This window comes from Sphingobium sp. SG1 (genome assembly GCF_057063145.1).
This window is the reverse complement of sequence record NZ_JBVVOJ010000003.1, coordinates 506,706-559,165: the sequence shown is the minus strand read 5'-3', so window position 1 is coordinate 559,165 and position 52,460 is coordinate 506,706. Positions and strand designations below refer to the sequence as shown.

The 52,460-nt window shown below is 65.8% G+C and carries 55 protein-coding genes and 1 pseudogene (1 of these 56 only partly in view); 32 read left to right on the top strand and 24 right to left on the bottom strand.

From position 1 onward, the window contains the following. The first annotated feature begins 187 nt into the window (after positions 1-187). Positions 188-730 (top strand): recombinase family protein, encoded by a 543-nt coding sequence (locus AC0KVN_RS10655; RefSeq protein ID WP_161735211.1) that lies wholly within the window; start codon positions 188-190, stop codon positions 728-730. Between the two features lie 65 nt (positions 731-795). Here the strand turns inward: AC0KVN_RS10655 and AC0KVN_RS10650 are convergent, their stop codons facing one another. From AC0KVN_RS10650 to AC0KVN_RS10630, 5 genes are all read right to left on the bottom strand, one after another. Then, positions 796-942, bottom strand: coding sequence for a hypothetical protein (locus AC0KVN_RS10650; RefSeq protein ID WP_483656105.1), 147 nt, complete (start codon positions 940-942; stop codon positions 796-798). Between the two features lie 227 nt (positions 943-1,169). Continuing rightward, entirely contained in the window at positions 1,170-2,300 is a 1,131-nt protein-coding gene (locus AC0KVN_RS10645) for an alkaline phosphatase (protein WP_435568729.1), read from the bottom strand. 14 nt (positions 2,301-2,314) lie between these two features. Further along, positions 2,315-5,206, bottom strand: coding sequence for a TonB-dependent receptor (locus tag AC0KVN_RS10640; RefSeq protein WP_483656104.1), 2,892 nt, complete (start codon positions 5,204-5,206; stop codon positions 2,315-2,317). Between the two features lie 84 nt (positions 5,207-5,290). Continuing rightward, entirely contained in the window at positions 5,291-6,238 is a 948-nt protein-coding gene (locus AC0KVN_RS10635) for a FecR family protein (protein WP_234892986.1), read from the bottom strand. After that, complete coding sequence (locus AC0KVN_RS10630; protein WP_136186587.1) at positions 6,220-6,726, bottom strand: RNA polymerase sigma factor; 507 nt, start codon at positions 6,724-6,726, stop codon at positions 6,220-6,222. Before AC0KVN_RS10630 ends, AC0KVN_RS10635 begins: the two co-directional genes overlap by 19 nt. Before the next feature lie 196 nt (positions 6,727-6,922). Here AC0KVN_RS10630 and AC0KVN_RS10625 point away from each other — a divergent pair, with 196 nt between their 5' ends. Beyond that, positions 6,923-7,696, top strand: a complete 774-nt coding sequence (locus AC0KVN_RS10625; RefSeq protein ID WP_483656103.1) for a hypothetical protein — start codon at positions 6,923-6,925, stop codon at positions 7,694-7,696. 464 nt (positions 7,697-8,160) lie between these two features. Here AC0KVN_RS10625 and AC0KVN_RS10620 read toward each other — a convergent pair. Next, positions 8,161-9,157, bottom strand: a pseudogene (locus AC0KVN_RS10620) (LacI family DNA-binding transcriptional regulator). An 85-nt stretch (positions 9,158-9,242) separates the two neighbouring features. Between AC0KVN_RS10620 and AC0KVN_RS10615 the strand changes: the two are divergent. From AC0KVN_RS10615 to AC0KVN_RS10590, 6 genes are all read left to right on the top strand, one after another. Beyond that, positions 9,243-9,443, top strand: coding sequence for a DUF4169 family protein (locus tag AC0KVN_RS10615; RefSeq protein ID WP_037517542.1), 201 nt, complete (start codon positions 9,243-9,245; stop codon positions 9,441-9,443). Positions 9,444-9,604: 161 nt separating this feature from the next. Next, on the top strand, positions 9,605-10,609 hold the full coding sequence (locus tag AC0KVN_RS10610; RefSeq protein WP_483656102.1) for a hypothetical protein: 1,005 nt from the start codon (positions 9,605-9,607) through the stop codon (positions 10,607-10,609). A gap of 291 nt (positions 10,610-10,900) precedes the next feature. Then, positions 10,901-12,121, top strand: a complete 1,221-nt coding sequence (locus tag AC0KVN_RS10605; protein ID WP_017500430.1) for an argininosuccinate synthase — start codon at positions 10,901-10,903, stop codon at positions 12,119-12,121. Positions 12,122-12,368: 247 nt separating this feature from the next. After that, a complete protein-coding gene (locus tag AC0KVN_RS10600; RefSeq protein WP_435568734.1) occupies positions 12,369-13,049 on the top strand; it encodes an EF-hand domain-containing protein in 681 nt (226 codons plus the stop codon). A gap of 139 nt (positions 13,050-13,188) precedes the next feature. Continuing rightward, the gene (locus tag AC0KVN_RS10595) at positions 13,189-13,908 is read left to right on the top strand and encodes a response regulator (RefSeq protein WP_010338343.1); all 720 of its coding nucleotides are present in this window, start codon (positions 13,189-13,191) and stop codon (positions 13,906-13,908) included. Continuing rightward, positions 13,905-15,278 (top strand): sensor histidine kinase, encoded by a 1,374-nt coding sequence (locus tag AC0KVN_RS10590; protein WP_483656101.1) that lies wholly within the window; start codon positions 13,905-13,907, stop codon positions 15,276-15,278. Before AC0KVN_RS10595 ends, AC0KVN_RS10590 begins: the two co-directional genes overlap by 4 nt. A 103-nt stretch (positions 15,279-15,381) precedes the next feature. On the opposite strand, the gene proP is transcribed toward AC0KVN_RS10590, so the two are convergent. The 15 genes from proP to AC0KVN_RS10515 all read right to left on the bottom strand — a co-directional run bounded on the left by proP (position 15,382) and on the right by AC0KVN_RS10515 (position 27,902). Further along, positions 15,382-16,926: a glycine betaine/L-proline transporter ProP gene (gene proP, locus AC0KVN_RS10585; protein WP_435568737.1), complete on the bottom strand. Its 1,545-nt coding sequence runs from the start codon at positions 16,924-16,926 to the stop codon at positions 15,382-15,384. Between the two features lie 378 nt (positions 16,927-17,304). After that, positions 17,305-18,360 (bottom strand): flagellar motor protein MotB, encoded by a 1,056-nt coding sequence (locus tag AC0KVN_RS10580; RefSeq protein ID WP_435568738.1) that lies wholly within the window; start codon positions 18,358-18,360, stop codon positions 17,305-17,307. Positions 18,361-18,363: 3 nt separating this feature from the next. Further along, complete coding sequence (motA, locus tag AC0KVN_RS10575) at positions 18,364-19,227, bottom strand: flagellar motor stator protein MotA (protein WP_010338868.1); 864 nt, start codon at positions 19,225-19,227, stop codon at positions 18,364-18,366. Between the two features lie 123 nt (positions 19,228-19,350). After that, positions 19,351-20,196, bottom strand: a complete 846-nt coding sequence (locus AC0KVN_RS10570) for a flagellin (protein WP_004208215.1) — start codon at positions 20,194-20,196, stop codon at positions 19,351-19,353. A 17-nt stretch (positions 20,197-20,213) separates the two neighbouring features. After that, the gene (gene flgK, locus AC0KVN_RS10565) at positions 20,214-21,554 is read right to left on the bottom strand and encodes a flagellar hook-associated protein FlgK (protein ID WP_004208214.1); all 1,341 of its coding nucleotides are present in this window, start codon (positions 21,552-21,554) and stop codon (positions 20,214-20,216) included. Next, on the bottom strand, positions 21,551-21,877 hold the full coding sequence (locus AC0KVN_RS10560; protein WP_069335725.1) for a rod-binding protein: 327 nt from the start codon (positions 21,875-21,877) through the stop codon (positions 21,551-21,553). Before AC0KVN_RS10560 ends, flgK begins: the two co-directional genes overlap by 4 nt. Then, entirely contained in the window at positions 21,877-22,992 is a 1,116-nt protein-coding gene (locus AC0KVN_RS10555) for a flagellar basal body P-ring protein FlgI (protein ID WP_004208212.1), read from the bottom strand. Before AC0KVN_RS10555 ends, AC0KVN_RS10560 begins: the two co-directional genes overlap by 1 nt. Then, a complete protein-coding gene (locus AC0KVN_RS10550; protein ID WP_004208211.1) occupies positions 22,992-23,672 on the bottom strand; it encodes a flagellar basal body L-ring protein FlgH in 681 nt (226 codons plus the stop codon). The genes AC0KVN_RS10555 and AC0KVN_RS10550 overlap by 1 nt, the downstream gene beginning before the upstream one ends. Positions 23,673-23,680: 8 nt before the next feature. After that, a complete protein-coding gene (gene flgG / locus AC0KVN_RS10545; protein ID WP_010338863.1) occupies positions 23,681-24,469 on the bottom strand; it encodes a flagellar basal-body rod protein FlgG in 789 nt (262 codons plus the stop codon). Between the two features lie 68 nt (positions 24,470-24,537). Next, complete coding sequence (locus tag AC0KVN_RS10540) at positions 24,538-25,281, bottom strand: flagellar basal body rod protein FlgF (RefSeq protein WP_004208209.1); 744 nt, start codon at positions 25,279-25,281, stop codon at positions 24,538-24,540. A 24-nt stretch (positions 25,282-25,305) separates the two neighbouring features. Beyond that, entirely contained in the window at positions 25,306-26,151 is an 846-nt protein-coding gene (locus AC0KVN_RS10535; RefSeq protein WP_435568739.1) for a flagellar hook-basal body complex protein, read from the bottom strand. A gap of 34 nt (positions 26,152-26,185) precedes the next feature. Next, complete coding sequence (locus AC0KVN_RS10530) at positions 26,186-26,845, bottom strand: flagellar hook assembly protein FlgD (RefSeq protein WP_004208207.1); 660 nt, start codon at positions 26,843-26,845, stop codon at positions 26,186-26,188. Then, positions 26,842-27,252 (bottom strand): flagellar basal body rod protein FlgC, encoded by a 411-nt coding sequence (gene flgC / locus AC0KVN_RS10525; protein WP_004208206.1) that lies wholly within the window; start codon positions 27,250-27,252, stop codon positions 26,842-26,844. The genes AC0KVN_RS10530 and flgC overlap by 4 nt, the downstream gene beginning before the upstream one ends. 2 nt (positions 27,253-27,254) lie before the next feature. Further along, positions 27,255-27,623: a flagellar basal body rod protein FlgB gene (gene flgB, locus AC0KVN_RS10520; protein WP_004208205.1), complete on the bottom strand. Its 369-nt coding sequence runs from the start codon at positions 27,621-27,623 to the stop codon at positions 27,255-27,257. 6 nt (positions 27,624-27,629) lie between these two features. Then, positions 27,630-27,902: a hypothetical protein gene (locus tag AC0KVN_RS10515; protein ID WP_435568740.1), complete on the bottom strand. Its 273-nt coding sequence runs from the start codon at positions 27,900-27,902 to the stop codon at positions 27,630-27,632. Between AC0KVN_RS10515 and AC0KVN_RS10510 the strand changes: the two genes are divergently transcribed. From AC0KVN_RS10510 to AC0KVN_RS10475, 8 genes are all read left to right on the top strand, one after another. Continuing rightward, a complete protein-coding gene (locus AC0KVN_RS10510) occupies positions 27,882-28,550 on the top strand; it encodes a motility protein A (protein WP_435568741.1) in 669 nt (222 codons plus the stop codon). The two genes, AC0KVN_RS10515 and AC0KVN_RS10510, sit on opposite strands and share 21 nt — an antisense overlap. Then, the gene (locus AC0KVN_RS10505) at positions 28,547-29,059 is read left to right on the top strand and encodes an OmpA/MotB family protein (protein WP_159366960.1); all 513 of its coding nucleotides are present in this window, start codon (positions 28,547-28,549) and stop codon (positions 29,057-29,059) included. Before AC0KVN_RS10510 ends, AC0KVN_RS10505 begins: the two co-directional genes overlap by 4 nt. 63 nt (positions 29,060-29,122) lie before the next feature. Then, positions 29,123-29,671 (top strand): flagella basal body P-ring formation protein FlgA, encoded by a 549-nt coding sequence (locus AC0KVN_RS10500; RefSeq protein ID WP_010338857.1) that lies wholly within the window; start codon positions 29,123-29,125, stop codon positions 29,669-29,671. Positions 29,672-29,716: 45 nt separating this feature from the next. Continuing rightward, positions 29,717-29,992 carry a flagellar biosynthesis anti-sigma factor FlgM gene (flgM, locus tag AC0KVN_RS10495; protein ID WP_004208201.1) on the top strand — a complete coding sequence of 92 codons (276 nt, stop codon included), beginning with the start codon at positions 29,717-29,719 and terminating at the stop codon, positions 29,990-29,992. A gap of 15 nt (positions 29,993-30,007) precedes the next feature. Then, on the top strand, positions 30,008-30,319 hold the full coding sequence (locus AC0KVN_RS10490) for a hypothetical protein (RefSeq protein ID WP_004208200.1): 312 nt from the start codon (positions 30,008-30,010) through the stop codon (positions 30,317-30,319). Between the two features lie 146 nt (positions 30,320-30,465). Next, entirely contained in the window at positions 30,466-31,299 is an 834-nt protein-coding gene (locus tag AC0KVN_RS10485) for a lytic transglycosylase domain-containing protein (protein WP_423301243.1), read from the top strand. 9 nt (positions 31,300-31,308) lie between these two features. After that, positions 31,309-33,426 (top strand): flagellar biosynthesis protein FlhA, encoded by a 2,118-nt coding sequence (flhA, locus tag AC0KVN_RS10480; RefSeq protein WP_483656100.1) that lies wholly within the window; start codon positions 31,309-31,311, stop codon positions 33,424-33,426. A 12-nt stretch (positions 33,427-33,438) separates the two neighbouring features. Further along, positions 33,439-34,176 carry a FliA/WhiG family RNA polymerase sigma factor gene (locus tag AC0KVN_RS10475; RefSeq protein ID WP_010338853.1) on the top strand — a complete coding sequence of 246 codons (738 nt, stop codon included), beginning with the start codon at positions 33,439-33,441 and terminating at the stop codon, positions 34,174-34,176. 16 nt (positions 34,177-34,192) lie between these two features. Here the strand turns inward: AC0KVN_RS10475 and mdoH are convergent, their stop codons facing one another. The 3 genes from mdoH to AC0KVN_RS10460 form a co-directional block, all read right to left on the bottom strand. Beyond that, on the bottom strand, positions 34,193-36,079 hold the full coding sequence (gene mdoH / locus AC0KVN_RS10470; RefSeq protein WP_435568743.1) for a glucans biosynthesis glucosyltransferase MdoH: 1,887 nt from the start codon (positions 36,077-36,079) through the stop codon (positions 34,193-34,195). Between the two features lie 60 nt (positions 36,080-36,139). Then, on the bottom strand, positions 36,140-37,627 hold the full coding sequence (locus AC0KVN_RS10465) for an OpgD/OpgG family glucan biosynthesis protein (protein WP_435568744.1): 1,488 nt from the start codon (positions 37,625-37,627) through the stop codon (positions 36,140-36,142). A gap of 213 nt (positions 37,628-37,840) precedes the next feature. Then, positions 37,841-38,764, bottom strand: coding sequence for a flagellin N-terminal helical domain-containing protein (locus AC0KVN_RS10460; protein ID WP_435568746.1), 924 nt, complete (start codon positions 38,762-38,764; stop codon positions 37,841-37,843). A 314-nt stretch (positions 38,765-39,078) separates the two neighbouring features. Here AC0KVN_RS10460 and AC0KVN_RS10455 point away from each other — a divergent pair, with 314 nt between their 5' ends. From AC0KVN_RS10455 to flhB, 16 genes are all read left to right on the top strand, one after another. Then, the gene (locus tag AC0KVN_RS10455; RefSeq protein ID WP_029547900.1) at positions 39,079-40,356 is read left to right on the top strand and encodes a sigma 54-interacting transcriptional regulator; all 1,278 of its coding nucleotides are present in this window, start codon (positions 39,079-39,081) and stop codon (positions 40,354-40,356) included. Positions 40,357-40,369: 13 nt separating this feature from the next. Then, positions 40,370-40,729: a flagellar hook-basal body complex protein FliE gene (gene fliE / locus AC0KVN_RS10450; protein ID WP_010338848.1), complete on the top strand. Its 360-nt coding sequence runs from the start codon at positions 40,370-40,372 to the stop codon at positions 40,727-40,729. Positions 40,730-40,732: 3 nt separating this feature from the next. Further along, positions 40,733-42,481, top strand: coding sequence for a flagellar basal-body MS-ring/collar protein FliF (fliF, locus tag AC0KVN_RS10445; RefSeq protein WP_435568748.1), 1,749 nt, complete (start codon positions 40,733-40,735; stop codon positions 42,479-42,481). Further along, the gene (gene fliG / locus AC0KVN_RS10440) at positions 42,474-43,490 is read left to right on the top strand and encodes a flagellar motor switch protein FliG (protein WP_004208190.1); all 1,017 of its coding nucleotides are present in this window, start codon (positions 42,474-42,476) and stop codon (positions 43,488-43,490) included. Before fliF ends, fliG begins: the two co-directional genes overlap by 8 nt. Continuing rightward, complete coding sequence (locus tag AC0KVN_RS10435; protein ID WP_069335732.1) at positions 43,483-44,124, top strand: FliH/SctL family protein; 642 nt, start codon at positions 43,483-43,485, stop codon at positions 44,122-44,124. The genes fliG and AC0KVN_RS10435 overlap by 8 nt, the downstream gene beginning before the upstream one ends. Further along, on the top strand, positions 44,121-45,449 hold the full coding sequence (locus tag AC0KVN_RS10430; protein WP_010338846.1) for a FliI/YscN family ATPase: 1,329 nt from the start codon (positions 44,121-44,123) through the stop codon (positions 45,447-45,449). Before AC0KVN_RS10435 ends, AC0KVN_RS10430 begins: the two co-directional genes overlap by 4 nt. Beyond that, the gene (locus AC0KVN_RS10425; RefSeq protein ID WP_010338845.1) at positions 45,446-45,871 is read left to right on the top strand and encodes a hypothetical protein; all 426 of its coding nucleotides are present in this window, start codon (positions 45,446-45,448) and stop codon (positions 45,869-45,871) included. Before AC0KVN_RS10430 ends, AC0KVN_RS10425 begins: the two co-directional genes overlap by 4 nt. A gap of 1 nt (position 45,872) precedes the next feature. Beyond that, positions 45,873-48,014, top strand: a complete 2,142-nt coding sequence (locus tag AC0KVN_RS10420) for a flagellar hook-length control protein FliK (protein ID WP_435568752.1) — start codon at positions 45,873-45,875, stop codon at positions 48,012-48,014. A gap of 34 nt (positions 48,015-48,048) precedes the next feature. Continuing rightward, positions 48,049-48,723, top strand: coding sequence for a flagellar basal body-associated FliL family protein (locus tag AC0KVN_RS10415; RefSeq protein WP_313229038.1), 675 nt, complete (start codon positions 48,049-48,051; stop codon positions 48,721-48,723). A 48-nt stretch (positions 48,724-48,771) separates the two neighbouring features. Beyond that, positions 48,772-49,656, top strand: coding sequence for a flagellar motor switch protein FliM (locus AC0KVN_RS10410; RefSeq protein ID WP_435568754.1), 885 nt, complete (start codon positions 48,772-48,774; stop codon positions 49,654-49,656). Then, positions 49,653-49,991, top strand: coding sequence for a flagellar motor switch protein FliN (fliN, locus tag AC0KVN_RS10405; RefSeq protein ID WP_004208183.1), 339 nt, complete (start codon positions 49,653-49,655; stop codon positions 49,989-49,991). Before AC0KVN_RS10410 ends, fliN begins: the two co-directional genes overlap by 4 nt. A gap of 83 nt (positions 49,992-50,074) precedes the next feature. Then, the gene (locus AC0KVN_RS10400) at positions 50,075-50,338 is read left to right on the top strand and encodes a FliO/MopB family protein (RefSeq protein ID WP_004208182.1); all 264 of its coding nucleotides are present in this window, start codon (positions 50,075-50,077) and stop codon (positions 50,336-50,338) included. Positions 50,339-50,378: 40 nt separating this feature from the next. Continuing rightward, positions 50,379-51,116: a flagellar type III secretion system pore protein FliP gene (gene fliP / locus AC0KVN_RS10395; RefSeq protein ID WP_169863187.1), complete on the top strand. Its 738-nt coding sequence runs from the start codon at positions 50,379-50,381 to the stop codon at positions 51,114-51,116. A gap of 10 nt (positions 51,117-51,126) precedes the next feature. Continuing rightward, positions 51,127-51,399: a flagellar biosynthesis protein FliQ gene (gene fliQ / locus AC0KVN_RS10390; protein WP_004208180.1), complete on the top strand. Its 273-nt coding sequence runs from the start codon at positions 51,127-51,129 to the stop codon at positions 51,397-51,399. Beyond that, positions 51,396-52,178 carry a flagellar biosynthetic protein FliR gene (gene fliR, locus AC0KVN_RS10385; RefSeq protein WP_004208179.1) on the top strand — a complete coding sequence of 261 codons (783 nt, stop codon included), beginning with the start codon at positions 51,396-51,398 and terminating at the stop codon, positions 52,176-52,178. Before fliQ ends, fliR begins: the two co-directional genes overlap by 4 nt. Before the next feature lie 3 nt (positions 52,179-52,181). Then, on the top strand, positions 52,182-52,460 hold the 5' end (the start) of the coding sequence (flhB, locus tag AC0KVN_RS10380; RefSeq protein ID WP_435568755.1) for a flagellar type III secretion system protein FlhB. 858 nt of this gene lie beyond the right edge of the window; 279 of the gene's 1,137 nt are visible here — the first part of the coding sequence; its start codon is at positions 52,182-52,184; its stop codon lies off the right edge, out of view.

The following is a 52,460-nucleotide window of genomic DNA, read 5'->3' as shown; positions in this document are numbered from 1 at the left end:
AGGATAACGAGACCCGGTTCGATCCGTGGATATCCTTCACCCTCTACGCGACACATTATGTGTCCCGCCAGGGTAAAATCTGACGGGATATCTCAACCCCTGATGATCCCCGCATCAATAGACCCGGATTTCATTTTGAGACCCCGTCCAGAACGAAGGTCTAGGATCAAACGAGACAGGAGGCCCCATGATCATCGGATATGCCCGCGTCAGTTCGACATCCCAGAGTCTCGATATCCAGCACGAGGCGCTGGCCACCGCCGGGGCGGAGAAGGTCTTCTCGGAGAAGGTGTCAGGGCGGTCGACCACCGATCGTGAGCAACTGGCGCTGGCCATGTCCTTCGCCCGCGAAGGTGACACCCTGATCGTGACGAGGCTCGATCGTCTGGCCCGCAGCGTCGCCGACCTCCACCGGATCATTGAAGTGCTGACGCAGAAAGGCGTGGGCTTCAAATGTCTGAACCAGCCCGGCGTCGACACTGACACCAGCACCGGACGCCTGATGCTCGCCATGCTCGCCGCAGTGGCCAGCTTCGAGGCAGACATCCGGCATGAGCGCCAGATGGAAGGTGTCCGGAAGGCACAGGCCGCAGGAAAATATCGCGGTCGCCCTGCCAGCATCGACCCGACGAAGATCAGGGAACTCAAGGCCAAGGGCATGGGTGCCGCCGCGATCGCAAAACACATGGGGATCGGCCGCGCTTCGGTCTATCGGGCACTGGCCGCCTGACCAGATAGACGTGCAATCGGGACCCCACCTTCGGGTTCACGGTCATCACCAGCATCGAGCCGGGATCATCTCGCCGGATCATCGACCCGACATCGTCCCGGCCACATCGTCACCCGCCGACTATAGTCGCCCATGCTCTGGGCGACCGTCAGCGACATCATGGAGACCAGCATCATGAAATCACGCCCGAAGCCGGAGGCAGCATCGGCCACCCATGCTTCTGCCCATGATGAGGGAGAGAGCGTCACCGGGATCATCGCGGATATCGTGGGCGACGCCGGTGACGATGAAGTGGGGATGATGGGTATCGACGCTGGTTCACCGCAGCCCTCCAGAACCACCCGACAGACCCCCGCTACCCGCTCCAGTCCGTCATCCCCGACATATCAGCGGCACCACAGCTTGATCCGCAGGATCGGGGCGGGTGCCGCTGCGGCCTTCAATCCTCCTTCGTCCAGCCCATCGCCTTCAGCATCACGTCGAACAGGCGGGTGTTGGCGAAGAAGCCGTGGACCTGATCGGCGCCCGGCCCGGCGGCGGCGGCGATCACTTCCTCGCCGGTGTGATTGTCCTCGACGCCGATGATCGCATTGCTGGCGACCGTTGCCCCCGGCTTGGCGGCGGCGGCCGCATATTGCTGCGCCATCGGCGCGCTCCGCTTGCCGCTGGTCATGCGCAGGCCGAAACTATGGTCGGCGGTGAACAGGATCAGCGTGTCCTTGCCCGCGATCGCGCTCACCCGGCGGATCATCTCGTCCATCTCGATCACATGCTTCAGGCCATTTTCCGGCTTGTCGGTGTGCATGTCCCATTCGACCATCAGGAAATAGCCCTTGGGATTGCGGGCAAGCTGGCCGATCGTCGCTTCGACTGCCGGGATCGGCGCATAATCCGCATCGCGCAGCACCGCCGCCCGGCCGCTATCCTTCACCAGTGCCGGATCGTCCCCGAACCGATAGCCCGCCCTGGCAAAGGCCGCCTGCGGCGTGGTGCCATCCTTGGCGAAGGACGCGACCGCATCGGCCTGCCCCTTGCCGATCAATATGTCGACACCATTGCCGAAGCGGGGCGTCAGCATCTGGCGGAAGATCTGGTCCTTGTCCTTGCGCGTGGCGACATGGGCGAAGCAGGCGGCCGGCGTCGCGTCCCAGATCGGCATGTTGGTGACGACGCCGGTGGAAAGGCCGCGCTGCTCGGCATATTCCAGGAAGCTCTTGACCGGGGTTATCGCCCCATCGGCCGCCGGCAGCGCGGAGATCATGCCGCTGTTGGTCTTGTGCCCGGTCATGATCGCGCTCATGCCCGCCGCCGAATCCGTTATCCAATTGTCGAGCGCCGAGGTGTCGGACAGGCCGACATGGGGCATGGACTGGATGAACAGCGACTGCGGCCGGTCATGCGCCATGATGCCCGCAGCGTTCAGCGTCGGCACGCCGCCGGCGTCACCGAGGAACAGGATGATGTTGCGGGCCCGCTGCGGCGCGGCCCCGTCATCATTGCGGGCCTGCGCCGGAGCGGCGGCGAGCATTGCGCCCGCCGCCAGCATGATCCCGATCGATCGCATCGTCATTGCCGTCCTTCCGTTCAGAAACGGGCCCGCACGCCGGCCATCAGCGTGGTGCCATAATCGGTGTAGCCCGCGAAGCGATCGTCCCGGACATATTGCCACTGGACGCCGCCGGCCACGTTGATGCCCTGCACCACGAATGTGACATTGGGCGTGACCTTGTAGGAAATGTCGAAGTCCAGGCTGCCGAACGCCGCGTCGTTATTGGCGGCCAGCCCCGCGCCGCCGACATCGCGCAGCACCTTGCCGCGCCAGCTATAGCTGGCCCGCGCGCCGACCGGCCCCTTTTCGTAGAAGGCGGTCAGGTTGAAGCTGTCGCCGGCCACGTCGGTCAGGTCGTCGCGGAAGGTGGTGCCGTCGGACAGGGCATAGGTGCCCTTGCTCTTGGTATGGGTGTAATTGGCCTGGAAACCCAGGCCATCGAACGGCGCCGGCAGCATCTTGAACAGTTGCTGATAGGCGATCTCGATCCCCGCGACATAGGCATTGCCGCCATTTTGCGGCGCGGTCAGGCGATAGATCTGGCCGTCCAGGTCGAAATTGCGGGTCTGCTGGAAGACGAAGGTCGTGATGTCCTTGTAGAAGGCACCACCGATCAGCGCGCTACCCGGCGCGAAATACCATTCGACCGTGCCGTCATATTGCCAGGCTTCGAACGGTCGCAGTTCGGGATTGCCGCCCACCGCCGTCAGCACGGTCGGGTTGGAATTGATCGTCAGGCGCGGCGCCAGGTCGGCCAGCGACGGCCGGGTGATGACCTTGGACGCGGCCAGATGCATCTGCAGGTTCGACGTGAACTCCGCGACCAGGTTGAGCGAGGGAAGAAAATTCCCGTAATTGCGCTCGTAGCTGACCGGCAGCGCCGCGCTGCCATTGTCGGCATAGCCCGACGATGTCTGGCGGGTATGGGCGTAGCGCAGGCCCGCGTCGCCCCGGATGGTCACGCCGCCCAGCGGCAGGCTGAACTCCGCCATGCCATAGCCGCCGATGATCCGTTCATCGATGGCATAGCTGTTGCGCCGGTCGCCACGCGTCAGCGGCGCGTCGAGCAAAGCCTCCTTGCCGGTCGCCGCGTCCCAGAAACGGTCGGGATCGGGCATGACCCAGTTCGTCGGCAGATTGCCGCCCACGCCGCTCAGGAAATCATCGACCGGGAAGGCCTCGAAATAGCTGTCGTCGAAGCGCTGGCCGGCGATGCCGCTGGTGAAGTTGATGTCGCGACGATTATAGGTGCGGTCGCGCTTTTCATATTTGGCACCGAAGCGCAGCGCCTGCACCACGCCGCTCAGTTCGCGCGTCACGTCGAAGGTCGCGGCCCGCTGGCGATCGAGCGAGTCATTGACGCGATATTCGATCCGGCGGCCGGGCAATGTGGTCGATTCCGTCAGGTCGGCGGTCAGGAACTCCAGGTTCGGCAACCGCTCGCCCACCTTGCCATAGTCGAACGCGACCTGGCCCACGCTGCCGAGCAGGCGGGTGCGATAGATGGGCGTGGGCGTATTGGAATAGGCCCGGCCCAGGCTCGCGTCGGCAGCCAGCGTCCAGCCATTGGCGGACCATTTGGCATTCGCGCCGATCAGCCAATTCTCATATTCCAGCCGCGACGTCTCGCGCCCGATCTGGGTCGATGTATTGACGGTCGCGGCGGTCAGCACGCCATTTTCGATCACCGCCGTGCCCGGCACGATCGCGCCCGGCGTGGTCGCGGAAAAATCGGTCGAATAGGTCAGTTCGTCATAATCGATGTTGAGCCGGCTCCACAGGCCATCGACGTTCAACTCGAACCGGTCGTCGGGCTTCCACTGGATCGCGCCATTGAGGCCGATGCGGTTGCGATTTTCGCGCTCCAGCGTCGGGCGCGTGCTGGTCGGCACCAATATGGTGTCGCTGTCCAGCGTGCCGTCGCCATCCGCATCGATCCGCCCGTCGGCCCAGCCGACGCCGGTGACACGGTCCTGCCGCGTGGTGCGCTCGTCATAGACCGCCGCGATCAGCGCGCCGAACGTGCCCTCGTCATTGACCCAGCTGGCCATGCCCGACAGGCGCGGGTCGACCGTGTCGGCCAGGCGCGGCGAACTGGCGGTGGCCGACAAAGCCAGCACCGGCTTCTTGAGGTCGATCGGGCGGAAGGTCTGCAGGTTGACGATGCCGCCGATCCCGCCCTCGGCCAGGTCCGCGCGCGGGCTCTTGATGACTTCCACTGTCGACATGAGTTCGGACGGCAGCGTGTCGAAGCGGAACTGGCGCCCGCTCTGGCCGCTGTCGCGCACATTCTCGTTCACCGCGGCCGACCGGCCATTGAGCGTAACGACCTGGAAATTGGCGCCCAGGCCGCGGATGCGGACAAACACGCCTTCGCCGCGATCGCGCACGATCGATACGCCGGGCACGCGCTGCAGCGCTTCGGCGATGTTCTGGGCGGGGAATTTGCCGATATCCTCGGCCTTCACCACGTCGACGACATTGGTCGCCTTGCGCTTTTCGGCCAGCGCGCCGGACAGGCTGGCGGCATAGCCGGTGACGATGATGTCGGGCGCGACTTCGACGCCGCCGCTGGCCACCGTCTCCTGCGGACCGGCCACCGCCGCCACGATCAGCAGCGCGCCATTGCCCTGCCGCCGCACCGCCAGCGGCTTGCCCTGGATCAGCCGTTCGACCGCTGCCATCGCGTCCATCCGGCCGCTCAGCGACGGGCCGGTCATTCCGGCCACCAGTTGCGGCGCGAACAAGATGTCGGTGCCGGTCTGGCGGGCCAGCGCCTCCAGCGCGGTCCCCAGCGGCTGCGCGGCGATCTGGACGGTCGCCTGGCGCTGCTGCGCCTGGGCCGGAACCGCACAGAAGGCGGCAAGAGCGGCGCCCAGCACCAGAGAGCGGCGCAAAGTGCGCGAAGAAGAAACGGTCACGATCATCCCCCGTGGACAGCGGCAGAAGGCGCCGCGCCTCCCCGACGCGCCAGCGGGATTTTACCCCACCCCGGCGTCGGCCATTTTTTTTCAGCCGCCCAGCAGCACCCGGTCGTCCACCTGGCGGACGGGCACGGACAGCAATTGCGACAGCGCCTGGCCCAGCGCGACATTGTCGCCCATCCGGTACATGCCGCTGACCCGCAGCGCGGCAGTGGCGGGATCGGCGATCACCAGCCGGGTCAGGCTGTAGCGATTGGCCTCCGCCGCCACCGCATCCAGCCGGTCGTCATGAAAGGCCGCCCGCCCGCTCAGCCAGGCCTGGGTGGTTTCGACATCGGGCCGATCGAGCTGCACGACATCGGCGGCATCGGTGCGGATGCGCTGCCCGGCGGACAGGCTGCGTTGCCCACCGGCGACCGCGACATCGGCCTGTCCCGCCAGCGCCGTCATCGCCAGCCGGTCATCGCTGTCGCGCCGCACATCGAACCGGCCGCTGCCGGCGACGAAACGCCCCCGGCCGGCATCGATCGCAAAGGGCACGGCGGACGGCTTCACCGTCAGCGCCACGCGCCCCCGTTCCAGCCACAGCCGCCGCCGGCTGGCGCTCGCCAGCACCCGGACATCGGTATCGGTATCCAGGAACAGGGCCGACCCTTCCGGCAGGGTCAGCCGCCGCTGCTCGCCAATCCCGGTGCGATAGCGGGTGCCCGCCATCGCCGTCTGCATGATCGCCATGCCACCGCCGCCCACCACCAAAGTGCCGGCGCAGGCCGCCATCATCCGCCGGCGCGACAGGCTGCGCACAGGCGCCGGCGCAGGACGCACCGCCGCGTCGGTGCCGGGCACCAGCGCCCAGATATCGGTCGCCCGCTCGAAATCGGCCGCATGCGCGGGGTCGGCGGCGATCCAGGCGCGAAAGGCCTGCTCGTCGTCCACCGTCCGTTCGTCCGCATTCAGCCTTGCAATCCACTCGGCGGCGGTCCGGGCCATGGGGCGCTCACCGGGCATGTCGGGGCTCACCAATCCTTCGTCCATTCGCCAAGGAAGCTCATTGCCCTGGCCATATGCTTCTCGACCGCGCTCTGACTGATGTCCAGCCGTTCGGCAATCTCGCGATATTTGAGATTGTCGATCCGCTGCAGCAGGAACACCTCGCGGGTGCGTGGCGGCAACTTGTCGATCCCCTCCGACACGCGCCGCAGCCGCGCCTGCGCCATCAGCGCCTCGTCCTGCAACGGCGCGCCGTCGCGCAGCAGCGCCAGCACATCCTCGCCACCCGCTGGCCCGCGCACCTTTTCCCGCCGATAACTGTCCCGCGCCCGGTTGACCGCCGCGCGGACCAGAAAGGCTTCCTCATTGTCGGGCCGTTCGGGCCGGGCCGCCATGCGGACATAGGCATCGTGCAACAGATCCTCGCTGTCGGAACGCCGCGTCATCCGCTCGACCTGCGCCAGCAGCCCGGCCCAGCCGGTCCATAGCCGCCGCGGCGCCCGCAGCGCCTGTTCAGAAGGATGCTCGCTCATGCGACCGGCCGCTTAGCGGGCGCTGCGGTCAGTTTGATGACCAAGCCATTTCAATTGGATGACGCTGCGACCTTGTGACTTGCCGCGTGAATACGGGGATTGTCCGAAGCGTCGCCAGCGGCAATATGCCGTCTTGCTGGACATGGCGCCCCCGCGCGCCGCATGTCCGATCTGACGAAAGGGGCAAGGCCGGGCGATGGACAGGATGGAGTATGCGGCGGCAATTGACCGGATCATCGAAAGCTGTCGCGCACTCTGCCTGGATGTGCGCTGGCATGATGTCTACGCGCTGGCGACCTCGGTGGAACTGGAAGAGGTCAATCCCGCGCTGTTGCGGATGAAGGTCACGGCCGCCTGCGCCCTTAACGACAAGACGCTGCTTGCTGCACTCGCACCGGAAATCATCGACCTGCCGGACGGCCATGCGCTTTTCTATCCGCTGGTCGGACAGATACAGCGCAGCGGCCATGGCGATATTGGGGCCGACATGCTGCTGGCGCGCGCCAATGCGGCGGCCGATCCGCGCTATGCGGTTTTCCTGCGCCGCGCGATCAGCCTCAATCGTGGTGACGAGGCGCGCACGGCCACGCTGGAGGCCGCGCTCAATGCCGCGACAAATGGCGGCTGGGACATGAAGGGCGAACCTTCGTCCCATCATTTTCCCGCGCCGCTGCCGGCCCTGATGGGACCGCCGGTGCAGATCGTTCCCGCGCCGGGCGTGGATCGCCGGCATATCGACCGGCTGACCGGGGACACCGCGAAATTCCTCGCCAGGATGCAGAAGCCCGCGCCCGGCTATATCGTCGAAGAATCTTTCCGCCATTTCCGATGCCGACTTGCCGTCGCGCGACCGGGTATAATCGTCCCGCTTCCACGCTTCCACGCTTCCACGCTTCCACGCTTCCACGCTTCCACGCTTCCACGCTTCCACGCTTCCCAGCGCACCTGGCCAAACTCGCGGGTCCAGTAGGTCCGCTCCATCTGCCGCGCCTTGCCGGGCGTCAGGCCGGATGGATCGACCTGCGAATAGGGGTGGACAATATGGTGTTCGGTCGCTTGCCCGAACTGTAGGTGAAGTCGCCATCGGTCCACAGCGCCAGGACTTTCGACGGATAATCGTCGGGGCATTGCCCTGATATTGCCACAGGATATTGTCGCGGATCGTCCGCCGGGCGCCGCAGTCCACAGCGTTCTGGGGCACCACCTTGGTCAGGTGATAGGGCATCCGGTCCGCCGACGTCAGGTCGCGCCGGTTCTTGCAGCGCGCATCGGTGGCGATCATGCCCATGATGATGCTCCAGGCAGGTCGACGGGGCAGGGCGCGCATGAACGATAGGGGCGCGAATGAGCATGACGGCCCGCGCCGCTTTCGGTTCCCTGCGCCGGGACGGGCTGACGGATTTTGCGCTGGCAATGCCGGGCCTTGCCTTCGTCTTACGGCGTCGCTGCGCCCGTGCTGCCGCGCGCGACCAGTGAGAAGGTGAAGCGCGGCGGTTCGCCCGGACCATTGATCAGCGCGTCGATCGCGGCGCGGCCCATATGGTCCAGCGGCTGGCGCACGGTGGTCAGCGGCGGCCAGCTGGTGCGGCTCGCGGGCGTATCGTCGAACCCGGCCACCGACAGATCCTCGGGCACGCGCAGGCCCAGGTCATGCGCCAGCGTCAGCACGCCCAGCGCCATCGGGTCGTTGGTCGCAAAGATCGCGGTCGGCCGGTCGTCCCGCTGCAACAGCGCCTCTGCGCAGGCGATGCCGGACGCGAAATCGAAACTGCCCTGCATGAACAGGCTGTCGTCGATCGGCAGGCCGGCCGCCGCCATCCCCTCGCGAAAACCCTCGACGCGCTGCAGCGCCGCCTTGTGGGTCGGGGGCGGGGTGATCACCGCGATCCGCTTATGGCCCAAGGACGCCAGATGATCGGCCACCATCCGCCCGGCGGCATGTTCGGGGGTCGGCATGTTGATGCCACCCCCTGGATGCGTCCGCCGTGCCGGCGATCCGGGCACAGGGCAGGTTCATTTCCGCCAGCCGGTCGAGCAGCAGCGCGTCGTCGGACAGCGGCGGCACCAGGAACACGCCGTCCGGGCGCAGCGCCGCGACCAGCCGGTCCAGCACTTCGATCCGCTCCTCGCCGCCGTCGGAAATCGGCTCCACCACCAGATGATAGCCAAGGTCGCGGCAGCGCGCCGCTGCGCCCGACTGGATGCCGCCGGTATAGGCGGGGGCGGGGTTGCTGTAGAGATAGGCGATCATGAAGGAGCGGCCACCGGCCAGCCGCCGCGCCGACTGGTTGGGGCGATAGCCCAGTTGCTCGATCGCCGCGTTCACCCGCTCGCGCAGTTCGTCGCTGACGTTCGGCGCCTTGTTGACAACGCGGGACACCGTCTTGATCGAGACTTTGGCGAGGGCGGCGACGTCATGGATGCTGGGCATGATTTTCCTATAGGGCCGGGCCGAAGGCGACTGGTGCTGCCCCGGATCTCTGTGGCACTATTCCCCATAGGACCAAGGATGGAAGATGAGCAACGTCATTAATTTTCGTCTGGCGCGCAAGGCCAGGGATCGGGCCGACAAGGCGCAGGCGGCAGACAGCAACCGCGCCAAGTTCGGCCGGACCAAGGCACAGAAACTTGCCGATCAGCAAGAAGAACGTCGAAAGGCGGCTCTGCTGGATGGCGCGCGTCTTGAGCGCAAGGAAGAGTTCGACGGCGATGTCTGATGCCGTGAAGTCATGATATAAATCTGTTGTTCATGTTCGAAATGAACATCCGTTCATATTGAAGCGGGATTTTTCAATTCATCGATATTGAAAAACAGATCGTCCCGCATTTGACGATATGTTTGAGGCCAATGGAGATGGTCGGCGGTTGATCTATCGCTATGACCAAGAATATTCGATCCATCCGTCCCGCCTCGGCCGCGATCGCCGCTGTCCTGGCATTGTCCGCAACGCCCCTGTTCGCGCAGGAGGTGATGACGCCCTCGCCGGCCGCGCCCATGGCGGTGCCGACCGCGCCGGTCGACATCGCCCCCGCGGCGCCGGCGGCTGAGCCCGCACCCGCAGCGCCTGCCACACCGGCTGCTACCCCGGCGGCGCCGGTCTTCGCGCCCAGCCAGCCGGTCGTGCAACAGACCCCGCCGACCCCGGAGCCGCAGCCTGAAGCGCCCGCCGCGCAGGAAAGCCGCGCTGCCCCGGCCGCGCCGGCGCTGCGCCGCGCGGAAGTCCGCCAGTCTGAACCTGCTTCTGAACCTACCCCGGCACCTGCTCCGACCCCGGTCGCGGCCGAACGCACCGAAGCGCCGGCACCCGTAGCCCCGGCCGCAACGCCGGCTCCGGAACCCGCCGCCGTCACCCCGGTTGCCGAACCGGCCCCGACTGCCGCGCCGGCCGAACAGCCCTCGGCCCTGATCGATCCGGCGCTGCTGCTGGCGCTGGGTGGTGGTTCGCTGCTGCTGGTCGGCCTTGGCGCCACCGCCGTCGTCCGTCGCCGCCGCCAGCGTGTCGAAGCCGAGCGTGAAGCGATTACGCCGATCGAAACCGGCCCGGCCCCGGCACCGATGCCTCTCGCACCGGCTGCTGCGTCTTTAGCTCCGATTGCTGCACGCACCCCGCTGGCCGCCGCCACGGCTCCCGCCAGCGATGTCGAAGCGATGGTCGCCGCTGCCCCCAGCCGCGACAATCCCTTCCTGACCCAGCGCAACCGCCGTCGCCGCGCCCATTTCCTCCTCGCCCAGCGGCAGGCGCTCCGCACGGCCGATCCGGTCGCCCGCGCCGCACCGGTGGCAACCCCGGCCAGCGCCTCGGCGACCGATCGCAGCCAGACCGTCTATCGCTTCGGCAGCGACCGCGCCCGTCCGGGCCTGTTCAAGCCGCGCACCAGCTGATCGACGCCCTGAGCTGACAATGAAGGGGACGGTGGCCCGCCATCGTCCCCTTTGTCTTGCCTGTCCTACAATCCGCTTTGCCTGATAGAAGCAGGGGCAGGGGAGAGCATCGCGCTTTCCGATAGGATCAGCGTCCAGCAAGATTATGTCAAAATCTGCGGGAAATATGGGAAGTTAAGGCCCGCAGCTTCCAACAGGCGCCCCCGCGCTGTTGCGCTTGCCCGTCCCGCCTGTTACCGGCGCGCGGTTTATATCCCACGCCAATATTGGCCTGCAGAAGAGTCGCCCACCATGTCCGACAAGATCAATCGTATCGTCCTCGCCTTTTCGGGCGGCCTCGACACCAGCGTGATCCTGAAATGGCTGCAGCAGACCTATCAGTGCGAAGTCGTCACCTTCACCGCCGATCTCGGCCAGGGTGAGGAACTGGAACCCGCCCGTGCCAAGGCCCGCCTGATGGGCGTCAAGGAAGAGCATATCTTCATCGACGACCTGCGCGAGGAATTCGTGAAGGATTATGTCTTCCCGATGATGCGCGGCAATGCGCTCTATGAAGGCCTCTATTTGCTCGGCACCTCGATCGCCCGTCCGCTGATCGCCAAGCGCCAGATCGAGATCGCCAAGATGCTGGGCGCCGACGCCGTCAGCCATGGCGCCACCGGCAAGGGCAATGACCAGGTCCGCTTCGAACTGGGCTATTACGCCCTGCAGCCCGACATCAAGGTGATCGCCCCCTGGCGCGAATGGGATCTGACCAGCCGCACCAAGCTGATCGAGTTCGCCGAACAGCACCAGATCCCGATCCCGCGCGACAAGCGTGGCGAAAGCCCCTTCTCGACCGACGCGAACATGCTGCACACCTCGTCCGAGGGCAAGGTGCTGGAGGATCCGTGGGAGGAAACCCCCGACTTCGTCTATTCGCGCACGGTCAACCCGGAAGACGCGCCCGACGCGCCCGAATATATCACGGTCGATTTCGAACGTGGCGACGGCGTCGCGATCAACGGCATCGCCATGTCGCCCGCGACCCTGCTCGAAACCCTCAACGAATATGGCCGCAAGCATGGCATCGGCCGTCTCGACCTGGTCGAGAACCGCTTCGTGGGCATGAAGTCGCGCGGCATGTATGAAACGCCGGGCGGCACCATCTATCACCTCGCCCATCGCGGCATCGAGCAGATCACGCTCGACCGTGGCGCTGCGCACCTCAAGGATGAGCTGGCCCCCAAATATGCCGAGCTGATCTATAACGGCTTCTGGTTCTCGCCCGAGCGCGAGATGCTCCAGGCCGCGATCGACCACAGCCAGGAAAAGGTGACCGGCACGGTCCGCCTGAAGCTCTACAAGGGCGGCGTCTATGTCGTCGGCCGCAAGTCGCCCTACACGCTCTACAGCGAGAAGGTCGTCACCTTCGAGGACGACGCCGGCGCCTATGACCAGCGCGACGCCGCGGGCTTCATCAAGCTGAACGCGCTGCGCCTGCGCCTGCTGGGCCGCCGCGACGGGCTTTGATTAGCGCGGCACCGGCCCGCGCCCCCACCCGACCTCCCATCCAGGATATACTGTGGGAGGCCGGGTGGGGGTGCGGGCCGGTGCGGTTCTCCAACCGGGCCGGTGCGGTTCTCCAACAAAGACTCCCGATACAAATTGCGACAAACTATTGGGTGACATGACAAAGTTGCGGGACAAGTCTTGCCGATAAGCGACGTCAAGGATGGTCGACACGCCATCCACGACTGAACTTGGAAGGAAAGACCCAATGCTCCGCAAATTCTTCACCACCGTCGCGGTCGGTTCGCTGTTCGTCGGCGGGCTGGCGGCCACCCATGTCGCCTTCGCGCAGGATGGTGGTCCGGGTCCGCGCGGCATGCGTGGCAGCCCGATGATGATGGCAGACGCCAACAAGGATGGCACCATCACCAAGGCGGAACTGACCGCCTCGCTCGAAGCCCGCTTTGCCCAGCTCGACGCCAACAAGGATGGCAAGCTGACCAAGGAGGATCGTGACATCCGCCGCCAGCAGCGTCTGGACGAACGCTTCGCCGCGCTCGACACCGACAAGAATGGCCAGATCAGCAAGGCCGAATATCAGGCCGGTCATCAGCCGCGCGCCGATCGCGGCCCTGAAGCCGGCAAGCCCGGCGGCCCCGACGGCAAGCGCTGGGGCGGGCGTGGCCATGGCGGTCCCGGTCGCGGCATGATGCACCGCGGCCCCGGCTTCGGTGACGCCGACAAGGACGGCACCATGACCAAGGCCGAGTTCATGGCCGGCCCGCTCGCCATGTTCGACAAGGCGGACACAAACAAGGATGGCAAGGTCACGGCCGAGGAAATGAAGGCCGCCCGCCAGGCGATGCGTGGTCCCGGTCGCGGACATGATCGTGGTCCGGGTCGTGGCCCCGGTGCCGACCAGGCACCGCCGCCGCCGCCGGCCAGATGATCGGCTGACAGCGCCGACGATCCGGAGCGGGGCTTTTCCCCCTAGCGCCCCGCTCCAGTCGATCGTCCCAAGGGGGAAGGGCGAAGGTTCCCCTGCCTTCGCCCTTCCAACCCGTCCCCCGGCATGACAGACAGGCAAAATGAGCGAACGACCCCATCTCCTGCTCGTCGATGACGAGCGATCGATCCGCGAGCCGCTGGCCCAATATCTCTCCCGCAACGGCTTTCGCGTGACCGCCGTCGAGAATGCGGCGGAGGCGCGGCTGCGTCTGGCCGCCAATGCCATCGACCTTGTCATCCTCGACATCATGATGCCCGGCGAGGACGGCCTGTCGCTGTGCCGCCATATCCGCGAGACCAGCGAGATTCCGGTGATCCTGCTCACTGCCCGGTCGGAAGAGACCGACCGCATCGTCGGGCTGGAAATGGGCGCGGACGATTATGTGCTCAAACCCTTTTCGCCGCGCGAACTGGTCGCCCGTATCAAGGTGATCTTCCGCCGCGTCGCGACCGGCGGTCAGCGCGTCACCGCGCCCGACGGCGCCACCTATGCCTTTGCCGGCTGGCTCTTGAAGACGCAGGAACGCACCCTGGTCGATGCCGAAGGCGTGTCGCTGCCGCTTTCGACTGCCGAATATAATCTGATGCTCGCCTTCGCCACCCGGCCCAATCAGGTGCTCAGCCGCGACCAGTTGCTCGACATCACTCAGGGGCGTGAGGCGAACGCCTTCGACCGGGCGATCGACAACCAGATCAGCCGCCTGCGCAAGAAGATCGAGCCGGATGCGAAGAACCCGACGCTGATCAAGACGGTCTGGGGCGGCGGCTACACCCTGTCGGCGGAGGTCCGCAAACTGTGAAGCAACTGCGCCTCTGGCCGCAAAGCCTGGTCGGACAGATCATCATCCTGGTCGCGATCGCGCTGTTCGTGGCGCAGGCGATCAATTTCGGCCTGCTGCTGCGCGAACGCAATCGGGTCGAACTGACCAGCCAGACCGCGCCACTGGTCTATCGCGTCATCAATGCGCTCGATACCAGGCCGGATCGCGTGCCCGACCGCGATCATTCGCGCGCCAATCAGGATCGCGACCGGCGCAATATCGACTTCCTCGCCAGCCGCCCGACGCTGAGCGGCAAGCCGCGTCCCGATGTCGCGGCCCGCGCCGGCGCAATGTTCGACGATATCGGCCTCACCGTCCGCACGATCGAGGCGGCGGAGGACAGTCGCATCATGCCGCTGCGCCGCTGGGAACAGATACGCAGCCGCGCCACAGGGGAGGCGCCGCGCGACCATCGCGTCGGCCGGCTCACCCTCGCGGTCGAATATGAACCGGGCAAATGGTTGACGACCGAGGCCCGCATCGGCAGCCGCCCGCCGCGCTTTGGCGGCTGGCTGGTGGCCCAGACGCTGATCCTCTACGTCATCGTCCTCATTCCGCTGCTCTGGATGGGCCGCCGCTTCGCGCGCCCGCTTAAGCAACTGACCGGCTCCGCCCGCCAGTTCGCGAAGACCGGCTCGGCCGATCCGGTCGAGGAAAGCGGGCCGGGGGACGTGCGCCAGCTCACCACCGCCTTCAACGCCATGCGCGCGCGGATCATCGCCATGCTGGACGAGAAGGACCGGATGCTCGGCGCCATCGGCCATGATCTGCGCACCCCGCTCGCCTCGCTGCGGGTCCGCACCGAATCCGTCGAAGACGACGGCGAGCGCGCCCGCATGTCGGAGACGATCGAGGAAATGAACCGGATGCTCGATGACATCCTCTCGCTCGCCCGCGCCGGCCGCAGCAGCGAGGCGGCGCAGAAGGTCGACCTGACCTCGCTTGCAGACGCAGTGGTCGAGGATTTCATCGAACTGGGTTCACCGGTCGACATGATCGACAGCGATCGCGCCGTCGCCTTCGTCCGCGCCCAGCAGATCCGCCGCGCGCTGCGCAACCTCATCGAAAACGCGATCGTCTATGGCGACCGCGCCCATGTCAGCGTCCAGCATCAGGACGGCATGATCCGCATCATCGTTGCCGATGAAGGGCCGGGCATTGCCGAGGACAAGATGGGCGAGATGATGGAGCCCTTCACCCGGCTCGAAGGATCGCGCAACCGCGAGACCGGCGGCGCCGGCCTTGGCCTGGCCCTCGTCCGCGCGATCATGGCCGAACATGGCGGCGCGCTCCAACTCGCCAACCGCCCCGGCGGCGGCCTCGAAGCCAGCCTCGTCCTCCCCGCCTGACTGGGTCATTCCTCCCCAAGCGCGCTTGGGGAGGGGGACCGCTCGCGTAGCGAGTGGTGGAGGGGCACAGGCCCGATGGCGCAGCGTCGGAAAGGCGCTGGCCCTAACTCGCCAGCGGCCGGATCAGCGCTGGCGTCTCGACTGCGACCGGCGCGACCGGCGCGACCGGCGCCACCGGCGCCACCGGCGGCAGGTCGGGCAGCGCCTTGTCCACCGTCACCGGCTCGCCGCTTTCGACCAAGGCGATCGCTTCGGCCTCATTCGCCACCGCCGGCGGCGATCCGCGCAGCGGCATGCCGGCCGTCTCGCGCACCGTCAGCATGGTCAGCAGGCCGATCAGCGCCGCACCCATCAGATAATAGGCCGGCACCAGCGGATCGCCGGTCTTCTGCACCAGCCAGGCGGTGATCAGCGGCGTCGTGCCGCCGAACAGCGAGACCGAGATGTTGAACGCGATCGACAGCGCGCTGTAGCGCACCGGCGTATAGAAGAGCGCGGGCAGGGTGGAGGGCATCGAACTGGTGAAGCAGACCAGCGCAATCCCCAGCAGCATCAGCCCCAGGAAGATCAGCGCGTCATTGCCCGTGCCGATCAGCAGCATGCAGGGCACCGACAACAGCATCAGCGCGATACAGGCGCCGATGATCATCGGCCGCCGGCCCAGCCGGTCGCTGAACAGCCCGCCCACGACATTGAGCGGCATCATCACCAGCATCACGATGATGATCAGCAGCAGCCCCTTGGTCTCGGCATAGCCCATGGTGACGCTGAGATAATTGGGCATGTAGGTCAGCAGCATATAGTCGGTGACGTTGAACACCAGCACCAGCCCGACGCATTTCAGCAACTGCCGCCAATGCACGCGGAACAGGGTACCAAGCCCCGGCCGTTCGCTTTCGCGGGCATCGATCTGTTCGCTATAGGCCTGGAATGCCGGCGTCTCCTCCAGCTTCAGCCGCATATAGAGGCCGAGCAGGCCCAGCGGCCCGGCGACCAGGAAGGGAATGCGCCAGCCCCAGTCGAGCATCTGCGCGTCGCTCAGCGACATCTGCAGGGCAGTGACAGTGCCGGCGCCGGCGATATAGCCGCCCAGCGTTCCGAACTCCAGCCAGCTGCCCATCAGGCCGCGCTTCCGGTCGGTCGAATATTCCGCGATGAAGGTCGCGGCGCCGCCATATTCGCCGCCGGTCGAAAAGCCCTGCACCAGCCGCGCGGCCAGCAGCATCAGCGGCGCACCGATGCCGATCTGCGCATAGGAGGGGATGAGGCCGATGGAAAAGGTGCCGACCGCCATCAGGATCATGGTCATCGCCAATATCTTGTGCCGGCCATAGCGATCGCCCAGTGGCCCGAACACCAGTCCGCCCAGCGGCCGGACCAGGAAGGCGACGGTGAAAGTGGCGAAGGTCGCGATCAGCTGCAGCGCCGGATCGCTCGACGGAAAAAAGACATGGCCGAGCGTAACCGCGATATAGCCGTAAACGCCGAAATCGAACCATTCCATCGCATTGCCAAGCGCCGCGGCGCCAACGGCGCGGTTCAGCAGGGACCGGTCGACGACGGTGACATCATCGACTTCCAGGTCGCGGCGGCGCTTGAACCAGCCGAAATGGGTGTGGCGCGCGGCATGCGCGGCAGATGTGGACACATTAATCTCCCGGCCCGTCCAGGCGGGCACGCGGGGCGCGCCTCACAGCCGTCGGACAGGCAATGTCGGCCAATAATCAGGGCCTTGGAACGTTGCGACGCCGCATGGGGCATCAAGCGAGGAGCGGCCCATATAGGCAATCGCCCGCAAAAAGGTGCAACAAAGGGGCAGGCCGTGCCGCCACGGGGGTGAGCCGACCCCGGCCTGTCCTATTGGCGCATCATGGCTTATGCTGCGTCGCGATGGGATTTCGGCCGGACATGACGAAGCAGGGGTTGGAAACAAGATTTCCAACCCCTGCATCAAAATTGCCGAATATGCGGGAAATATGGGAAGTTAAGGCGGCGATTTCCTATTTTGCCGCCCCGAGCGTCCGCCTCAATGCTTGCCCGGCTTGGACGATGTTCCGGCCGCCGTCGGGTTGATCAGCGCCGCGCCGCTGGGCAGGCCGGTGCCGCCCATGTCCAGCTTCTGCGCCTGTTCCCGCGCGACCCGCTGCGGATCGTCCCGCTCCTTGATCGCCGCCTGGGTTTCGAGATCCTGCGCGTCATCCTCGTCGGCCGAGGCATTGCCGCCACGGGTCCAGCCCAGAATGACCGACATGCGCCGGTTGCGCGGATCATAGGCGTCACTCTTCACGAACGGTTCGCGATCGGCGACCCCCTCGATCCGGGCGAAGCGGGCATTGGGAATGCCGGTTTCGGCGAGCGCCTTGCGGGTCGATTCCGCACGGGCCGACGACAGCATCCAGTTGTTCATGCTCCGGCCCGAAGCATAGGGCAGGCCATCGGTATGGCCGCGCACGATCAGCGGGTTGGGCATGGTCGCCAGTGCGTCCGCGACCTCGGCGATCAGCGCCTTGGCTTCGGGCAGCAACTGGTCGGTGCCCGACCGGAACATCGCGAAATCCGCCTCGTCGATCAGGTCGATGCGCAGCCCTTCGCGGGTTTCGGTGAAGCGGACATTCTTGCGCAGCCGGGCCAGGCCCTTCTTGGACATGCGGTCCTCAAGCTGCTTCTTGATATTCTCGAACTTCTGCCGGTCGGCCGCGCGCAATGCCTTGCCGCCCTGGTCCTTGGTGCCGGTGGCATCGCGCGGGATGGTGATGGCCAGGTTGCCCTGACCGCCCGTCGTCGGATAATTTTCCTTCGCCATCAGGCTGTCGCCGCCGAACATGCCGGTGGACCCCGCCGAATTCATCTTCAGCTCGACCAGCGTCGGCGTGAAATAGTCGGCCAGCGCCTTGCGCTGCTTTTCGGTGGTCGCACCCAGCAGCCACATCAGCAGGAAGAAGGCCATCATCGCCGTCACGAAGTCGGCATAGGCCACCTTCCAGGCGCCGCCATGATGGCCGCCATGGCCATCGACGATGATCTTCTTGACGATGATCGGCCGGGGTTCGGGCTCGTTCGCGCCGCGCTTCTTCTCCGCCATGGCTTATTTGTTCCGCATGCCGTCGAACACTTCGGCAAAGCCGGGCTGGTTCGCATGGATCAGGCTGGAACGGGCGGCCTCGATCACCAGCGGCTGCGGATGGCCGTGCAGCGAGGCGATGATGATCTGCTTGACGACATGATAAATGGCGCCGTCCTGCTCGATCACCGCGCGGCAGCGATTGGCGAAGGGATTGACCATGCCATAGGCCAGCAACACGCCCAGGAAGGTGCCGACCAGCGCCGAGCCGATCATCGCACCCAGCACCGAAGGCGGCTGGTCGATCGAGCCCATGGTCTTCACCACGCCCAGCACCGCGGCGACGATACCGAGGGCGGGGAGAGCGTCGGCCAGGCCCTGGAGATTGTCGGCGGGCTTGAGCGCTTCATGATGATGAGTCTTGAGGCTGTTATCCATCACTTCCTCGACCGCATGCGGATCGAGTGTGCCGGACGACACCACGACCAGGCGCAGCGTGTCGCTGATCAGGTGGATCAGCGTCTTGTCCTTCATCAGCTTGGGATATTCGCCGAAGATGGGCGATGTGCCCGGATCCTCGATATGCGGCTCCAGCGCCACCGGGCCTTCGACGCGCAGCGTCTTCATCAGCTTGCTGACCAGGAAGATGCAGTCCAAGAAGTCCTGCTTCTTGTACTGCGGTCCCTTGAACACCTTGCCCAGGCCGCCACCCAGGGCCTTCAGGTCGGAACCCGAATTGCCGATGATCAGCGCGCCGACGGCGGCGCCGCCGATGATGATCATTTCGTGGGGCAGGGCGTGCAGCACCGGTCCGATGTCGCCCCCGGTGAAGATGAACCCACCGAAGACCATGCCCAAAAGCACGACAAGGCCGATGATTGCAAACATGTTGATCCCCGAAAATGCGCCTGGAGGCGGTGGCTCCGTCGGCGCCCCGTGGCGCCAGTCCCTTTCTGGTTAATACGGACTGGTTACCGTCCCCTTTAGGACGGCGACGCTTTTTCGCCGCCTTTAACTGATCAGGTCGAACAGGGTCTGCTGGTTGATCCGTGCAAAGGCGGACTGGGCCGCCTCCAACTGCAGCAGCTGCGCCTTCACGTTCGAAATGACCGTGGTCAGATCGGCCGATTCCAGCGTGTCGCGCCGTTCCGACAGGTTGATGTCGACATCGGTCAGCCGCGTGCCGATCACGTCCAGCCGGTCGGCGCGCACGCCCTGCTTGGCGCGCTCCACCACGACCCGGTTCTGGCCGATCTGGATCGCATCCAGCGAACTGGCGAGGTCGGTGTCATTGCCGCCCTCGACCGCGTCGATCGCCTTGCCCAAGATATCGTCCAGCGACATCGATGTGCCGTTGACGTCGATATTCTCGGAAATTTCTTGCTTGGTGCCGACCACTGCCAGGTTGAGGCCGCGGCTCACCGGTACCAGCACGCTCTGGCCGTCGTCGAACACCGACACGCCCTGATAATCCTTCTGGTTCAGCAATTCGCCGACCGTGGTGCGGATCGTCTTCAATTCCTCGGCGATGGCGGCGGCGCTGGTGTCGTTCAGCGCGCCATTGCGCGCCGACGTCACCAGTTCCTGCGCCCGCGTCATCAGATTGTTGATTTCTTCCAGATTGGCTTCGGCATTGCCGGCGCGGGTCGTGCCATAGCTGACATTGGTCTGCCAGGCCGACTGCTGCGCCTGGGCGCGGCCGATGTCGGACACCTGGACCCAGGCGAGCGCGTCGTCCGACGGCTTGTTCAGGGTGATGCCGGTCGAAATCGAGGTCTGCCCGTCGACGATGCTCTGCGACAATTGCTGTTGCCGACGGATCTCGGCGAGCATGATCTTGTTGGTGATGCCTACCATGTCTCAGCGTCCTTCCGTCACATGATCTGCAGGATCGAATCGACCGTGTCCTTGGCGACCTGCAGGATCTTGGCGCAGCCCGAATAGGCCTGCTGGATCCGCAGCAGGTCTGCCGCCTCCATGTCGAGATCGACCCCGCTCACCGCTTCGCGCGCGGCGACCGCCTGGTCGCTGCGGCTCTGGGCCGTGGTCTTTTCCGCCGTGCTGGCGGTCAGCAGATTGGCGTTGCTGGTGATCAGGGTCGTCCAGCCCTGTTCGACGCTGCCGCTGCCGCGCAGGGTCGATGATACCGTCAGCAGATTGCCGTTCAGCGTGCCGTCGGCCGACTTGGTCGCGAGAGCGTCCGGCTCCACGTCCAGCGCGACCAGCGTCGCGGCGCTGCCACCATAGGACAGCAGCGGCACGCCACTGGCGCCGGTATCGGTATAGCCCTGCGCATGCCACTCATTGACGTCGGTGGCGAACTGCTCGGCCAGCGTGTCGAGGCTGGCACGGCGTTCGGCGGTGGTGTCGGCCGATGCGAACAGCCCGCCCAGCGTGCCGTTGGACGGAGCGGCGAGTGCCGTGCCGTCGGACAGGGCCAGCGACAGGCGCCCATCGGTGGCGGACGCGGTCACCGCGACCGACGCGGCGGTGTCGCCCGATACCAAAGTGGTGCCGTTATAGCTGACCTCGGCACTGTCATGCGCGCCGAAGCTGATCGTCACATTCAGGTTGGAAGACAGCGTCTGCAGCGCGGAATCGCGACTGTCGAGCAACTGGGCATAGGCCGACGTGCCCGGCTGCGCGCGCAGCAGGCTGTTGTTGATCGCGGCCAGCGACGACAATTGCTGGTTGATCGTCTGGGCCGACGCCTGCGCCTCGGTATTGATGCCGGTCGATATGGTTTCCAGGTCGGCGGCGGTCTGCCGGAAGGATTCGGCGACGCGGCCGATGCTGTCCAGCGTGGTGACGCGCAACGACGTGTCGCTGGGGCTCGCCGCCAGCTTGTCCAGATTCTGGTACATCGTCGTCATCAGCTGGCCGACGCCGGTGGCGGTGTCATTGAGCGCGGTTTCGATGTCGGTCTGCCAGCGTACGCGCGCGTTCGCGCTGCCCAGCGCCATGGCGGTGATGCGCACCGACGCATCCAGATAGGGGTCGGTGCCGCGATTGATGCTGGCGACCTGGGTGCCGCCGAAATTCGCCTTGGCGACATAGGTCGCCATGGTCGCGGTCGATGATCCCGATTCCACCGTCGTCACCGACCGGCGGGCATAGCCGTCGGTGCTGGCATTGGCGATATTCTCGGAAATGGCGGCCATCGCCGTGCGATAGGCCTTGGTGCCCGACGCACCGATGATGAACAGGTCGCTCATGCGCCCTCAGCCGTGGTTGCCGTGCCGGTCGCCGCCGGGCTGTCGTCCTTCACGCGAGCACCGAACTGGTGCATCAGCAGTTCGGCGATGCCCATCGCGCCCTTGGTCGACATGGCGTCGGCGGTGCGCGCATCGGCCATGTCCTGGAATTGCTGGGTCGCGCTCGAATCGGTGATGCCCTCGGCCAGGCTGGCCGATCGCATCGCGCCGATCATCTGGCGCAGGAACACGGCTTCGAACTGCTGCGCCGCCTTCTGCAGCGCAGCCTTGGTCTCGAAGGGGTTGGACGTGCCGCTCGCCGCGGTTGCGTTCGATACCTGCATCACAACACCACCAGTTCCGCTTTCATCGCGCCCGCCTGTTTCAGCGCCTCAAGGATCGCGACCATGTCCGCCGGGGATGCCCCGATGGCGTTGACCGCCTTGACTATATCGGCCAGCGACGCCCCACCTTTAAAATTGACCATCGGTTTTTTCTGTTCGTCGATGCTGATGTTCGACGATTGCTCGACGGCGGTTTGGCCCTGGCTGAAGGGCGCGGGCTGAACCACGCGCGGGCTTTCATTGACGCTGACGGTCAATTTGCCATGGGCGACGGCGGCCGGATGGATCTTCACCGCGCCGTTGATGACGACGGTGCCGGTGCGCGCGTTGACGATCACGCGGGCAGGGGCATCGGCGGGCGTGATCTCGATATTCTCGATCATGCCCATCATCAGGATGCGTTCCTCGGCACCCGGCGTTGCGTCGATCGCGACCGACACGGCATCCATGGCACGGGCGCGGCGATCACCGAAGGTCTTGTTGATGCCGTCGGCCACGCGCAACGCGGTGGTCAGGTCGGCTTCGGACAGGTTGAAGGTCAGGGTCGGCGCGGTGTCGAAGCCGGTGGCAACCGCACGCTCGACCGTCGCCCCTTCGGGGATGCGGCCGGCCGACGGGATATTCACCGACACCTGGCTGCCATCGGCGCCGGACACGCCCAGGCCGCCAACAGCCAGATTGCCCTGCGCCATCGCATAGATTTCGTTATCGGCGCCGCGCAGCGGCGTCATGATCAGCGTGCCGCCACGCAGCGACTTGGCCTTGCCCATCGCCGACACGGTGACGTCCAGCCGCTGGCCGGGCTTGGAAAAGGCGGGCAGGTCGGCCGTCACCAGCACGGCCGCGGCATTCTTGAGCGCCGGGTTGACGCCGGCGGGCAGGGTCAGGCCAAAGCGCGAGACCACGCCCTTCATGCCCTGCACCGTATATTCGATGCTGTCGTCGCCGGTGCCAGCCAGGCCCACGACGATGCCATAGCCGGTCAGCTGGTTGGGACGGACGCCCTGGAAGGTGCCCAGATCCTTGACGCGTTCGGCATGGGCCGGCGCGGCGATCAGCGCCAGCAGCGGCAGGAGGAAGCGGAACAGGCGTGTCATGGCGGTCCGGGTCTCCATCAGAAGGGGCTGATCATCGAGAAGAAGCGCTGCAGCCAGCCCTGGCGGCTGGCGCGGGCGATCTCGCCCTTGCCGGTATAGATGATCTTGGCGTCGGCCACGCGGGTCGACAGGATGCGGTTGTCCGGGCCGATATCGGCCTGGCGGACCAGGCCGCTGATCTGGATGAACTCGTCGCCGCGATTGAGCGTCAGTGCCTTCTCGCCCTTCACCAGCATGGTGCCGTTGGGATAGGCGGCCGCGACCGTCACGGTGATCTCGCCGTTCAGCGCGTTCGACTGGGTCGCCGCGCCCTTGCCGGTGAAGGTATTGTTGCCGCCCATCGCGATGTCGCTGGACGAGAAGAGCTTGGACAGCGGACCGGTGGTCGGCGGGTTGAGGCCGATCGAGCCGCTGCGGTTGGTGTCCGCGCTGTTGCTCTTGGTCGCCTGGGTCCGTTCGACCAGCACGATGGTGATGATGTCGCCGACATTGCCGGCACGCGCGCCGCTGGTCAGCGGCGTGTAGCCGGTCGATACCTGAAAGATCGAGCCATTGGCCTGCGGGGCCTGCGGCTGGGCGATGACGGTCGGCGCATAATATTCGCGCTCGACCTCGCGCTTCTTCTTTGCAGCGAAGGCGGGCGACGCGGCCATGGAGACCATGGCGAGAGCGACGAGCGAAGTGGAGAGCGCGCGCATCAGTCAGCTCACATATTCTGGTTGGCGTACTGGAGCATTTCGTCCGTCGCCTTGATCATCTTGGAATTGACCTCATAGGCGCGCTGGGTCTCGATCATGTCGACCAGTTCCTCGACGATGTTGACGTTCGAGGTTTCCAGATTGCCCGAGCGGATGAGGCCGCGACCTTCCAGGCCCGCGGTGCCGACCTGCGGCGTGCCGCTGGCGGCGGTTTCGACCAGCAGGTTGCCGCCGATCGACTGAAGCCCTGCCGGGTTCATGAAGCTCGCCAGTTCGATCTGGCCCAGCTGGGTCGGTTCGCTTTCACCCTGCAGCGTCGCCGACACGGTGCCGTCATTGCCGACGGTGACCGACGTCGCGCCCTGCGGCACGGTGATCTGCGGGATCAGCGGCAGGCCGTCGCTGGTGACGACGGTGCCTTCGGCGGTGACGCTGAAATTGCCGGCGCGGGTATAGGCGGTCGAACCGTCGGCCTGCTGCACCTGGAAATAGCCCGATCCCTCGATCGCCATGTCCAGCGCATTGCCGGTTTCCTGCAACGTGCCCTGCGTGTTGATCTTGCTGGTGCCCTGCAACGAGACGCCCGAACCCAGATTGAGGCCGGTGGCGAACTTGTTCTGGCTGTCGCTGTTGGCGCCGGCGGCGACGATCTGCTGATAGGCCAGCGTCTCGAAGTCAGCCCGGTCCTTCTTGAAGCCGGTCGTGTTGACGTTCGCCAGGTTGTTGGCGATCACGCGCATCTTCGTGTTCTGCGCGTCAAGGCCGGTGCGGGCGACATGAAGGGCGGCGTTGGTCATCGTTCAATCTCCGTGCGGCTCCCCGAGGGGATGCTCATGCGTCGTTCACAGCAAGATGCGTGCCAAAATTAACCATCCAGTTTCATGAGCGATGCGCCGCCGTCATCCATCTGCTTGGCGGTGTCGATCATCTTGATCTGGGTTTCCCAGGCGCGGCTGGCCTCGATCATCTGGACCAGCGCGGCGGTGGCGTTGACGTTCGACCCTTCCAGCGATCCCGATGTGACGGTCGCGATCGGATCTTCGGGCAGGGCGCCGCCATTCACTTCTCGGAACAGCCCGTCTGTGCCCTTGGCGATGCTGGAACCGGCGGCATTGACCAGCTTCAGCTTGTCGACCTGCTGCGGATTGGCCGGATCGCCGCCCTGGGGCACGCCCCAGATGCTGCCATCCTGGGCGATCGATACGCTGTCCATCTGGGGCAGGGTGATCGGGCCGCCCTGGCCCAGCACGGCCAGGCCGTCGCCGGTGGTCAGCAGGCCGCTGTCATTGACCTTCAGGTCGCCACGGCGCGTATAGGCTTCCTGTCCGTCCGGGGCCTGAACGGCGAGCAGTGCGTCGCCGTTCATTGCCACGTCCAGCGGATTGCCGGTTTCGGTGACCGCCCCCTGCGCCATGTCGGCGGCGATCACCTGTTCGGAGGCCTGGGCTCGGGTGTCGAAGGTGTCGCCCTTGATCCAGCGCGTCTCGGCATTGGCGATTTCGGCGCGAAAGCCGACCGTGTTGGCGTTCGCGAGATTGTTCGCGATCGACGCCTGGCGGGCCATCGCACCGCGCATCGCGGTCAGTGCCGTGTTGACGAGCCGGTCCATGGGCTACCCCTTCTACCCCGTGCCTTAGCTACGGATGTTGACGATGGTGGTGGTCAGCGTGTTGGCCGCCTCGATCGCCTTCGAGTTCGCTTGGAAGTTGCGCTGGGCAGCGATCAGCTGGACCAGTTCGTCGGTGATGTCGACGTTGGAACGTTCCAGCGAGCCCGAATTGACGGCGCCGAACATGCCCTGGTTGGGCGTGCCGATGATCGCGTTGCCGCTTTCCACGGTCGAGGTCCAGTGCGCGTCGCCCTGCTGGCGCAGGCCTTCCAGGCTGTTGAACGATGCCATGGCGACCTGGCCCAGATAGACGGTCGAACCGTCGGCATAGATGGCCGACACCAAGCCGTCCTTGCCCACGCCCACGCTGGTCAGCTGCGCGCCATCGGCTTCGCCCTTGTAGGTGGTCGGGATCTGCAGGTCGGTCAGGTCGTTGGGCGTCGTCGAATTGGTCGGCGGCGTCGTGATCTCGCCGGTGTCGGGATCGACCGCGAATACCTGGATGCGCGACCCGGTGGTGTCGACGGCATAGCGGTCATTGTCGACCGAGAAGGCGCCGTTGCGGGTATAGCTGATGGTGCCATCTTCGCCCTTCACGGTGAAGAAGCCTTCGCCCGAGATCGCCAGGTCCAACGTCTTGTCGGTGGTTTCGATCGTGCCCTGGGTGAACTGCTGGGTGATGCCCTGCACGCGCACGCCCTGGCCGGCGACCTGATGGGTGGTCTGCATCGGCGCAGCGGCGAAGATATCGCCGAACTGGGCCTTGCTCTTCTTGAAAGCGGTCGAGTTCACGTTGGCGACGTTGTTCGAGACGGCGGACAGGTCGGCCTGTGCGCCCTTGAGGCCGGAAAGCGAAACATAGAAGGACATGGCGTAGCTCCTTGGGTGAAAAGGATGGGTGAAATTACATCAGGCTGATCGCGTCGGTCGGCGCATAGCTGCCGAGCGCGGTGATCAGTTTGGAGGAGGAACCGTCGGCGGGTGACTGGACGGCGGCGATGGTGGCCCAGGTCGCGACCTGGCTGGTGGTGCCGCCATTGACCTTGACCTGCAGGGCGGAGGAGGAAACGGTTTCGCCCGCATCATCCTTGCCGTCCCAGTAGAAGGCGACCTCGCCGGCGCTCTGCGCGCCCAGGTCGATCGACTTGACGACATTGCCGTCGCCATCGACCAGGTCGACGCTGACGGCATCGCTGGCGCCGCTCAGCGTAATCTGGCCGGCATAATAGCCGCTGGAATCGGGCACCGCGACATTGCTCTGAACCAGCATCGACTTGCCGATCCAACTGGCTGCATCGCCAAGCCGCGTGCCGCTCAGTTCCGAAGCCAGCGATTTCAGCGACTGGTTCATTTCGGCGATGCCAGTCGACTGGGTGATGGTCGCCATCTGCGACACCATTTCGGTATTGTCGACCGGTTCGAACGGATCCTGATACTGCATCTGCGCGGTCAGCAGCGTCAGGAAGCTCGACTGATCCATGGTCGCGCTGCCCGTGCCGACATTGGCATTCGGGTTGTAGACCGAAAGGCCTGCGCTATCGGTGACGGTAGACGTCGTCGTCATTTGCCGATCCTTATGGTTTCGAGCATCAGGGATTTGGCGGTGTTGAGCACCTGCACATTATTCTGGTACATGCGGGCGGTCTCGATCATGTCGACCATCTCCGCATTGCTATCGACCGCAGACTCCCAGACATCGCCATTGGCATCGGCCAGCGGATGATTGGGGTCGTGGCGCTTGGTCGGTTCCGCATTGGTGGTCACGACATTGGCGACCTTGACCGTCGACACGCCGGGGCTGTCGGTAACCGACTGGAAAACCGGCTTGATCGCGCGATAGGCTTCGGCGGCACTGCCGGTGACATTGCCAGCATTGGCCATGTTCGATGCGGTGGCGTTCAGACGCACCAGCTGCGCGCTCATGGCGCGGCCGGCGATGTCGAACACATTCATGGGGCCTGAACCGCTCATGCTCATTCTCCCTTCAGCGCGCGGTTGATGGTGTTGATGCGGCCCTCCAGGAAGGAGAGGGTGGTGCGATATTTCACCGCATTTTCCGCAAACAGGGTCTGTTCGGTGCTCAGTTCGACGGTGTTGCCGTCAAGGCTGGGCTGCAACGGCACGCGATAGCCCATGGCATCGTCCACTGCCTGGCCGACATCGGCCGGCCCGCGGTCGCTCTGGGCGGTCGCTTCCTTGAGCGCCGCATCGAAATCGATGTCGCGCGCCTTGTAGTTGGGGGTCGAAGCGTTCGCGATGTTCGACGCGAGCAGGGACAGGCGCTGCGAGCGAAGCGCCAGCGCCTTTCCGTGGATCCCGAACAAACCGTCTTCCAGCGACATTTCCCGTCAGTCCCTTTTTGCCCTTTCGGGCCTAAAGCTTTCGATCGTCCCGCCGTTCTCCTGCCTGATGGCGTTCGATGCGAGCGATCCAGCCGGATATCCGCAAGGACCGTGCCAATTTGCGTGGGTGACGCAGGGTGGCGCGGCAAACTGCCGGAAATTCGGGCTTTCGCGGCATCGGGCGGCAAGGGCGGCAAAAATTTGCCGGGTGGCGGCAATCTTTTGCCGCCCGGTCAGCATGGCGGAACGGAAGGTGGCATGATCGGGATATTGGCGCATCTGTTCGATCCGCTCACGCTCGCTGCGATGCTGGGTGGCGTCGCGGTCGTGGCACTGGCGCAGAATGGCGTTCAGGCGGTCGGTCGGGCCTGCGTGGCGCTGCGGCCTTTGCTGCGCGCCGATCCGCTGCGCGACCGGGATGCCGCGCGCACGGCCCTGCTTCAGATTGACCAAGTGGCCCAGTTGCGCGGCCTGATGTGCATCGACCGGGTGAAGAGCGACAGCGGCTTCATGGTCGATGCCGCGCGGCGCCTTGCTAATTGCGATCGCGTCGAACAATTCGAAACCTGGGCGTCGCAGGCGCTGGCTGATCGGGCGCAGCGCCACGTCAGCGTGCGCAATGTCTGGCTGTCGGTCGCCGATGCGGCCCCGGCGCTGGGTATGGCCGGCACGATCATCGGGCTGGTCGGCATGTTCGCGGCGATGGATGATCCGTCCGCGCTTGGTCCTTCCATGGCGCTTGCGCTGCTCACAACCCTTTATGGCGTGGTCATCGCCAACCTGCTCGCCGCGCCGATCGCCGCGCGCCTGGCGACCCTGTCCGAACAGGAACTCGCCTGGCAGCAGGAGGCGGTAGCACGCATGCTGGCGATCGCACGGCGCGAAAATGCGCCGCTGCGCCGCGCATCGATCCGCGAAGTCGCATGACCGCGCCCGCAATCCCATCGGCAGCAACGGCGGCCCGGCGCAATCGCTGGGCCGTCAGCTTTGCCGATCTGCTGATGCTGCTGCTCGGCTTCTTCGTGCTGCTCCAGGCGACCGGCAGCCAGCGCCGCGATGCGATGCTGGCGGAGGTCAGTCGCCAATTTGGTGGCCGTCCCGCCCGCACGGCGATCGAACTGCGCGCGGCAGAGCTGTTTGCGCCGGGCGAGGCGATGCTGACGCCGCAGGGGCAGATACGCCTGCGCGCGGCGGTGCGGCCCTATATGCAGGATGACCGCATGATCGAGCTGCGCAGCCAGGGGCAAGACCGGGCGCGACAGCGTTTCGACGATTGGGATCTGGCGGCAGCGCGGCTTGGCGCCGTGGCGCGCGCGCTCAAGGCGCAGGGCATAGGCGGCGATCGCCTGCTCATCCGCGGCCTGGATCAGGCGGACAGCGCCGAGGGGCAGGGGCAAGTGATCCGCATCGCGCCGGGCGAGATCGTGAAGCCCTGATCCTTAACTGGCACGGTAATTGCTTTTAACCATGGCGAAAGTCCGCATTTTCGGAGAAACGCCGTGACCAGACCCGTCCAGTTCCTCGCCATCGCCCTGGCCTGCGCCGCTGCGCAGCCCGCGCTGGCGCAGCAGAAGTTCGAGAATCTGGATCGCATCGACAGCCTGGTCGCGATGACCGTCGGCGCGAACATGGGTGAACCCGGTGGCCCGCTGGCGCCGGTCGATCGTCGCCTCCGCCTCGCCGCCTGCCCGACCACGCCCAGCGTCGAAGGGCCGATCTTCGGCGCCGCCATGGTCAAGTGCGATGCACTGGGCTGGCGCATTCGCGTGCCGCTGGTCGCGGGCGCCGCTGCAGCTGCCTCCGGCCCGGTCGGCCGCTATGCCCCGGCCGCGCGGCCGGTCGCCAAGGAATCGGTCGTCAAACGCGGCGATCCGGTCCAGCTCATGGCCGGCAATGCCAGTTTCAGCGTATCGCGCATGATGATCGCCGATGAAGATGGCGCAATTGGCGAGACGATTCGCGTGCGCGAAGACAAGAAGTCATCGCCTGTACTTGCCCAGATCGTGGACATGGGCGTAGTGCGCATTCCGGGATTTAATAATTTTTGAACTTGTCCGTTATAGCGTTCAAGGGACGAGTGAAGGAATGAACCAATGATCAACTCAGTCGGCCAGAGCATCAGTTCGGCAATCGAGGCTAACCGCTTGCGCGAAGGGGGCAAGACCCGCGCCGCATCGGCAACCGGATCGACCGGCACCACCGCGTCGGCATCGACGTCGGCCAGCCCGGCGGCGCGCATGGCGGCCGAAGGCGCGCCTGTCGACATGGACCGCATTGCCGCCATCAAGGCTGCGATCGCTTCGGGCAATTACCCCGTCAACCCGTCGGTGATCGCCGACCGGATGATGGCGCTCGATCTTCCCGCCTAAACAGGACATTCCTTCATGCCCCTCGGCCTTGCTGCACTGGATGGTCTCTTCGCCGCATTTGACGACCTGCGCGCTGCGCTGGACGGCAATGATGCGGCCGCGATCGAAGCTGCCAGCACCAGGGTCAGCACGGCGGCGGCCGCTGCCCGTGCGATCGGCGCCTGGCGTTCCGAACCCGATGTGGTCGAACGGCTCAACCGGCTTCTGCCGCTGATCGAAGCGGCGCGCGTCCGCACCAATGTGCTGGCGGACTATACCAGCCAGCGACTCGCGATCCTGACCTCCAACGGCGCGCGCAATGCGCCGCTCACCTACGGTCGGCGCTGACGAAAATAAATTTTGCTTTCGGGCTAAAGCGGCGCCAATCGGCGCCGTTTTTCGTTTTACGCAGAATCTTGTTTAACCGCGTTAACCAAATCTTGGCACAAGCATTGCTCTAATAGCCCACGGTACCAAATGGGGATTGTGGGTCAGTGTCGGCACTTGCAGACATTTCAGCAACGGGAGCTTCGGCCGGTAATCGCGTCACCAACGCGATTGCGATGGCGAGCCGTCGTACCGGCGTGGACTTCTCCTACCTGCTTGGTCAGGCCAAGATCGAATCCAGCCTGAACCCCAGCGCGCGTGCCGCCACCTCTTCCGCCACCGGCCTCTATCAGTTCGTCGACCAGAGCTGGCTCGCCGTCGTCGACAAGCATGGCGCCGAATATGGGCTGGGCTGGGCGGCTGACGCGATCAGCAAGGGCAGCAATGGCCGCTATTATGTGTCGGACCCGGATCTGCGCCAGCAGATATTGGACCTGCGCAAGCACCCCGAGACCGCCTCGGTCATGGCGGCGGAACATGCCGCCGACAACAAGGCTTATCTGGAAAGCCGCCTGGGCCGTGAGGCCGAGCCGGTCGATCTCTACCTCGCCCATTTCCTGGGCGTGGGTGGTGCGTCCAAATTCCTGTCGATGAATGATCGCGCGCCTGGCGCAACGGCCGCCTCGATCTTCCCGGCGGCGGCCCGCGCCAATCGCTCGATCTTCTACGACAAGCAGGGCAATGCCCGTAGCTTCGCCGATATTCGCGATCGCTTCGCCAGCAAGCTGCAGAAGGGTGTCGATTCGATCGGCACCGGCAACGTCCAATATGCCGACGCATCTGGCGCAACTGGGCTGCCCAGCGGCGCGAAGACCGTCGCCCCCGCCGATTATGTGCGGATCGAAACACAGCGCCTTGCGACCCAGGCCGACATCACTGTCCGCCCGGAACCGCAGACCGCGCGTCTCGCCTATCTCATGCTCGCCACCCTCGGAAGGTAACGGCCTCTCATGACTCCCACCCAAGTCAAAGCGAAGATCTGGATGAGCGCCGCCAAGGGGGCAGTGTTGCCGTTCGCCACGCTGATGGTCGTGCTGTTCATGATGGTGCCGGTGCCGGCGGTGATGCTGGACATCGGCTTCATCACCAACATCATGATCAGCCTTGCCGTGCTGATGGTGGCGCTGAACGCCGCCAAGCCGCTCGACTTTTCCAGCTTCCCGACGGTGCTGCTGTTCGCGACCCTGCTGCGCCTGGCGCTCAACGTCGCCTCGACCCGCGTCGTGCTGGTGTCGGGGCATGAGGGATCGGACGCGGCCGGCCAGGTGATCGAGGCATTCGGCCACTTCCTGATCGGCGGCGACTATGTCGTCGGCATCTTCGTCTTCGCGATCCTGATGATCATCAACCTGGTGGTCATCACCAAGGGCGCGGGCCGCGTGTCGGAAGTGTCGGCGCGCTTCACCCTGGATGCCCTGCCGGGCAAGCAGATGGCGATCGACGCCGATCTCAACGCTGGTCTGATGACGCCTGAGGAAGCCAAGCTGCGCCGCGCCGAAGTCGCGACCGAGGCGGATTTCTACGGTTCGATGGACGGTGCGTCCAAATTCGTGAAGGGCGACGCGATCGCCGGCATCCTGATCCTGGCGATCAACATCATCGGCGGCATCATCCTGGGCGTGGTCAGCCATGGCCTGGCGATGGGTGATGCGGCCCAGACCTATATCCTGCTCGCCATCGGTGACGCGCTGGTCGCGCAGATTCCGGCGCTGCTGCTGTCGATCGCCGCCGCCTCGATCGTGACCCGCGTCAAGTCCGAACAGGATCTTTCGGCCCAGGTCGCCGGCCAGTTCGGCACCGGCAAGGCGTGGGTGCCTGTCGCCGCGATCCTCGGCTTCCTCGGCATCCTGCCGGGCATGCCGCATCTCATCATCCTGACGGCCGCGTCCATCGCCGGCGGTATCGCCTGGCAGCTGCGCAAGGCCGGCCAGCGCAAGGCCGCCGAACCCGAACCGGTCGCGCCGCCGCCCAACCCGGCCATCATCGAATGGAACGACGTGTCCGATGGCGCGATCCTGGGTCTGGAGATCGGTTATGGCCTGATCGGCCTGGTCGACGAACGCAAGGGCGCGCCGCTGATGGCCCGCATCACCGGCATTCGTCGCCAGCTGTCGAAGGAACTGGGCTTTGTCGTGCCGATGGTCCGCGTGAAGGACAATCTGGCGCTCGAACCCAATCAGTATCGCATCACCATCGCCGGCGTCGTCGTGGGCGAGGATGATATCTGGCCCGACGATCTGCTGGCGCTGGACAGCGGCATGCTGGAAGGCACGGTCGCCGGTCGCCCAGCCAAGGATCCGACCTTCGGCCTCGACGCCGTCTGGATTTCGCCGGCCAAGCGCAGCGAGGCGGTGGTCGCCGGCTACACCGTGGTCGATCCGCCGACGGTGGTCGCCACCCATCTCAACCAGCTGATCGCGATGAACGCGGCCGAGATGTTCGGCCTGGACGAAGCCCGCAAGCTGCTCGACAATCTCAAGGATGTCGCGCCGCAGCTGGTCGATGGCCTGACCCCCGGCACGCTCAGCCTGACACAGATTTCCGCGCTGAGTCGCGCGCTGCTGTCGGAAGGGATCGCGCTCAAGGACTTCCGCCGCATCTGCGAGGCGATGGTCGATGCGGCCCGCCCCGACATGAACCACGAACAGCTTGTCGAAGCGGTGCGCCAGCGCATCGGCGCGCTCATCATTCAGGGCCTCGTCCCGGTGAAGATGCCGCTGCCGGTCATCACCCTCGACGGCGATCTGGAAGCGATGCTGGCGCAGGCGATGCGTGTCGCCGGCGACGCCAAGCATCCGATCGAGCCGAGCCTGGGCAACCGCATCGTAGAATCGGTCGTGCATGCCGCCCGGCCGATGCTGGGCCAGGCACGCAATTTCGCCATCGTCACCTCGCCGGTCGCGCGCCGCGCGCTCGCCCGGCTGTTCAAACCCCATCTGCCCGAGACCCCGGTGCTGTCCTTCCTGGAAATCCCGGACGGCAAGGGTGTCGAGGTTGTCGCCGTCGTCGGTGGCGAGCAGCGTCCCACGCCCCGGCACGATCCGCTGCCGCGTGAACGCGTCGCCTGAGGAGACTGACCAATGTATATGAATAAGGTCGCTGCAGGCTCGGATGTCCTTACCTATGGACGGGCAGGGCTTGCCAATTCCCCCGAACAGCTGGCGCGCCGCTACATGCCGCTGGTGCGCAAGATCGCCTGGCATGTCCATGGCCGCGTCTCCAGCGCGATCGAGGTGGAAGATCTGCTGCAGATCGGCATGGTCGCGTTGGTGGAGTCTGCCAACAGCTTCGAGGATCGAGGCCTGGGCTTCGCCTCCTATGCGCAATTGCGCGTGCGCGGCGCGATGATCGATCATCTGCGGCGCCATTCCACCCTGTGCCGCTCCGCCATGGCGACCCGCAAGAAACTGGCCGCCACCCGTGCGAAGCTGGAACAGAAATTGGGTCGGGCGCCGCTCGAAGCGGAAATGGCCGCTGAACTGGGCATGGATGCCGCCGACTATCGCGAGGCGGCCGATGGCGCCGAGATGGTCCAGCACACCAGCATGGACGAGGTCTATTCGGACCAGTCCATGTGGTTCGCCGATGTCGAGGATCGTGCCGACGACATCATGGAGCGCGAATCGCTCAAGGGCGCGCTTGCCAAATGCATCGGCGAACTGCCCGAGCGCGAGGCGCTGGTGCTGCAACTCTATTTCGTCGAGGAACTCAATCTGGAGGAAATCGGCCAGACGCTGGACATCGGCGCGGCGCGCGTGTGCCAGATCAAGAAGTCGGCGCTCGACAAGCTGCGCGGCAAGCTCAGCGACTGGAACTGACCGGCCCGCGCGCCCGTCAACCGTCGTTGGCGGGGCGCGATACCGATGCCTTGCGACCCGGAACCGGCCAGCGGAAACGCAGCGGCCGGTAATTCTGTGTCCGCCACCAGGGTTCGGGCACCTGGAACAGGCCGCTATTTTCCGCCCGCTGGCCCAGATCCTTGCGCGCGGTCAGCGCGGCCAGGATGGGCGCGGCGAACAGGCCGGCCAGCACCGGGCTCATCCAGCCGATCGCATTGGCGCGTACCGCCAGCACGGCCAGGCCGACGCCCAGCAATATATGCCATTTGAACAGCCAGATCGCGCCCAGGATCGCCATGCCGTCGCGGTCGCGGGTCTGGCCGTTCCATCTCGCCTTGCGGCCCATCAGGATGGAAAACAGGTTGATCGTCTGGGTCAGCATCGCGACCGGCGCCATCAGGATCGACAGGAGGATGTCGGCGATCACGCCGCGCGTCATCCGCACTGCGCCACCAAAGCCGATCCGCCGCGACGGGTCGGCCATGGCCCAGCCGATCGCCAATATCTTGGGACCGAACAGCAGCACTGCGGTCACCGTCAGCAGCGTGCTGGACGGCAGCACGGCGGCCGGCGGCCAGACGCCGGTGGCGACGCCGCCCAGAACCACCAGCATCATCGCCAGCCATAGCGGCGAGGTGCAATAGGCCGATGCGCCGACGAACAGCTGGAACCGGCTGACCGGGTGCAGCCCCTTGATCTTCGCCAGCAGCGGGACATGCTGGATATTGCCCTGGCACCAGCGACGATCGCGGGTGAACAGGTCGGGCATGGCCGGCGGAAATTCCTCGAAACTGTCGTCGGCGGTGACCATGTGGACGTCCCAGCCGCGCCGGCGCAGTAGCGCTGCTTCCAGCATGTCATGGCTCAATATATGGCCGCCAAAGGGCGCACGCCCCGGCAGTTCGGGCAGGCCGCAGCTTTCGGCGAAGGCGCGCACCCGGACGATCGCATTATGGCCCCAGAACATGCCTTCGGACCCGGCCCACCAGATCATGCCGGCGGCCGAGATCGGCCCGAACAGGCGGCTGGCAAATTGCTGCCAGCGGGCGAACAGCGTGGCGGCGCCCATCACCGTCGGGACGGTCTGGATAAGGCCCAGATGCGGGTGACGTTCCATGTCGACCGACAGGCGCGCCATGGTCTGGCCGCTCATCACGCTGTCGGCATCCAGCACGATCATATGGTCATATGCGCCGCCGAAACGGGTCACCCACTCCTCGATATTGCCCGGCTTGCGACCGATATTGCGGGCGCGGCGGCGATAATGGACCGGGCGCGAAAAGGCCTTGCGCATTTCCAGATAGGCCTTGCGCTCGGTCTCGCCATTTTCCGGGTTGGAATCCGACAGGATGAAGAATTCGAAGCGCTCGCCACCCATAACCTGCGACAGCGATCGTTCCATGATCGACAGGCGGCCGAGCACGCCCAGGAAATCCTCGTTGCAGACCGGCAGCAGGATGGCGGTGCGCGCCTTGAGCGGCGTGCGATCGCGCGGGATATAGGGGCGAACGCCCTTGCCCTTGCCGACCGTCAGCAGCAGGAAACCGATCGCGGCGGTGGCAAAGCCGAAGGCGATCCAGGCGAAGAGCGGGATGAACAGGGCAAGATAGACGCCCTCCCAGAAGGAAATACCGTCCAGGCCAATCGACCGGCGCATCTCGTGCGCCGCAAGCGCGGCGGGCAGCAGTGCCAGCAGCACGACCAGCAGCCGGCGGGCCCACAGATCGATGTTCAGCGGCCGATGAATCCGACCCGGCGCGGTCGCGAAATCCTGCACCGGCATGGCAAGCGGCGCCTCTGCCGGCACGCTTTCGAACGCCCGGACAAGCGCTTGCGACCCCGTGGCCCCATCGGCCACGTTCGTGCCTCCTGTCGATGTCATGTCAGACCCATTCCTGGTTAACCCGAGCGCTAGAACCTTTCGCTACCCGCGTGGTTCCCTTCATGCGCCTATCGGATAATGCACATATTCACTGAACGCGCGATTGCCAGAGCGAAGTTGGACCCGGATATCCGCCGCCCTGTCGCCCGATTTGCGGATGTCGATCGCCACGCGATACAATCCCGCCTGGCCCAGCACCGGATATCCGCCCTTCTTGACGATGGTGCCATTGCCGATGTCGGTCCACAGCTCGGGCTTCGCGTCGGCGGGCAGGCCGGCGAAGTCGATCACCAGTCGTTCGACCCCGGCTTCGTCACCACGGCCGCGCCATACCGCCTGCACGATCGCCAGATTGCTGCCGGCGGGTGCCCGGTCCGCCGTCCAGTCGAGGCGATAGGCGGCGTCGATCCGGCTGCCGGGACGCGCGGCCTTGGCCGGCGTCCAATAGGCGCAGACATTGTCGGTATATTCGCTGTCGGTCGGGAAGGTGTAGAGCCGTACCTGTCCTGCACCGAGCGGCGCAGACGGCGTCGCCCATAGCGAGGGGCGACGGTCATAATAGACGCCGTCATCCTGATAATGGTCGAAATTGCGGTCGCGCTGCAACAGGCCAAAGCCCTTGGGGCTGGTCTCGGCAAAGCCATCGACGCGCGGAACGGATGGGTTCACCAGCGGCCGGGCCTGCGCGCTGCCATCGGCACTGGCGATGGAGAGCAGGTCGGAATCATGGATTTCCGGGCGCCAGTCGGCGCCCTTGGTCCGATGCGCCTCGTCGTACCAGAACATGCTGGTCATCGCCATCAGCCCCAGTTCGGGGATCGGCCGGCGCGGGAAGAGGGCGGCGGTCACGTCCTGCGTCACTCCCTTGGCGCCAAGCCGGTTGACGAAGCGGAAGGCGCCGGTGATCGATGCCCCGTCCAGCAGGGCATAGACGGTGACGCTGTTGTCGCCGGTCCGTTCCAGCCAGAAATGGGTGAAGCGGGGAAATTCCTCCTTGCCCGGAATGCTGGTGTTGATCGCGATCGCGCGGGCGGACAGGCCGAACTGCTTGGTCGGGCCGGGCGCGCGGAAATAGCTGGCACCCAGGAAGGACAGCCAGTCGCCGTCGCGCCTGGCATTCATGATGCGGAAGCCGGCATAGCCCGCGTCCGGGCCAAGGTCCGCGACGGCATTGCCGTCGGGCGTCTCGAACATGGCGGGATCATAACGCAACGGCGTCGCCACGCCCTTGTCCACCAACGCGATCTGCACCGGCTGCTGGGCCGTGCCGCTCAGCGGGAACAGGCGGACGCCGGTGTCGCCGGGCAGGTCGCCCCAGATCGTCTTCTCGTCGCGGAACCGGGCCTGGTGCATCTGGTCATAACCGACCTTGGCGGCGACCGGATTGGGCGGGGTTTCGGCAAAGGGCGCACGCGCCAGCTTCTGTGCCATGGCGATGATGCCATCCCAGGAGAAACGATCGTTTCTGGCTTGGGAGAGGGCGGGGCGGGGAAGCAGCAGCGCTGCGCCCGAAGCAGCGATCAAGGCGCGCCGGTCGATCATGGTCATGCGTCCATCATGGGTGCTGATCGCGCCATTGCAAGATGTGCCTGTAATCAAACGCGATGAAGCCCCCGTCCGGGGGGACGGAGGCTTCGAATTTGGCCGTTTGATCGAAGGTGTTACCCCCGGCACGGTGGGGACTGTTGATGTGCCGGGGGTGACATGGCGGGTTGCCGGTGACCAATACCTCAACCCGTCATTTTCGGTGTCTGATCCGGATTACTGGATCAGCTTCATGACGTTCTGCTGGCTCTGGTTGGCCTGGGCCAGCATCGCGGTCGATGCCTGGCTCAGGATCTGGGCCTTGGCGAGCGCGGTGGTTTCGGTCGAGAAATCGGCGTCTTCGATGCGGCTGCGGGCGTCGGTCAGGTTGGTGACGTTCGCGGTCATGCTGTTGACCGTCGATTCAAGGCGGTTCTGTGCTGCACCGAGATTGGCGCGCGAGGTATCGATCTGCTGAAGCACCGAGTCATAAGCCTTCAACACCGTGTCGAGGTCGAACTCAGTGGCGACGACCGGGGTGGCGCCAGCCGGGGTTTTCGTCACGTCGGTCTCAACTGTGACCGCCGTGCTACCGATCTTGACAATATCGCCCAGGCTGGCGGGGGCTTCCGAGCCCGAAGTAGTGCTGAAAGTCTGCGTGGTCAGATTACCCAGATCGATCTCGATGGCATCGCTCGAGTTGGTGCCGGCTTGGATGCTGATCTTGCCGGCATTGCCGCCGCTGCCGTCGAACAGCTTGATGCCGTTGAAGCTGGTGTCGGTGATAACCTTGCTGATCTGGGTCGACAGGGCCGAAATTTCCGACTGGATGTTCGTCTTGGCAGTGTCGTTGTTCGTGCCATTGCCGGCCTGGACGGTCAGTTCACGCATGCGCTGCAGCATGTTGCTGACTTCGCCCAGTGCGCCTTCCGCCGTCTGCGCCAGGCTGATGCCGTCATTGGCGTTGCGGATGCCCTGGGTCATGCCCTTGATCTGCGAGGTCATCGACGAAGCGATGGCCAGGCCAGCGGCGTCGTCCTTGGCCGAGTTGATGCGCTTGCCGGTCGACAGGCGCTCCATGGCGGTGGACAGAGCCTTGCTGGAGGCGGCCGAAGCATTGGTGGCCCGCAGCGCCGACGAGTTGGTTCCGATAACAGTCATGATATTCCCTTTCCGTTCATCAGGTCGCTGTCGTCTGACGCTTGCGGCCTCGAAAGGGGATAACGGCGGGCCGCGAAAAGCTTTTAGGGGGGGCGATGCGATTTTTCTGGAAAAAGACGGAAAAACAGCCCTCTACGCGTGCGCGTATATATAGAGTGCGATTTTTCTGCCGGCGGAGCGGAAAAAAATTGCCGGTCACCGGCAAGTTAATGGCCGCGTTAACCATCTAATAACCACGCTGGCGTAAATTTAAGTCATCGAAGGGGGTAGGGGCGTGCGGGGGCACAAACCTGCCAAGACACTGGGGACAGTTCATGTCATCGCTTGACGTGAGCCGTGGGGTCTGCGCGCTCGTTCCGGGCTTGCAGCACTGGCTCGAAAATGCCTTGTACACGGTGCGGATCGTGGATGCGCAGAGCCCGCGTGAGCGGGATAGCCGCCGCGTCCTTCTCGCGACCGAGATCGGCCATGCCACCCATCGCGATATCCTCATCAACCTGGTCGACGGCAAGCCGTCGCTGGTGCCGGCGGCCAATGGCCTGCCCGCCCGCGTCGCCTTTGGCCTCGAAGACATGGGTTTTGCCTTCGCGCTGATCGCCGAGCTGGCCCGCCCGGCTTCGGTCCCGGCCGTTGGCGATGCCGCCAGCGCCCGCCTGATGACACTGGCCGGCCGCGTGGCGCGCAGCGATGCCACCGTCCTGATCCAGGGCGACACCGGCACTGGCAAGGAAGGCATGGCGCGCTTCCTTCATACCCAGTCCGGCCGGGTCACCCATGACTTCATCGCCGTCAACTGCGCCGCGCTGCCCGAAACCATGATGGAAGCCATGCTGTTCGGTCACAAGAAGGGCAGCTTCACCGGCGCATCCAATGCCTCGGACGGCCTGTTCCTGGCCGCTGACGGCGGCACTCTGTTCCTCGACGAAATCGCCGAGCTGCCCCTCGCGCTCCAGGCCAAGCTGCTGCGTGCCCTCCAGGAAGGCGAAGTGCTACCGGTTGGCGCCACTCATCCGGTGCCGGTCAATGTCCGCATCGTCGCCGCCTGCAACCGCAACCTGGCCGACGAAGTCGCCGCCGGCCGCTTCCGCGAAGACCTTTACTGGCGCCTCAATGTCATGGCGCTGGAACTGCGCCCGCTGGCCGAACGTCCCGGCGACATCGCCGCGATCGCCGCCGCCATGCTGCTGCGCCACCAGGATGCCGGCAAGGACGGCTTTGTCTGGCCGACCGCCGCCGCACTCGACAAGCTGGCCGCTCATCGCTGGCAGGGCAATGCCCGCGAGCTGGGCAATGTGCTGCAGCGCGCGCTGGTGCTGCGCGACGGCGAGCGCATCGAGGCCGACGACCTGCATGTCGCCGGCGCGCCGCAGCCGCTGCGTATCGTTTCGGCGACGCCGGTGGCCGCAGTCGCTGCCGCACCGGCCGAACCGATCCGCCTGCGCGACGTTGCCCATCATTCCAAGCTGGAAGCGATCCGCACCGCCCTGCGCGAGACCGACGGCCATCGCGCCGCCGCCGCCCGCAAGCTGGGCATTTCCGAACGCACGCTGCGCTATCGGCTCGCCGAGATGCGTGAGCTGGCTGCGGCTTAAGGAGGGTTAGGGCATGACCGGTATCTCTCCCACCGACAGCGTGATGGCGATGCGCAATGCCATCCTGCAGAAGAACGCCGCGCTGCGCGACGTCGCCTCGACCGGCAATGTCGGTTCGGCTGGCGGCGCCGGCGCAACGCAGGGCACCGCGCCCGGCGGCTTCACCGACGCGCTCAACAACGCGCTCCAGCAGGTCAACGGCCTGCAGACTCAGGCCGGCGATGCCGCCTCGGCGTTCGAACGGGGCGAAACCACCGATATCGCTGCGGTCATGCTGGCCAAGCAGCAGGCATCGGTCAGCTTCGAGGCGACCCTCCAGGTCCGCAACAAACTCCTGTCCGCCTACAAGGACATCATGAGCATGCCGGTCTAACCCATGAGCGAGAACGCACTCACCATCGATGGCGGCTCGGCCGCTGCCCCGGCCCTCCCGGCCGTCACCGGTGCCAGCTTCGGCAATGCCAAGGGCGTGGACGCGCTCAAGGCGCGCTTCGCCGGCTTCATCAAGCAGCCGGCCGTGGCCAAGAGCCTGCCGCTGCTCGGCCTGCTCGGCACCGTCGCGGTGGCCGGCGCGGCCTGGCTGGCGCTGCGCGAACCGCCGCAGCGCGACCTGTTCCGCGGCCTGCCCGATGGCGACAAGTCTGCCGTCGCCCAGGTGCTGGACCAGAATGGCATCAAATACGACTTCGACAATGCCGGCGGCATGACCGTTGGCGAGGGCGATTATTTCAAGGCGAAGATGATGCTCGCCGCCCAGGGCCTGCCCAAGAGCGCGCCCGACGGCAACAGCATGATCGACAGCCTGCCGATGGGCGCCAGCCGCGCGGTCGAGAATGAGAAGCTGCGCGGCGCCCGCGAAACCGATCTCGCTCGCACGATCGAGGCGATCGACAGCGTCGAGAGCGCCAAGGTCCATCTCGCGGTCGAGGCGCCCAGCGTCTTCCTGCGCGAACGCACCAAGCCGTCTGCCTCGGTGATGCTGCGCCTGTCGCAGGGGCGCACGCTCACCGACGCGCAGGTCAGCGCCATCGTCCATCTCGTCGCCTCGTCGATCCCGGAACTGAACCCGGAAGATATTTCGGTCGTCGACCAGAATGGCCGCCTGCTCAGCAATAATGACGGCAATGCCGCCGACGATCGCCAGCTCGCCATCCAGACCCGGATCGAGGATCGCTATCGCCAGTCGGTGGTCGCGCTGCTGACCCCGATCCTGGGCGACGGCAAATTCTCGGCCGAAGTCCACGCCGAACTGAATTTCGCCGAACGCCAGGCGACCCGCGAAAGCTTCCCCCAGGACGAGGCGCGCCTGCGTGCCGAGCAGGGCAGCTGGTCGTCGGACGAGCGGGGCCAGAAGGCTGGCGAGGCTTCGGGCATCCCCGGCGCGCTCAGCAATCAGGCGCCGGTCAACCCGACCGTGACCCAGACCAACCCGAACGGCCAGGCCGTGACGCAGGGCCAGACCACCGAACAGCAGCAGCCGGCCGCGCCGGGCCTGCCGCCGATGAAGACCGAGGAAACCTTCAACCGCAGCTTCGAGCTGGGCCGTGAAGTGTCGGTCACCAAGGATGCGGTCGGCACCGTCAAGCGCCTGTCGGTTGCCGTGGCTCTCGACACCGGTGCCGATGGCAAGCCGCGCTCCGCTCAGGAAATCGCCGCGCTGGAAGCGCTGGTGAAGGGCGCCGTCGGCTTCGACCAGGCCCGTGGCGACGTCGTCGCCCTGTCGGCCCGCAGCTTCGCCAAGGCCGAAGAGGTCAAGGCGCCCTGGTATGAGGCCGACTGGATGTCGCCGCTGATCCGCAATGTCTCGGCCCTGCTGGTCGCGCTGCTGGTGATCTTCGGCATCGGCCGCCCGCTGCTCAAGCGCCGCGCCGCCGCTCAGGAAGCGAAGGTCGTGGAGACCGCCGAAGCCGGGCAGCGCCTGGGGCGCGAAATTTCGGGCGAACTGACCAAGCAGGCGACCGAAAATCCCGATCCCAGCCGTCCGGTGACGCTCGACATGATCTCGTCCACCTATGACTATGCCCAGCGCGCCGACCTGATCCGCAATTTCGTGAAGCAGGATCCCGATCGCGCCGCCCTGGTGGTCCGCGACCTTCTGAAGGAAGGGAAGAAGGAAAATGCCTGAGATCGTCCCCGGCCGTCCCGAGGCGCTCAAGGGCAGCGCCGCCGCCGCCGTCCTGCTGATGCTGTTCGATGAGGATGAAGCCGCCCAGATCCTGTCGCGCCTGGAGCCCGAAGAAGTCCGTCAGCTCGGCTATGCCATGTATGACGTGCAGGATGTCGATCCCGAGGAAGTGAACGAGGCGCTCGACCATTTCGTCACCAAGGCCAAGAAGCGCACCACCATCGGCTATGGCGCGACCCGCCATATCCGCGGCGCGATGACTAAGGCGCTGGGCGAGGAACGGGCCGAAACCATCCTGGCCCGCATCACCCCGCCGACCCGCTCCACCCAGCTGGAAATGCTGAAGTGGATGGACGCCAAGGAAATCGCCGTTCTGATCGAGATGGAGCATCCGCAGATCATGGCGATCGTGCTGGCCCATCTGGAAGCGCCGGTTGCCGCCGACGTGCTGCAACTGCTGCCGACCGAATATCAGGAAGAGATCGTCTATCGCATCGCCACGCTCGGCCCGGTGTCGAACGAGGCGCTAGACGATCTGGAGCAGTTGCTGCTGCGCGGTCCGGTGAACAAGCAGGGTGCAGCGTCGCAGCGCGGCGGCACGGTCGAAGCGGCCGCGATCATGAACAATGTCCGCAAGGACAATGAGCAGCGGATCATGAAGGCCGTCGCCAAGCGCGACAAGATGATCGCCCAGACCATCGAAGAGGAAATGTTCGTCTTCGATAACCTGATCGACATGGATGACAAGAATCTGGGCACGCTGATGCGCACCGTCGACAGCCAGGTGCTGGTCGTGGCGCTCAAGGGTGCGAACGACATGCTCAAGGCAAAGATTTTCAGCTGCATGTCGGCCCGCGCCGCGCAGGCGATCGCCGACGAGATCGAGGAACGCGGCCCGATTCGCCTGGCCGAAGTCATCGACGCACAGAAGCTGATCATCGCCACCGCCCGCCGCATGGCGGATGCCGGCACCATCATGCTGGGTGGCAAGGGGAACGACTTTGTCTAAGATCTGGGCGGCCGAAGCCAGTCACGACGTATCGAGCGTGCCGATGATCGGCGTTGGCCAGGTGGCCAGCAACGGCTTCCGCAGCCTCTATTCGGCGCTGCCCGGCGACGTCGTCGCGGCGCCCGCCCGCGCGCCGATCCATGCCGAACCGGAAACCGACCCGATCGACGAAGCCCATATGGCGGGCTTCTCGCAGGGTTTCGAGGAAGGCTATCGCGCCGCCGGTGAGGATCAGGCGAACGAGATCGAGGCGCGCAACCGCCTGACCGCCGCGCTTGAAATGCTGGCCCCGGCACCCAGCGGTAGCCTGTCGACCATGTTGTCGGCCACGGTCGTCCGCCTGGTCGAACAGATTGTCGGCGAAGTGCAGATCGATCTCGACCGGCTGACCCAGCGCTGCGAAGCGGTCGCCGCCTTCATCGATGACAGCAGCGACAAGAGCGCGCTGCATCTGCATCCTGACGACGTCGCCCTGCTCGAAGGCGAGCAGATCGGCGTGCCGCTGGTGTCGGACAAGAGCATGCAGCGCGGCTGCGTGCGCCTCGAAACCGCCGATGGCTGGGTCGAGGATGGCCCGGACGTTCGTCTGGCGCGCCTGCGTGCCCTGATGGACGACATGGAGGGTAAGGCATGATCCGCGCCGAGCTGGCGCAGGCCGAAACCCTGTTCGAGCATCTTCAGGTCCAGAATCGCCAGCCGCGCCATGTCGGCCGTCTGGTCAGCCATGATGCCGGCATGCTGGAAGTCACCGGCTTCCGCCGTCCGATCGGTTCGGGCGCCCGCGTCCTGGCCAGCGACGGGTCGGTCTGTCGCGCCGAAGTCGTCGGCTTTCGTGGCGAACGCACTTTGCTGGTGCCGCTCGACGCTGACGCGCCGCTGGAAAACGGCATTCGCGTCGAACCCGACAGCCAGGCCAATATGGTGCAGGTGGGCGAGGGGCTGATTGGCCGCGTCATCGACGCCATGGGCCAGCCGCTCGACCGCAAGGGGCCGATCATCGCCGGCGGCGTCTGGCCGCTCAACGGTGTGAAGGGCAATGTCCTCGATCGCGGCCGCGTGACCGAGCCGTTCGACCTCGGCGTGCGCGCCGTCAATGCGCTGCTGACCGCCGGACGCGGCCAGCGCATCGCCATCATCGCCGGCTCGGGCGTCGGCAAGTCGGTGCTGATGGGCCAGATGATCGCCGGCGCGGAAGCCGATATCGTCGTCACCGGCCTGATCGGCGAACGTGGCCGCGAGGTCAGCGACTTCCTCGAAACCAAGCTCAAGCATGCGATGCACAAGAGCATCGTGGTTGCCGTGCCGGCCGACCATCCGCCGGTGCTGCGCCTGCGCGCCGCCGCCCGCGCTACCGCCATCGCCGAATATTTCCGCGCCCGCGGCAAGAAGGTGCTGTTGCTGATCGACAGCCTGACCCGCTGCGCCCATGCCCAGCGCGAGATCGGCCTGGCGCTCGGCGAACCGCCGGCGATGAAGGGCTATCCGCCCTCGGCGCTGGCGCTGATCCCGCGTCTGGTCGAACGCGCCGGCGTCGACGCCCGCACTGGCGGCTCGATCACTGCGCTCTACACCGTTCTCGCTGATGGCGACGACACCGACGATCCAATCGTCGACGCCGCCCGCGCGATTGTCGACGGCCATTTCGTCCTGTCGCGCAGCCTGTCGGAACAGGCAATCTTCCCGGCGATCGACATCGGCAAGTCCCTGTCGCGCGTCATGGCCGACGTCGTGCCCGACGAGCATCGCCAGGCCGCTGCCGCCTATCGCCGCCTCTGGGCCGCCTATGAGGAAAATCGCGACCTCATCCTGATGGGCGCCTATCGTCCCGGCAATGATCCGGTGATCGACGAGGCGGTGCAGCGTCGCCAGGAAATTCTGAACTTCATCCGCCAGGACCAGAAGAGCCGGATCGACCTTGATACCAGCGCCAACGCGCTGATCGCGGAGTTCGGGGCGTGAAGGGGCTGGTATCCCGCCGCCACCGTGTGCTGCGCGTGCGCCATGTCCAGCATGCCATGGCCATGGCCGAGACCGCGCGCGCCCGCGACGAGGCGGAGGGGATCGCCACCAACCTCGAACGTCTGCGCCGGGTGCGCGGCGAACTGTTCGGCGTTCAGGGCGGCGCAACCGGTGCCTCCTTCGCATCGATGCAGGAACTGGCCAGCCGTCTGGAGCAGGCCGGGCGCCAGCTCGACGGCGCGCTCTATGACGCCCGCCGCAAGGTGGAGGCGAAGGAAGGGCTCAGCATCGCGGCCAACCGCGAGAAGGAAATTGCCGCGCGCCTGAAGGATCGGGCCCGCGTCGCGCTGGAAGAATGGCGCGAGAACAAGCTTGCCGCGCTGCCGCGCTATCGCCGCATGCAGCGCACGGGGGACAATTGACATGACCATGCTCGCCAGCCTCAAATCGCTGCTCTTCTCCTCGACGCCGCTGGCCGGTGCGACGGCGGCCGCTGCTTCGGCCGTGGCCGAGGGGGCGGCCGACTTCGCCGCGCTGCTGGGCGATGTCGATGACGCGCCGCAGCCGGCTGCGCCTGCCACGACGGTGGGCGCGCCGGTCTTGCCAGCGGAAGCGACGATCGAGGGCGATGCGCCGGTCGTGATGCCCGAAGCAATCGAGGCGCCGGCTCTGCCGGACACCGCCGAATTCCTGACCCAGCGGGCCATGCCGGTCCAGCCGGCCGCAGAACCGGCGTTGCCGATCATTGAGGCCACATTGCCGGTTGCCGAACCGGTCCTGCCCGTCGCTGCGCCGGTCCAGGATCAGGCGGCCATCGCGCCCGTATCGGCCGAGCCCGCGCCGATCGTCCTGCCCGAAGGCGAGGCTGTCGCCGAAGCCCTTCCGCTGCCTCTGCCGATCCCGGCGGTCGCGCCTGCGCCTGCGGATATCCGCACTCCGGCGCCGGTTCCGACCGCCGATGTGGCCCTGCCGCTGCCGGTCGACGCCGAAGGCCCGATCGCGCTCGCCCTTGCTGATGCTCCGATCAAGGCCACGCCGACGCACGCGCCGCAGCCTCTGCCGGCTGCGATGGCCGCGCCCGAGGCCGATGACATCGCCGATGCTGACAGCGAAGCTGACACGGTGACGGCCGATGCGCCCGTCGACAATGACGCGCCGATCGTCGCCGATCCGATTGCCCATTCCTTGCCTGCTGCACTCCCCCCCTTGCCGCAGGCGCCGATCGATGCCCCCGCATCTTCGGCTCCATCCGCGCCGACCCGGGAGATGCCTTTGAGCGTGTCTCCTTCGCTGTCACCTTCATTGTCCCAAACCCAGGCCCCTTCGAAACCGGCCGTGGGACAGGAAGCGGTGACGGCCCCGGTGGTCGGCGCGGATGGGCAGGATGAGCAGATCGTTGCAGCGCCCGTGACGGCGCCTGCAGTGACGCCCGAACTGGTCGCTGCGATGATCCCGGCACAGCCTGTGCCAGTCGCCAACGCGACACCGAATGTCGTGCAGGCCCCGGTCCAGGCCGCCCCGCAGCCCGTGAACGCACCGCGCCCGGTCGAGCAGGTCATGCCCGCCGTGGCGGCAGCACCGGCGACGGACGCCGACATGCCGGTAGAAATGGTCGTGGCGGCCCCCAAGCCGACCGAGAAGACCGCGCCTGCAGCTGTAACCAGCAGCCCGGACGAGGCCGATGTCGAGATCGCATCCGCCGGCACCGACATCCCGGCCGCGCCCGTGGCTGCCAAGCCGGCCAAGGCGGAAGCCCTGTCGCTGCTGCAACTGGTGCGCGACCATATGAACCGCCGGGCGACGCCGGTGCGCGACAGCGCCGAAGCGGCAGCGCCGGTCAGCGATCGCACGCCGGACAAGGCGGCCACGGCCGTCGATCCGCTGGTCGTAGCCACTCCGGCCGCGCCCCATCGTGGCGCGGAAATATCCATGCCACAGGCTGCCGTGCCCCAGGCGCCTTCGATCACCCCGGCGGCGATGCCGACGGTCGACCTGTCGGCCAGCCTTGGCCAGCAGGTGGTCGACATGGGCGTGTCGGGACAGTGGATTGACGGGCTGGCCCGCGACATTGCCGGCCTGTCGGCCAATGGCGCGCAGGGCCGGTTCCAGATCAATGCCGACCAGCTCGGCCCGATCCAGGTCGATATCCGCCAGGATGGCGATGGCGCGGCGGTCAGCCTGACCGTTGCCAGCGAGGCGGCGGAAATGGCGCTGCGCCAGGATAGCGACCGGCTGAAGCTGGACGCGGGCCTTGCCGCCGTGCGCATCCATGAAGTGAAGATCGAACGCGCGCCGCATGTTGCCGAAGCGGCCAAGGCTGATGCCAATGGCCAGACCGGTAGCCAGTCGAACGGCCAGCAGGGCAATGCATCCCAGCAGCAGGGCACCTGGCAGGGTGCCGGCCAGATGGCGGGCCAGTCGATGGGCCAATCCTCGTCGCAGGGTCGCTGGCAGGGCCGTGAAAATAATGGCCTTGGCCATAAAGCCGGGAGCGATCCGGCCGTTCTTAACCATGGTGACACCGGCGATAGCGCCGGTGACGTCCGCCGCGCGCGCTACGCCTGACGGCCGGGACGGGATATTCCAGGGGACGTGAACGATGAGCGATGAACCCAAGGCGAAGAAGAAGAAGGGTGGGGGGATGAAGCTCATCCTGCTGGTCGCCGTCGCCATGGTGGTGGGTGGTGCCGGCGCTGCGGGCGGGCTGTACGCCGCCGGCTTCTTCAGCCCCAAGGCCGAAGGCCCCAAGGAAGATCCCAACAAGCCCGTGCTCGTCCTGGCGGGCGAGGATGCGCAGGCTGTCGCCACCGCCCATGGCTGGGCCGGTGAAGGCGGCGGCGGTGGTGGTGGCGAAGGCGGTGGCCATGCGAGCGCCGGTGGCGAGGGGCATGCCCCGTCGGCCGCCCATGCGCCGGGCAAGGGCATCGACCTGCCGGCACCAAGCAATCCGACCGCCTATCAGGCCACCTATTTCCAGCTCCAGGCGCCCTTCACGTCGAACATGACGGACACCGACGCCTTCGCCCAGATCACCGTCGCGGTGTCGACCTATTATGACTATCGCGTGATCGCCGCGATCAAGATGCACGAGATGGCGATTCGCAGTCAGGTGCTGATGATGCTCGCCGAACAGCCCGAGGAGCAGCTGGTCACGCCCGACGGCAAGCGCATGCTGCAAGGAAAAATCCGGGGCATCATCAACGATGTACTCAAGCAGAAGACCGGCTATGGCGGTGTCGATAACGTTTATTTTACCAATTTCGTTATTCAATAGCGCTGCCTGAACGCTGGGAAGTCCCCTGGCCGAGGGCAGGGGACAGACATGAATCACGTTCAATCCTTCGCCTTCGGGCGGGGAGACGCGCAAGCTCCGGTAATGCTGTCGGGCCTCGACCGGCTGGGTGAAAAGCTCGGCCGGCGTATACGTGCGCTGATCGAACCCATTTCCGGCATCCGCCCGCATGTCGCGGCCGAGGATGCACGGGTCGTGGAGTTTGGCGCCTGGTCGGCCGGCGCGCCCAATTTCTGCAGCCTGTCCATCTATCGCCTGCTGCCCCTGAAGGGGCAGATGCTGCTGTGCATGGACGCCACCATGATCTCGACCCTGGTCGACTGCTTCTATGGTGGCCTTGGCAACCGGGCGCTGCCCGCGCGCGGCGAATTTACCCCGACCGAGGACCGGCTGATCGCCCGCCTATCGGAAACCATCATGGCCCGCATGGTCGAATGCTGGTCCGAAGTCCTGCCCCTGGAACCTGGCCTGCTGCTGCGTGAAACCGGCATCGGCTTTGCCGCTGCCGCCCAGCCCGCCGACCAGATGGTGGTGCAGCGCTTCCGCGTCGGGCTGGACCGGGAACGCGAATGGTCGATCGACATGGTCTTCCCGCTGGCGGCGCTGCGCGGCGTCGAGGCGCTGATGGGCAGCAAGGTCGCAAGCGATGACGAGCATGTCGATCCGGTGTGGCAGGCCCGCGTGGCGCGCCGCATGCGCGACATCCGCCTGCCGGCCCGCACCGTGCTGGCCCGCCCCAATCTCTCGCTGGCGGAGCTGATGCAGCTCAAGGCCGGCGACATCATACCCGTGACGATCGGCCGCAGCCTGCCGCTGATCGTCGGCGACAGGATCGTCGCGCACGGCACGATCGGCGAACAGGATGGCCGTGCCGCCTTCCAGATTGAAAAGATTGCACAGGGACCGGAACAATGAGTGATATGAGCGACGCCCCGATGATGGATCCCCGTGGGGAAGACAGCGCCAGCCGCATGGCGGCGAACCGCCAGTTCAAGCTGCTGGCCGATATTCCGGTGCGTATGTCGGTGGAGGTCGGATCGACCTCGCTGCGCCTGGCAGAAGTGATGGACCTGGCCGAAGGCAGCATCGTGGAACTGGATCGCCAGGCCGACGAACTGCTCGACATCATGGTCAATGGCGCGCTGATCGCCAAGGGCGAGGTCGTGACGGTGAACGGCCGCTATGGCATCCGCATCGTCGATATCGCCGCCACCGAAACCCGCATGGCCGGGGTCGAACGGCGCGGCTGATCGCAGGGCCGTGCTTTTGCGCTTGCCTTGCGGCCCATTCTTGCGGATCGGATGACGCATTAACCTAAACGCGGGGCGCGTGCATGTTCTGGTATTTCGTCAAATTGCTGATCCTGCTGCCGCTTGTTGGCGGCATGGCCTTTGGTGCCTTGTGGCTGTGGCGCAAATATCAGCCCGGCATGATGGTCGGCCAGAATGACCGGTCGCTGAAGCTGCTGGAAGCGCTGCCCATGGGCACGTTCGGCAAGCTGGCCGTGGTCGAGTTCGAGGGCAAGAAGATCCTGCTGTCGGTCACCCGTGGTCGGATCGAGAAGATCGCGGAAGGCGACCCCTATCGTGCGCGCTAGTCACTGGCTGGTCGGCGGCATCCTGCTGACCGCGGGGCTGATGCTGGTCGATCCTGCGCTGGCGCAGGCGGTGCCGGCCGCGCCGGCGCCGGTCGACAATGGCGGCGCGCTGACCCGCGCGATGGGTCAGATTTCGGGCGACGGCCGCTCGCTGTCGCTGTCGCTGCAGATCCTCGTCCTCATGAGCCTGCTGTCGGTCCTGCCGTCGCTGATCCTCATGATGACCAGCTTCACCCGGATCATCATCGTCCTCTCGCTGCTGCGCCAGGCGCTGGGCCTGCAACAGACGCCGCCCAACCAGGTGCTGGTGGGGCTTGCCCTGTTCCTGTCGCTGTTCGTGATGCGACCGGTGATCGACCAGATCAACGGCCAGGCCTATGATCCCTATGGCAAGGGTCAGATTTCGATCGAGGAAGCGGTTGGCCGTTCGGGCAAGGTGCTGCACGGCTTCATGGCCAAGCAGACGCGCGAGAGCGACCTCAAGCTGTTCGCCAACATGGCCGAGGCTCCGGCCTTCCGCACGCCCGACGACATTCCCTTCACGATCCTGCTGCCGGCCTTCGTCACCAGCGAGTTGAAGACCGCGTTCCAGATCGGCTTCATGATCTTCCTGCCCTTCCTCATCATCGACCTGGTCGTCGCATCGACTCTGATGGCACTGGGCATGATGATGCTGTCGCCGACGATCATCTCCATGCCCTTCAAGCTGTTGCTGTTCGTGCTGGTCGATGGCTGGGCGCTGACGATGGGGTCGCTCGCCGGCTCCTTCGCGACATAGGAGGGCGGCAATGGAGAATGCGGATTTCTTCATGGGCCTGGCACAGCATGCGCTGTGGATCACGGCGCTGGCGACGGCGCCGATCCTGATTCCGGCGCTGGTCGCGGGCGTGCTGATCGGCATGGTCCAGGCCGCGACGTCGATCAACGAACAGACGCTCAGCTTCATTCCCAAGATTCTGGTCGTGGGTGCGATGCTGACCCTGTTCGGCGGATCGATCATGGTGCTGATCGCCGACTTCACGCGCGAGATATTCGAGCGGATACCGGACCTGCTGCAATGATCGCACCCGGCTTCGCAGGCGTCGAGACGCAATTGTGGATCTGGCTGATCGCCATGATCCGCCCCGGTGCGGCCTTTCTGGCCGCGCCCGTCTTCGGTGCGCCCGCGATGCCGCTTCAGTTGCGCCTGATCCTGTCGCTCGCGCTTGGCATGGCGGCGCTCAACAGCGTCACCATCCAGTTGCCGCATGACGGCGTGGCCAGTTTCGAAGGCGTGATGCTGGTCGCCGGTGAGGTGCTGACGGGCCTTGCCATGGGTTTTGCCGTGCAGATCGGCTATTCCGCCGCCTTCGTCGCGGGTGAGGCGATTGCCAACACCATGGGGCTGGGCTTTGCCGCGATGGTCGATCCGGGGTCGGGGCAGGGGACGCAGGCGGTCGGCCAGTTCCTGTCGATCCTCTCGACCTTCCTGCTGCTGGCGATGGACGGTCATCTGCTGCTCGTCAGCTTCGTGGTGCAGAGCTACAAGGCGCTGCCGCCGGGCGCGGCGATGCTCAGCAATGATGCGGTCTGGCACATGATCCAGTTTGGCGGCTCGCTGCTGGGCGCCGGGGTCACGATCGCGCTGCCGGTCGGCTTTGCGCTGGTGCTGGTGCAGATCGTCATGGGCATGCTGGCGCGCACCGCGCCCGCGCTCAACCTGTTCGCCGTGGGCATGCCGATGGCGGTGATGGCGGGGCTGGTGCTGCTGGCGATGGCGGTGCCAGTGATGGGCGAGGGGATCACCATCGCGCTCAAGTCGGGGCTGGAACAGGCCCGCGCCATCTCGGAAGGACGCTGAGCCATGGCGGGCGGGTCTGAAGGCGGCGAAAAGACCGAAAAACCGACACAGAAGAAATTGCAGGATGCCGCCAAGGAAGGCGACATCCTCCAGTCCCGCGAACTGGGGACGGCCCTGGTGGTGATGGCCGGCATCGGCTGGCTGGCGGTTGCCGGGCCGGGCCTGATCGACGCGCTGTCGGGCATGCTGACCCGCGCGCTGCGCTTCGGGCGCGAGGATATCGTGAACTTCTCGCCGGTGACGCGCGGCACCGGCCTGCTGGCGGACATCGCGCTGCCGGTG

What these genes read in the sequence shown, in the direction of transcription:
- flgC (WP_004208206.1), bottom strand. Translation starts at nt 27,252, where the DNA reads ATGAGCGGTTCAGGCCCCATGAATGTGTTCGACATCGCCGGCCGCGCC.
- AC0KVN_RS10655 (WP_161735211.1), top strand. Translation starts at nt 188, where the DNA reads ATGATCATCGGATATGCCCGCGTCAGTTCGACATCCCAGAGTCTCGAT.
- fliF (WP_435568748.1), top strand. Translation starts at nt 40,733, where the DNA reads ATGAGCGAGAACGCACTCACCATCGATGGCGGCTCGGCCGCTGCCCCG.
- AC0KVN_RS10535 (WP_435568739.1), bottom strand. Translation starts at nt 26,151, where the DNA reads ATGTCCTTCTATGTTTCGCTTTCCGGCCTCAAGGGCGCACAGGCCGAC.
- AC0KVN_RS10460 (WP_435568746.1), bottom strand. Translation starts at nt 38,764, where the DNA reads ATGACTGTTATCGGAACCAACTCGTCGGCGCTGCGGGCCACCAATGCT.
- fliN (WP_004208183.1), top strand. Translation starts at nt 49,653, where the DNA reads ATGAGTGATATGAGCGACGCCCCGATGATGGATCCCCGTGGGGAAGAC.
- AC0KVN_RS10640 (WP_483656104.1), bottom strand. Translation starts at nt 5,206, where the DNA reads ATGATCGTGACCGTTTCTTCTTCGCGCACTTTGCGCCGCTCTCTGGTG.
- flgK (WP_004208214.1), bottom strand. Translation starts at nt 21,554, where the DNA reads ATGAGCGACCTGTTCATCATCGGTGCGTCGGGCACCAAGGCCTATCGC.
- AC0KVN_RS10430 (WP_010338846.1), top strand. Translation starts at nt 44,121, where the DNA reads ATGATCCGCGCCGAGCTGGCGCAGGCCGAAACCCTGTTCGAGCATCTT.
- AC0KVN_RS10560 (WP_069335725.1), bottom strand. Translation starts at nt 21,877, where the DNA reads ATGCAGGTATCGAACGCAACCGCGGCGAGCGGCACGTCCAACCCCTTC.
- AC0KVN_RS10420 (WP_435568752.1), top strand. Translation starts at nt 45,873, where the DNA reads ATGACCATGCTCGCCAGCCTCAAATCGCTGCTCTTCTCCTCGACGCCG.
- AC0KVN_RS10505 (WP_159366960.1), top strand. Translation starts at nt 28,547, where the DNA reads ATGACCGCGCCCGCAATCCCATCGGCAGCAACGGCGGCCCGGCGCAAT.
- AC0KVN_RS10515 (WP_435568740.1), bottom strand. Translation starts at nt 27,902, where the DNA reads ATGCGCCAATATCCCGATCATGCCACCTTCCGTTCCGCCATGCTGACC.
- AC0KVN_RS10595 (WP_010338343.1), top strand. Translation starts at nt 13,189, where the DNA reads ATGAGCGAACGACCCCATCTCCTGCTCGTCGATGACGAGCGATCGATC.
- AC0KVN_RS10410 (WP_435568754.1), top strand. Translation starts at nt 48,772, where the DNA reads ATGAATCACGTTCAATCCTTCGCCTTCGGGCGGGGAGACGCGCAAGCT.
- motA (WP_010338868.1), bottom strand. Translation starts at nt 19,227, where the DNA reads ATGTTTGCAATCATCGGCCTTGTCGTGCTTTTGGGCATGGTCTTCGGT.
- AC0KVN_RS10400 (WP_004208182.1), top strand. Translation starts at nt 50,075, where the DNA reads ATGTTCTGGTATTTCGTCAAATTGCTGATCCTGCTGCCGCTTGTTGGC.
- AC0KVN_RS10540 (WP_004208209.1), bottom strand. Translation starts at nt 25,281, where the DNA reads ATGGACCGGCTCGTCAACACGGCACTGACCGCGATGCGCGGTGCGATG.
- AC0KVN_RS10635 (WP_234892986.1), bottom strand. Translation starts at nt 6,238, where the DNA reads ATGGACGAAGGATTGGTGAGCCCCGACATGCCCGGTGAGCGCCCCATG.
- AC0KVN_RS10465 (WP_435568744.1), bottom strand. Translation starts at nt 37,627, where the DNA reads ATGACCATGATCGACCGGCGCGCCTTGATCGCTGCTTCGGGCGCAGCG.
- fliE (WP_010338848.1), top strand. Translation starts at nt 40,370, where the DNA reads ATGACCGGTATCTCTCCCACCGACAGCGTGATGGCGATGCGCAATGCC.
- AC0KVN_RS10415 (WP_313229038.1), top strand. Translation starts at nt 48,049, where the DNA reads ATGAGCGATGAACCCAAGGCGAAGAAGAAGAAGGGTGGGGGGATGAAG.
- mdoH (WP_435568743.1), bottom strand. Translation starts at nt 36,079, where the DNA reads ATGACATCGACAGGAGGCACGAACGTGGCCGATGGGGCCACGGGGTCG.
- AC0KVN_RS10530 (WP_004208207.1), bottom strand. Translation starts at nt 26,845, where the DNA reads ATGACGACGACGTCTACCGTCACCGATAGCGCAGGCCTTTCGGTCTAC.
- AC0KVN_RS10600 (WP_435568734.1), top strand. Translation starts at nt 12,369, where the DNA reads ATGCTCCGCAAATTCTTCACCACCGTCGCGGTCGGTTCGCTGTTCGTC.
- fliG (WP_004208190.1), top strand. Translation starts at nt 42,474, where the DNA reads ATGCCTGAGATCGTCCCCGGCCGTCCCGAGGCGCTCAAGGGCAGCGCC.
- fliR (WP_004208179.1), top strand. Translation starts at nt 51,396, where the DNA reads ATGATCGCACCCGGCTTCGCAGGCGTCGAGACGCAATTGTGGATCTGG.
- flgG (WP_010338863.1), bottom strand. Translation starts at nt 24,469, where the DNA reads ATGACCAACGCCGCCCTTCATGTCGCCCGCACCGGCCTTGACGCGCAG.
- AC0KVN_RS10455 (WP_029547900.1), top strand. Translation starts at nt 39,079, where the DNA reads ATGTCATCGCTTGACGTGAGCCGTGGGGTCTGCGCGCTCGTTCCGGGC.
- AC0KVN_RS10490 (WP_004208200.1), top strand. Translation starts at nt 30,008, where the DNA reads ATGCCCCTCGGCCTTGCTGCACTGGATGGTCTCTTCGCCGCATTTGAC.
- AC0KVN_RS10580 (WP_435568738.1), bottom strand. Translation starts at nt 18,360, where the DNA reads ATGGCGGAGAAGAAGCGCGGCGCGAACGAGCCCGAACCCCGGCCGATC.
- flhA (WP_483656100.1), top strand. Translation starts at nt 31,309, where the DNA reads ATGACTCCCACCCAAGTCAAAGCGAAGATCTGGATGAGCGCCGCCAAG.
- AC0KVN_RS10605 (WP_017500430.1), top strand. Translation starts at nt 10,901, where the DNA reads ATGTCCGACAAGATCAATCGTATCGTCCTCGCCTTTTCGGGCGGCCTC.
- AC0KVN_RS10610 (WP_483656102.1), top strand. Translation starts at nt 9,605, where the DNA reads ATGACCAAGAATATTCGATCCATCCGTCCCGCCTCGGCCGCGATCGCC.
- flgB (WP_004208205.1), bottom strand. Translation starts at nt 27,623, where the DNA reads ATGTCGCTGGAAGACGGTTTGTTCGGGATCCACGGAAAGGCGCTGGCG.
- AC0KVN_RS10615 (WP_037517542.1), top strand. Translation starts at nt 9,243, where the DNA reads ATGAGCAACGTCATTAATTTTCGTCTGGCGCGCAAGGCCAGGGATCGG.
- AC0KVN_RS10630 (WP_136186587.1), bottom strand. Translation starts at nt 6,726, where the DNA reads ATGAGCGAGCATCCTTCTGAACAGGCGCTGCGGGCGCCGCGGCGGCTA.
- AC0KVN_RS10475 (WP_010338853.1), top strand. Translation starts at nt 33,439, where the DNA reads ATGTATATGAATAAGGTCGCTGCAGGCTCGGATGTCCTTACCTATGGA.
- AC0KVN_RS10570 (WP_004208215.1), bottom strand. Translation starts at nt 20,196, where the DNA reads ATGGTAGGCATCACCAACAAGATCATGCTCGCCGAGATCCGTCGGCAA.
- AC0KVN_RS10510 (WP_435568741.1), top strand. Translation starts at nt 27,882, where the DNA reads ATGATCGGGATATTGGCGCATCTGTTCGATCCGCTCACGCTCGCTGCG.
- fliP (WP_169863187.1), top strand. Translation starts at nt 50,379, where the DNA reads ATGCTGGTCGATCCTGCGCTGGCGCAGGCGGTGCCGGCCGCGCCGGCG.
- AC0KVN_RS10625 (WP_483656103.1), top strand. Translation starts at nt 6,923, where the DNA reads ATGGACAGGATGGAGTATGCGGCGGCAATTGACCGGATCATCGAAAGC.
- AC0KVN_RS10550 (WP_004208211.1), bottom strand. Translation starts at nt 23,672, where the DNA reads ATGCGCGCGCTCTCCACTTCGCTCGTCGCTCTCGCCATGGTCTCCATG.
- AC0KVN_RS10555 (WP_004208212.1), bottom strand. Translation starts at nt 22,992, where the DNA reads ATGGAGACCCGGACCGCCATGACACGCCTGTTCCGCTTCCTCCTGCCG.
- fliQ (WP_004208180.1), top strand. Translation starts at nt 51,127, where the DNA reads ATGGAGAATGCGGATTTCTTCATGGGCCTGGCACAGCATGCGCTGTGG.
- AC0KVN_RS10645 (WP_435568729.1), bottom strand. Translation starts at nt 2,300, where the DNA reads ATGACGATGCGATCGATCGGGATCATGCTGGCGGCGGGCGCAATGCTC.
- flgM (WP_004208201.1), top strand. Translation starts at nt 29,717, where the DNA reads ATGATCAACTCAGTCGGCCAGAGCATCAGTTCGGCAATCGAGGCTAAC.